A 55,378-nucleotide genomic window follows, 5' to 3' on the forward strand; every position below is an offset into this window, starting at 1 on the left:
CCGCGCGATCACTTCGCGCGGCAGCGGCGGGCGGGTGATGATGCCCGCGATCAGCTTCATGATGGCGATCGCCAGGTTCACCCCACCGGCGAGCAGGACGGTCAGGGTGCTTTCGCCGCCGGAGTTCCCGGGTTCCTCGCTCACTCTGGTGAGCGTAGTGCTCAGAGGCGCTGCAGGCCGTTCAGAACGCGTTCCATGAGCGCCATCGCGGGCCGGCCGTCGGCGCCGGTCCGGCTGTCGTGAATGGTGACCAGGCCCTGCTCGGCCATGTCGTCCAGCAGGACGCGCACGACGCCGAGGGGCACGCTCAGCGTGGCCGCGACCTCGGCGACCGAACGCGGGTGCAGGCACAGCGAGTGCACCGAGCGGAACTCCCCGGTCAGCCGGGCGCCGTCCCAGTGCGCCCCGGCGCGCGTCGAGACCATCGCTTCGATCGCGAGGTGCCGCCGCGACTGCGTCCGGCCGCGCGTGAGGACGTACGGGCGGACGAGGGTGCGCTGGATGGGGACGTAGTCCGCCGCGGGCCGCTCGGCGGGTGGGGGGTGGAGTGCGTGTCGGCCGGTCGTCGTGGTCCGCCGGTCCTGGGCCATCCGTGCCGCCCCCTGATCCCGTGATCGTCAATGGTGCCCTCGCTGGCAACGGCGGCGGCGAGGAAAGGCCAGGATACGCCGCTTGTCCAGGGTTCAGGCCGTTGTTTCTCCTTAACCCGATGGGCCATTGCGGTGATTATCATGAACATTTTTCAAGAAAACGATTACCGCGACGAAATCCCAGCTAGCGGGCCTGAAGGACAGGACAAACTTGTGACAACGGGTAGCGGATTGGCTACCAGGGCATCAATCTTTCCGATCACGAAAACGGCCCCGGTCAGGCGTGCAGACCGGGGCCGTGCGTTCTCGGGAAATGTGTCACTCCTCCGCGAGTGACGGCGCTCCGAGCGGGATCGGCTTCGGTTCCGGCTTGCGCTTGACCGACTCCAGCAGCATCTGCGCGACGTCGACGATCTCGACCTTCTCGCTCGCCGAGCCATCGCTCTGCCGCGCGGTCAGGCCGTCGTTCAGCATCACCTTGCAGAACGGGCAGCCGGTGGCGATCTTCGACGGCGCGGTGCCGAGCGCCTCGTCGACGCGCTCGACGTTGATCCGCTTGCCGATCTTCTCTTCCATCCACATCCGCGCGCCGCCGGCGCCGCAGCACATCGACTTGTCGCCGTGCCGCGGCATCTCCCGCAGCTGCGCGCCGGTGGCGCCGACCAGCTCGCGCGGGGCCTCGTACACCTTGTTGTGGCGGCCGAGGTAGCACGGGTCGTGGTAGGTGACGTCCTCGGCGACCGGCGCCACCGGCACCAGCTGCTTCTCGCGGACCAGGCGGTTCAGCAGCTGGGTGTGGTGCACGACGTCGAACTGGCCGCCCAGCTCCGGGTACTCGTTGGCGAGCGTGTTGAAGCAGTGCGCGCAGGTCACGACGACCTTGCGGGCCTTGCGCTCGCGGCCCTCGAACACCGAGTTCAGCACCTCGACGTTCTGCTGGGCCAGCATCTGGAACAGGAACTCGTTGCCGGCGCGGCGGGCCGGGTCACCGGTGCAGGACTCCTCCGAGCCGAGCACGGTGTACTTGACGCCCGCCATGTGCAGCAGCTCCGCGACCGCCCGCGTCGTCTTCTTCGCGCGGTCCTCGAACGCGCCGGCGCAGCCGACCCAGAACAGGTACTCGGCGTCGCCGAGGTCGCCGTCGAACACCGGGACCTCGAAGTCGAGGTCCTCGGTCCAGGCCAGCCGGTCCTTGGCGTTCTGGCCCCACGGGTTGCCCTTGTTCTCCAGGTTCTTGAACATGCCGTTCAGCTCGCTGGGGAACGACGACTCGATCATCACCTGGTAGCGGCGCATGTCGACGATGTGGTCGACGTGCTCGATGTCGACCGGGCACTGCTCGACGCAGGCGCCGCAGCTGGTGCAGGACCACAGGACGTCGGGGTCGATGACGCCGCCGTCGTCGCCGATCAGCGCCTTCTGCGACTCCGCGATCGCGAGGACGTCGATGCCCGCGTACATGTTGTCGCCGGACAGGCCGATCTCGTCGCCCGCCATGTCCCGCTTGCCGCCGGCCAGCAGGTACGGCGCCTTCGCGTAGGCGTGGTCACGCAGCTGCGTGATGACCAGCTTCGGCGACAGCGGCTTGCCGGTGTTCCACGCGGGGCACTGCTCCTGGCAGCGGCCGCACTCGGTGCACGTCGAGAAGTCCAGCCAGCCCTTCCAGCTGAAGTCCTCGATCTTGCCGACGCCGAAGGTGTCCTCGTCGGGGTCGGCTTCCTCGAGGTCGAGGACCTTGCCGCCGCTCATCATCGGCTTGAGCGCGCCGAGGGCGACACCGCCGTCGGCCTCGCGCTTGAAGTAGATGTTGAAGAACGCGCTGAAGCGGTGCCAGGCGATGCCCATGGTCATCGTGCGCGCGACGACGATCAGCCAGACCGTGGCGCTCATCAGCTTGACGAACGCGAAGATCGTGACCAGGTTCGGGCTGGCCGGCAGCAGCTGGCCGATCGGGTTCGAGACGAAGGACGCCCACAGCGGCCCCTCGTGCGTGTTCAGCGCGGACTTCGCGGCGCGGACGCCGATGATGCCGATGCCCTCGATCAGGACGACGGCCTCGATGAAGTACGCCCACTTGAAGTTGGAGCCGGCGAAGCGCGACTGGCGGTCGGCGCGGCGCGGGTGGTTGCGCTGGCGGATCGCCATCAGCACCAGGATGCCGACGATCGTGCCGAGCCCGAGCAGCTCCATGAGCAGCTGGAACGGCGGGAAGTCGTCGAGGACCGGCCAGCCCCAGGTCGGGACGAAGACCTCGCCGTAGGCTTCGAACAGGGCGAGCGAGCCGAGCAGGAAGCCCCACATCACCAGCCAGTGGGCGGGGCCGACGCTGCGCTTCCGGTTCATCCGCGTGTGCGCGGCGAACTCCTTGATCAGCGTCTTCATGCGCGGCATGAACGGCCCGTTGCGCGTCGAGTCGGGCTGGCCGAGGCGGATCACCCGTACGAAACGGGCGATGGTCGCGGCGAACATGCCCCAGGCGACGAGGCCGAGCACGACGGAGATCCCGCCGAGCGTCAGTTGCAGAGCGCCCATCGTTCGGGTGCCTTTCGTCCGGGAAAAACTGTGGTGGTGCCGGGAGACTAACCGTCCTTACTGATGAGTAACCCGTTGAGGCGCCCTAAGTCCCACCGATGTGGTGTACGTCGCTCTTTGTTTTGGGACGATCGTTCAGGTAGTTTTCACCCTATGGTGAAGCTCCAAGTCGACGGCCGGAAGGCGCGGGGCGAGAAGCGGCGCACCGAACTCATCGAGGCCACGTTGCGGATCATCGAGCGCGACGGCGTCGCGGGCGTCACGCACCGGACGGTCGCGGCCGAGGCCGGCGTCCCCACGACGTCCACGACCTACCACTTCTCGTCGCTGGACGACCTGCTGGTCGCGACGCTCATCTCGTGCGCCCGCGACATGGCGACCGAGGTCTACTGGATGATCGACCGGGCGCGCTCCCGCGGGTCGCGGGGCGCCGAGGAGGTCGCGGCCCTGCTGGCCGAGGCGCTCGGGCCACGGCGCGGGCGCACGATGGCGGAGTACGAGCTGTACCTGCTGGCCGCCCGCAAGCCTGAGTTGCGTCCGGCCGCGCGCCGCTGGCTGGACGTCCTGACGTCGATGGTCCGGCACGACGACGAAGTGGCGTTCCGGGTGTTCCTGGCAGGCATCGACGGGCTGCTCATCCAGGGCCTGATCGACGACGAGCCGCCGTCGGCCGAGGAACTGCGGCCGGTGGTGGACTACCTGCTGAAACCGCGTTGACGGCTGCCTTAGTTTCGGATCATGCGGACCTATGGCGACTACGAACTCGACGACGACCGCGCGCGGCTGGACCTCGACGTGGTGTGGAAGTTCCTCTCCACCGAGGCCTACTGGGGCCGCTGGCGCACGCGTGAGCAGGTCGAAGCCGCGATCGACGGCTCGTGGCGGGTCGTCGGCGCCTACCGCGGCGGCTCGATGGTCGGGTTCGCCCGCGCGTTCTCCGACGGCGTCTCGTCCGCGTACCTCGCCGACGTCTTCGTCGTCGGCTCCGCCCGCGGCAGCGGCCTCGGCAAGGAGATCGTGCGGGAGATGATCGACCACGGCCCCGGGGCGCAGTTCCGCTGGATGCTCCACACCGCCGACGCGCACGGGCTGTACCGGCAGTTCGGCTTCGCCGAGCACACCAAGGGGCACTACCTGGAGCGGGAGGGGCCCAACGCGGCGAACTTCGTGGGCTGACGCCGCGCCGGGCCCGCTCCGGGGAGCTCAGCCCTTGTTCTCGTAGACCGGCGTGATCACCGCGCGGGCCAGGGTGTGCCCGAACATGTTGAAGCCGAGGAACGCCGGCGTCGCGTCCTCCGGCACGTCCAGCTTGTCCAGGTCGAGGGCGTGCACGGCGAAGTAGTAGCGGTGCGGGCCGTGCCCGGGCGGGGGCGCGGCGCCGAGGAACCGCTTGACGCCGCCGTCGCCCTTCAGCGTCACCGCGCCTTCGGGGAGGCCGGAGCCGTCTCCCGCGCCGGACGCCAGCTCCGTCACCGAAACCGGGACGTTGAACACCGCCCAGTGCCAGAACCCGCTGCCGGTCGGGGCGTCCGGGTCGTAGCAGGTGATCGCGAAGCTCTTGGTCTCCGCCGGGAAGCCGTCCCACGCCAGGTGCGGCGACCGGTCCTCGCCACCGGCCCCGAAGATGCCGGACAGGTGCGGCGTGGCCAGGGTTTCGCCGTCGGCGACGTCGTTGCTGCGGAGGGTGAAGGACGGCACGTCGGGCAGGGATTCGTACGGGCCGGGTGCTTGCGGCATGGATCCTCCTGATCACGGAACTGGAGACTTGCGCCAGGTTAGGCCCCGGACACCACCCCTGCGCCTCAGGGCGGGATCTCAGGGTCTTTCGGGGGGTTACCCCCATGTACCGCCCGCGCACCCCGTCATAACGTTTCTCACGCAGGGGAAACAACACTGAGGGGACCAACGACCATGGCGCGCCCGCTTCTGGCTCTGGGAGGCATCGTCCTGATCGGCGTCGGCCTGGCGACCGCGCTCGGGTGGGGCTGGGGTTCGGACTTCGAAAACACCGACACCCTTTCGCAGACCATCCGCAGCGTGAAGCTGGAGGCCGACTCCGGGTCGGTGAAGGTCCGCACCGGTTCGGGGGCGGCCACGGTGCACGAAGAGGTGGGCTACCACTGGCGCAGCAAGCCGGCCGGGCCCTTCTACCGCGTCGACGGCGACCAGCTGGTGCTCGGTTCGTGCGGGACCAACTGCACGGTCGACTTCGAGGTCGTCGTGCCCGAGGGGGTGCCCGTCACGGGGAACATCGACTCCGGCGGGCTGGACGTCGCCGGGATGTCGACTGTGGACGTTCAGGTCGATTCCGGGCACGCCCGCGTCGAGGACGTCCCCGGCGCGGTGCAGCTGCGGATGGACAGCGGTTCGATCGACCTGCGGGACGTCGGTGCCGTCCGGTTGCAGAGCGAGTCCGGCAGCATCACCGGCGACGACGTGCGCGGTCCGGTCGACGCGACGTCGTCCAGCGGCAGCGTCGAATTCACGCTGGCGCAGGCGAACGACGTCAAGGTGCACGCCGAGAGCGGCAGCATCGACCTGAAGGTGCCGGGCGGGCCGTACCGCGTCCAGGGGGACAGCGACAGCGGGCACCGCGACATCGGCGTCCAGGTCGACGGTTCCGCTCGGCACCTGCTGGACCTGACGACCGAAAGCGGCAGCGTCACGGTCCGCGCGGCCTGACCTTTTCCTACTACGGGGGCATTTCCGATGGGCAGGATCGAACGGCGCGTGCTGGTGGCCGCGCTGCTGGGGGCGCTCGCGATGTTCGGGTTCGCGGGCTTCACGCGGGACGCGCAGCCGGAAACGCCGGCGCAGGGGGTGCCGGTCACCGCGGATTCCCACTATCGAGTGACTTCCTGGGTCGGTACCCCAGCAGAAGTCGTTGTGCGGCAAGGAAATCCCGATTTCTTCCTCTCCTCCTGGACGGCCCGCCGCTCCTGAACTGTCGGGGGTCGCTGTTAGGAAGGAAGCACGCCGAAGGCCGGCGTGCAGGGGAGGAAACAGATCATGGACGTGCGCCGGGTCGCCGCGATCATCGCGGCGGTCGTGGTCATGGCGGGGGTACCGGCCGTCGCTTCGGCGTCGGTCTTGACGTGGCGGGCGTGCGCCACGCAGCAGGAGCCGTCGGCGGAGTGCGCGACGATCGAGGTGCCGATCGACCGCGCGCGGCCGGAGCTGGGGCCGGCGCGGCTCGCGCTGGCCCGGCTGCCCGCGCGCGATCCGTCCCACCGGATCGGCTCGCTGCTGGTGAACCCGGGCGGGCCAGGCGGCTCCGGCGTCGGGTTCGCGCAGTTCGGCGGGCTGGCCTCACCGGAGCTCGCGCAGCTGCGGCAGCGCTTCGACGTCGTGGGGTTCGACCCGCGCGGCGACTGGTCCAGCACGCCCCGCATCACCTGCGACGCGGCGACGCTGTTCGACCCGGCGCTGGACCGGTTCCCGTCGACGCGGGCGGGGTTCGACGCGCTGGTCGCGCACAACCGTAAGGCGGGCGCCGACTGCCTGGCCCGCACCGGGCCGCTGCTGGCGCACGTGGACAGCCGAAGCGCGGCCGAGGACATCGAGACGATCCGGGCGGCGCTCGGCGAGTCCGAGATCTCGTGGCTGGGCCTCTCCTACGGCACCGAGCTGGGCACGATCTACGCGTCGAAGCACCCCGGCCGGGTGCGGGCGATGGTGCTCGACGGCGCGATCGACCACGCGCGGCCGATGACCCAGGCGATCCTCGAGGAGGCCGCGGCCACCGAGGACGCACTGGTCCGGTTCGCGGACTGGTGCCGCGCTTCGGCCGGCTGCGCCTTGCGCGGCCAGGACGTCCTCCGCTTCTACGACGACGTCGTGGCCAGGGCGGCGCGCGGCGGGATCTGGTCGAGCGACCTGGGGCGTCCCGCGACGGCCGACGAGGTCTCGGCGGGCGTGTACGGCCACCTCTACCTGCGCGACGATTGGCCCGCGCTGGGCAAGGACCTGGCCGCCGCGGGTAGTGAGTTCCCGGACGCGCGCGGGCTGACCCAGCGGAACCAGTTCGGGTCCGAGAGCTACGCGGCCTACCGGGTGATCGGCTGCCACGACTTCCCGTCGCCGTTCACCGGTCCGTCGGAGATGGCGTGGACGGCCCGCCTGGTCCGCGCGGCGGCCCCGCACAGCTGGCGGTACTCGGAGTACTGGGACTTCGCCGGCGGGTGCACCGGCTGGCCAGTCCCGGCGAAGAACCCACCACAGCCGCATCCGGTACGCGGCGCCCCGCCGATCCTGGTCGTGGGCGGCGCCCATGATCCGGCGACGCCGCTGGCCTGGGCCCGCGGCCTGGCGGCGAGCATCGAGGGAGCGGCCCTGCTGACGCGCACCGACGACGGCCACACGGGGCTGTTCAACTCCGCGTGTGCGCGGGCGGCCGAGGTGGCGTACCTGGTCGACGGGGTCGTCCCTGGTCGTGGGGCGGTGTGCCGGTGAGCTGCTCACGTGAGCGGCGTCACAGCCGATCCGGGCACACTCGGTCGCCGGACCCGGGAACAAGAACCCGAGCCGCCTCGTTAGGCTGGGTACAGAGGTTGAGCGCAGTCGACTCAAGTCCGGCTTGACGGGGTGCGCGAAGGCCCGATAAAACTTGCCAGGGCCTCGCTCAAGGCGAGAACGAACCTGCAGGTCACGAACATAGCAGCCGTACACAGGAGGAAGCACCATGGCGCGAGCGGTCGGCATCGACCTCGGCACGACCAACTCGGTCGTCGCCGTCCTTGAGGGCGGCGAGCCGACGGTCATCGCCAACTCGGAAGGCTCCCGGACCACCCCTTCGATCGTCGCCTTCGCCAAGAACGGCGAAGTGCTGACCGGCCAGCCGGCGAAGAACCAGGCCGTCACGAACGTCGACCGGACGATCCGGTCCGTGAAGCGGCACATCGGCACCGACTGGAAGACCGAGATCGACGGGAAGAACTACACCTCCCAGGAAATCAGCGCGCGCGTGCTGATGAAGCTGAAGCGCGACGCCGAGGCGTACCTGGGCGAGACGATCACCGACGCGGTCATCACCGTCCCGGCGTACTTCGAGGACGCCCAGCGGCAGGCCACCAAGGAAGCCGGCCAGATCGCCGGCCTGAACGTGCTCCGCATCGTCAACGAGCCGACCGCCGCCGCGCTGGCGTACGGCCTGGACAAGGGCGAGAAGGAGCAGACCATCCTGGTCTTCGACCTCGGTGGTGGCACCTTCGACGTCTCGCTGCTGGAGATCGGCGAGGGCGTCGTCGAGGTCCGCGCCACCTCCGGTGACAACCACCTCGGTGGTGACGACTGGGACGAGCGCATCGTCAAGTGGCTGGTCGACAAGTTCAAGGCCACGAACGGCATCGACCTGACCAAGGACAAGATGGCGCTGCAGCGCATCCGCGAGGCGGCGGAGAAGGCGAAGATCGAGCTGTCCAGCTCGAACTCGGCCAGCATCAACCTGCCGTACATCACCGTGGACGCGGACAAGAACCCGCTGTTCCTCGACGAGACGCTGTCGCGCGCCGAGTTCCAGAAGATCACCTCGGACCTGCTCGACCGCACCAAGGCGCCGTTCAACAACGTCATCCGGGACGCGGGCATCTCCGTCGGCGACATCGACCACGTCGTGCTCGTCGGTGGTTCCACCCGCATGCCGGCCGTCGCCGAGCTGGTCAAGGAGCTGACCGGCGGCCGCGAGCCGAACAAGGGCGTGAACCCGGACGAGGTCGTCGCGGTCGGCGCGGCGCTGCAGGCCGGTGTGCTGAAGGGCGAGGTCAAGGACGTCCTGCTGCTCGACGTGACCCCGCTGTCGCTGGGCATCGAGACCAAGGGTGGCGTCTTCACCAAGCTCATCGAGCGCAACACCACGATCCCGACCAAGCGCTCGGAGATCTTCTCCACCGCGGACGACAACCAGCCGTCGGTGCAGATCCAGGTGTTCCAGGGTGAGCGCGAGATCGCCGCGCACAACAAGAAGCTCGGCATGTTCGAACTGACCGGTCTCCCGCCGGCCCCGCGTGGCGTGCCGCAGATCGAGGTCACCTTCGACATCGACGCCAACGGCATCGTGCACGTGACCGCGAAGGACCTGGGCACGAACAAGGAACAGTCGATGACGATCACCGGTGGCTCCGCGCTGCCGAAGGACGACATCGAGCGCATGGTCAAGGACGCCGAGGCCCACGCCGAGGAAGACAAGAAGCGCCGCGAGGAAGCGGAAACCCGCAACCAGGCGGAGACGCTGGTCTACCAGACCGAGAAGTTCGTCAAGGACAACGACGACAAGCTGCCCGAGGACCTCAAGGGCAAGGTCAAGTCCGCGATCGACGAGGCCAACGAGTCGCTCAAGGGCACGGACTCGACCAAGATCCGCGAGGCGATCGAGAAGCTGAACGCCGCTTCGCAGGAGCTGGGCACCGCTCTGTACGCCAACGCGAACGCCGCTCAGCCGGGTGCCGAAGGCGCCGCGGGTGCGGGGGCGGCCGGGGACGCCGGTGCGGCCGGCGGCCAGGCCAAGGCCGATGACGTGGTGGACGCCGAGATCGTCGAAGAGGACCCGAAGAAGTGACCCACAGCTACGACGAATCCGAGAACCAGGGCCGAGGCCCCGAGGAGCCGGTGGTCGTGCGGGACCGTCGCCGGGTGGACCCCCAGACCGGGCAGGTCCGCCCGCCCGGTCCGGCCCACGCGGCGCCGGACCCCGACGAGGCGCCCGTGGAGCACGCGGGCCCCTCGCTGGGTGAGTCCATTGTGGACGATTCGGTGTCGGTCGTCTCCGACGTGGAGAAGGAGCTGGCCGAGCGCACCGCCGACCTCCAGCGCCTGCAGGCCGAGTACGCCAACTACCGCAAGCGCGTCGAGCGTGACCGCGAGGCGGTCGTCATCGGCGCGAAGGCGACGGTGGTGAACGACCTGCTGCCGCTGCTCGACGACCTCGAGCGGGCCGAGCAGCACGGTGACCTCACCGGCGCGTTCAAGGCGGTCGGCGACAAGCTGATCAGCGGTCTGCAGCGCGCGGGCCTGGAGTCGTTCGGCGCCGAGGGCGAGCCCTTCGACCCGAGCGTGCACGAGGCCGTGCAGCACAACACCTCGCCCGACGTGGCGGGCCCGACGGTCACCGTGGTCATGCGCCGCGGGTACCGCTTCGGCGACCGCGTACTGCGGGCCGCGCTGGTCGGGGTGACCGACCACGAGCCCGGTGCGGCCCCGTCCGTCGGTGGCGAGCTGCCACTCGACGGCGGAGCCGATGAGCAGCAGCAGTAAGAGGAACCAAGTGGGAGGAGGAGACGCCCGATGAGTGCACGGGAATGGATCGGTAAGGACTTCTACCGTGAACTGGGCGTCTCCTCCGACGCCACCGCGGACGAGATCAAGAAGGCCTACCGGAAGCTGGCCAAGGAGAACCACCCGGACGCGAACGCCGGCAACGCGCAGGCGGAGCAGAAGTTCAAGGCGGTCTCCGAGGCCTACGGCGTGCTCTCCGACGCGAGCAAGCGCAAGGAGTACGACGAGGCGCGGCGCCTGTTCGGCGGCGGGGGTGGCTTCAACTTCCCCGGCGGCGGCGGTGGCGGCAGCTTCGACATGGGCGACATCTTCGGCCAGGCCGGCGCCGGTCAGCAGGGCGGTTTCGGCGGGCTCGGCGACATCCTGGGCGGGATCTTCGGCCGCGGTCGGTCGTCGGCGGGCGCGACGGCCAACCGGCCGCAGCGCGGCGCGGACGTCGAGACGGACGTCCGGATCGACTTCGTCGAGGCGGTCAAGGGTGCGACCCTGCCGCTGCGGCTGTCGAGCCCGGCGACCTGCGCAACGTGCAGCGGCAACGGTGCCCGGCCGGGGACGTCGCCGCGGACCTGCCCGACCTGTTCCGGGTCCGGGCTGGTCAGCCGCAGCCAGGGCGCGTTCGCGTTCTCGGAGCCGTGCCGCGACTGCCGCGGCCGCGGGACGATCATCGACGACCCGTGCCCGGAGTGCGGCGGCGAAGGCATCAGCACGAGGACGCGCACGCTGACCGTCCGGATCCCGCCGGGCGTCGACGACGACCAGCGCATCCGGCTGGCCGGCCAGGGCGAGCCGGGCCGGGGCGGTGCGCAGGCGGGCGATCTGTACGTCCGGGTGCACGTGGCTCCGCACGCGCTGTTCGGGCGCAAGGGGCTCGACCTGACGATCACCGTGCCGGTGGACTTCACGGAACTGACGCTCGGCACCACGATCACGGTGCCGACGCTGGAAGGCAAGGTCTCGCTCAAGGTGCCGCCGGGCACGGCGAGCGGACGGGTGCTGCGCGTGCGCGGCAAGGGCATCGCCAAGCGCGACGGTTCGCAAGGTGACCTGCTCGTCACCCTCCAGGCGGCGATTCCCGCCAAACTGGACGACAAGGCGCGCGAAGCACTGCAGGCGTACGCCGAGGCGATGGCCGGGCACGACCCCCGGCCCGAGATCACCGAGCTGCTGCAAGGTAGGTGAGAGTGGTGTTCGGCGGGATTCCCCAGGAAGGGGACGAAGAGACCCCGGTGTTCGTCATCTCGGTGGCGGCCCAGCTCGCCGGGATGCACGCGCAGACGTTGCGCACGTACGACCGGCAGGGCCTGGTGTCACCCGGCCGCACCCCCGGCGGCGGCCGGCGCTACTCGATGCGGGACATCGCACTGCTGCGCGAGGTCCAGCGCCTCTCGCAGGAGGACGGCGTGAACCTGGCCGGCATCAAGCGCATCATCGAGCTGGAGAACCAGGTGGACGCGCTCCGAGCACGCATCACCGAGCTGACGGAGGAACTGGCCGCGGCCTACGTCGCGGCAGAACAGGCAACAGCGGCGGCGCACGCGTCGTACCGCCGAGACCTGGTCCCCCTCAACCAGCAGACGGCAATGGTGGTCTGGCGCCCCAAGCGCCGCTGACCCCAACGCGACGAAGGCCTCCCCGGGCAACCGGGGAGGCCTTTCGCGCGCTTGGCGACGCTTTCGGCCCAGGGCACCCGCTGGCCAGCCGCGGCCGCAGGGGTCGATTTCCAGCGGCGGCTGATGGGCGCCGCCGACGGCGGTGGTTTCGCCGCCGCGCGGTCCGGCGGCTGATGGGCTCCGCCGCCGGTGGGCCGGGAGCGTCGCTGCGAAGTCCCGGGATGGGCCGCGAGCAGTCCCTCCCGGCTGCTCGCGGCCGCGCCGCGGGGACTATGCCTTCACGTTCAGGAGCTGCTTCACCTCGGCCGTCCGGGACTCGATCACTCGGCGGGCCAAATCGCGGGCCTGGGCGTTCACTCCGCCGTTCGGGCCGTTCTCCGTCTGGGCCAGCTCGACCGCTGCCTGCTGCTGTCCCGTCAGGACGTCCAGGAACCGGCGGGTGAACTCGGCGTCGGCCGCCGTTCGGAGGGCTCCCACCAGGTCCGGTGACGTCATCTTCATTCCGCCGTGGCCGGCGTGGGCCTCCGGGGCCACCGTCTCCGGCTCGTTCCACTCGCGGAGCCAGCGGCGCATGTCGTCGACCTCGGTCTGCTGGGTCACCTCGATCGCTGCCGCCAGCTCCTTCAACGCGGCCGGGACCGGGCGGGCCGCCGCCAGGCGGACGATCTCGATCCCCTGCTGGTTCTGGGGAATCAACATCTGCAGGAACATCACGTCGGCCGCGTTGTGCTGGGGCGGGGCCGCCGTCGCGCAGCTGGTCAGGAGCAGCGCGACGACGGCCAAGACCACTCTCACTGGCGCTGCCAGAGCGCCGGGGTGTTCGGCGGCTCCCAGCCCGCGATCGCCGTGTGCGGCTGGAGGCAGCGGTAGGTCGCGCCGCCGTACGTCACGACGTCGCCCGCCTTGTACGCCGTTCCCGCCGACCAGGTTCCGCCCGTCGGCGGCTTGGTGGTCGTCGTGGTGGGCGGCGGGGTTGTGGTGGTCGGGGGCGGCGTGGTGGTCGTCGTCGGCGGTGGGGTGCCGCCTCCGCCGACCTGGAGGTCGACACAGCTGTAGAACGCGTTGCTCGTGTCCGAGATGTTCCAGATCGCCAGCACCTTGATCCGGCCCGAATACCCGGCCAGGTTCACCGTGTGCGACAGCGTGGGCGGCGGCTGCTGGTTGTTGCCGTTGAACACCGCGACGCGGGTGCCACCGACGTAGTACTCGTAGTTCGACGTCGAGTGCCGGGCGGTGAACACCCAGTTGAACGTCACCGTGCTGCCGACCGACTTGGCCGGCCACGGCTTCGACTCGTCGGTCAGCTCGGCGAACTGCGACAACCCGCCGTTGCAGCTGCGCAGCCCCTTCGGTCCTTCGACGCTCTGCGGCTCGTAGACGATGCTGCCGCAGTTGGGGACCTTCCCGGCCGCGCAGTTGGCCTGCCGGCTGGGCGGGTCGGACACGTAACCGTGGGCGCTCGCGGAAGTGGCGGGGAGGACGACGACCAGCACCGGCGCGAGCAGGGCTCCGGCAGCGGCCGCGAAGAGCTTTCGTTTCCAGGTCATTTCGGCTCCTCGAAGGGGAACAGCGTTGTTCCGGAGGGGAGGACGAACGAGCACATCCGGGGAAGATGTGGTCTAGACCATAAGTCGATTCGGGCACAACGGTCAACGAACTACCGCCGTTCGACGAGTTCGCTGCTCCACTCGGCTCAGTGCGAAGGTCGGGACCGGCTGCTGCAGGCGTTCGCCGGAGAGGGTCCCTTCGGCGCTCAGTCCAGGGTGAAGGGGTCGTACGATATTCGCTCCAGCTCGATCCCCCTGGCCAGCAGCTTCGCCACGGTCGCCTGGATCATCGGCGGCGAACCGGACACGAGCACCTCGTGGTTGCGCCACGTGCCACGCTGCGTCACGGCGTGGGCGAGCGTGCCGCGGTCGCCGCCGGCCAGGGCGCCCTCCTCGGTGACCGGGGTGACCGTCAGCCACTTCGACGTCGCGGCCAGCCGGCGCAGCTCCTCCAGTGCGTACAGGTCCTCCGGCCGTCGGCCGCCGAAGAACAGGTGCACCGGCGGGTTCCGCTTCCAGCGGGACAGGTCGTCGAGGATCGCCAGCAACGGCGTGATCCCGGTGCCGCCGCCGATCATCAGCAGCCGCCGTTTCGTCGACGTCGGGCGCACGTTCAGCACGCCCATCGACGGCCCGAGGCGCCAGACGTCGCCCGGTTTGGTGTGGTTGACGATGCTGCCGCTGACCCAGCCGCCGGGCACCGCGCGCACGTGGAAGGTGAGCTGGCCGTCTCCACGCGGCGCGTTGGCCGGCGAAAGGTACCGCCAGAACCGTGGCCGTTGGGGCACTTCCACGCTCACGTACCCGCCGGCGCGGTACGGCAACAAACCTTCGGTGCGCACCTTCACCAGTGCGACGTCGCGGCTGAGTTTCCGGTGTTCGAGCACGGTCGCCGACCACGCCGCCGGCCCGGTTTCCGCCTGGGCGGCTTCGCGCATCGTCTTGGCGATGAGCCCGTAGGCCGACGTCCACGCCGATTCGACTTCGGTGGTCCACTTCTCCTTGAGAAATCGTTTCAACGCGGCGATCAGCGCGACGCCGACCGCGTCGTAGTGGCGGGAGACGACGGCGAATTTCCGGTGGTCGCGGCCCAGTTGCCCCAGGAAGGTGACCAGCTCGTCGGGCCGGTCGACCATCTGCACCACATACACCAGCGCCCGCAGCAGCCTGCTCCGCTGCGTCGTCATGGTCACCGGGAACAGCTCCCGGCAATCGGGGGCGACCACGAACAACGCACCGTAGAAGTACTGCGCCAGTTCATCTGCTTTCGGTTCGACCTCCGCAAAACTTTCACGAATCAACCGGGCCATCTCTCGACCTTCCACGGCCGAAACGGGCAGCGTCTCGGGCATGGTGGAGATCTTCACGGATTCAGCACTCATCGGGAACGGTAATCTCCAGTCGTGCCAAGGTTTTCGCGCCGTGCATGCGGCGTCGCTGTGGCGGTGCCGCCCCCGAGGGTTCCCGACTGTAGGCGAATTCCCGTGCAGATGCGCGTGATTCCGCGCGTTCCCGCTCGAACGGAGCAATTCAGGTACGCCCGGTCAACCCCGCCTGTCGCAGCGTAAAAATGATCACGACGTCGGATTCATCCGTTACTGGTTGCCGATTTCCGAAGCATAACGAAACCATTCACCGGACGGCGGATTGCCGTGGCTAGTCGATCGTGAACGGGTCGTACTGGATCTGGTCCAGGGCGCTGCCCGCCACCAGCATCCGCGACACCGTCGCCCGGATCATCGCCGGCGAGCCGGACACCAGGATGCGGTGGCCGGGCCAGGAGCCGTACCGCGTGACGGCTTCGGCCAGCGTCCCCTGCTCGAACCCGGGGACGTCGCCGCCGCGCTCGACGACCGGTGTGACGGTCAGCCAGGGGTTCGTCGCGGCGAGCGCGCGCAGCTCTTCGAGGTCGTAGAGGTCCTCGCGGGCGCCGCCGCCGTAGAACAGGTGCGTCTTCGGGTTCTCGCCCCACAGCGCGAGGTGGTCGAGGATCGCCCGCAGCGGCGCCACCCCCGTTCCCCCGGCGACCATCAGCACGGCCCGCGAGGCCTCGCGGTCGACCGTCATCCGGCCCAGCGGCGGGCCGAGCCGCCAGACGTCCCCGGGCTGCGTGTGGCTGACGATCGCGCGGGACACCCAGCCGCCGTCGATCGCGCGGACGTGGAACTCGATGCCGCCGTCCTCGCGTGGCGCGTTGGCCGGCGAGAGGTACCGCCACAGCCGTGGCCGCTGCGGCACTTCCACGCTGACGTACTGGCCGGGGTGGTACGGCACCGGCTGGTCGGGCACCAGCCGCACCAGCGCGAGGTCCCAGGTCAGCCGCCGGTGCTCGACCACGGTGGCCGACCAGGACGGCGGGTTCGTGTCCGACGCGGCCGCGTCCTGCATGGCCCGCGCGGCGATGGTGAACGCCTCGGCCCAGGCCCGTTCGACCTCCGGTGTCCACGCCGGGCCGAGGTGGTTCTTGAGCGACGCCAGCAGCGCCGTCCCGACCGCTTCGTAGTGCCGCGGCACCACGCCGAACTTGCGGTGGTCGCGGCCCAGCTGGCGCAGGAACGGCGCGAGGTCGTCGGGCCGGTCGACCATCTGCACGATGTGCACCAGCGCGCGCACCAGCCTGCCGCGCTGGATCTCCATGTTGATCGGGAAGAAGTCGCGCGTGGTCGGGGCGAGGGTGAACAGCATCCCGTAGAAGAACTGCGAGATGTCCGCGATGTACGGCTCGGACCTGGCCCAGCTGTCCCGGATGAGCCGGACCATCGCGGTCACCGCCGCGGGGGCTTCCCGCGGGGCCGACGACCTGGGGAGCGGGCTGACGGAATCGGCTGTCATGAGGGGTTGTTCACGGGTCGGGGACCGCCTCCTGGGTCCTTCGCCACTGCTGCCACCTCGTCACTCAACGTCACTCGCCTGCGGTGCGCGCACCGCCCGTCCGCAGGGTAGCCGCCGGGCGCCCTTTTGCCCGCATTGTTGCTCCGACCGGGTGTATTACCGCGTGGGGGACCTCACCGGCCAGATGGTTGTCCGCGCAAGTGTCCGGCAATATACTTGTATGGCGCAACCAAGGAGGTGCCGAATGGGCTTCGACAACACCGACGACGACGTCCGGGTCGAGCTCATGCGGGAGCTGAAGACCGCTTCCCAGCTGCAGCACGCCTGGATCATGCAAGTCTGGCAGAGCGAGCCCGGGCTGCACCCGGCGGCCGCGATGCTGCTGTCCGACCTGGCGAAGAACGGCGAGACGCGGCCGTCCGAACTCGCGAAACGCCGGTTCGTCGACCTTTCGGTCGTCAGCAGGCAGATCGCCCAGCTCTCCGCGGCCGGGCTGGTCGACCGCCGCCCCGCTCCCGAAGACGGCCGGGCGTCGCTGGTCAGCGTGTCCGAGAAGGGCCGGGCCGAGCTCGCCCGCTGGCGCGCCAACTACATCGAGTTCATGGAGAAGGCGCTCGGCGGCTGGGACGACGAGCGCGTCACCGACCTCACCGCGCGGCTGGCGGAGATGAACACCGATCTCCGACGCGCGCTCGGCAGCGACGCCTGCCTGGCTGACACGAACAAGTGACACCGCGGCCGAGAGGCACACCGCAAGTGTCCCTTGGCCTTGGGGAAAGTGTCCGTTCGGTCCTGACTTGACGGCATTCATCAGGGTTAACGTCGGTGGGTGACGCGTGACCGGGTCGCACTGCTGTGCGCGCTGGGAATCGACAACTTCGGCTCAGGTCTGTTCCTCCCGTTGGCGCTGGTCTACGTGACGCAGGTGGTCGGCGTGCCGCTGGCCGTCGCCGGCACCGCCGTCACCCTCGGCGCCATCGGCGGGCTCGTCGTGCCGCCGCTCGCCGGCCGGCTCGTCGACCGCGTCGGGCCGCGGGCCGTCGTGATCTGCGCCCAGCTGCTGCAAGCCGCGGGCGTCGGGGCCTACGTCGTCGCCGGCAGCGCGGGCCCGGTGGTGGTCGCGGCCGTCCTGTCGTCCGCCGGGCAGCAGTTCTTCTACAGCTCCCTGTACGTGCTCATCGCCGACGTCGCCGGCGACGGGCCCAAGGACCGGCCGTTCGCCGAGGTGGGGATGGTGCGGGCCGCGTCCTTCGGCCTGGGCGGGCTGGTCGCGGGGGCGTTGCTGACGTGGCTCGGGAACGCCGGCTACCGCATCGCGCTCGCCGCGGACGCGCTGACGTTCTTCGTGGCCGCGCTGATCCTCGTCTTCTTCGTCCGGCTCGCGCGGCCGCGCCGGCCGGTGCGCGAGCGGTCGGTCCGGGTGCTGCGCGACCGGCCGTACCTCGCCCTCATCCTGTTCAGCGGGCTCTTCGGGCTCTCGCTGGACTTCTTCCTGATCGGCACCCCGGTGTTCGTGCTCGACCGGCTGCACGGGCCGGCCTGGCTGCCGGGCACGATCCTCGCCCTGCTGACCGTGCTGACCAGCGTCGGTGGCACGATCGCGCTGCGGCTCACCGCCCGGCTGACGCGGATCGCGGCGATGCGCGTGGGCTCGGCGCTGTTCTCCGCGTGGTGCTTGGTCAGCCTGGGTGTGCTGCTCGTGCCGCAGGGCTGGCAGGTGGTGTACCTGCTGGGGTCGACGCTCGTGTTCGCCGCCGGCGACCTGGTGTTCGGGCCGCGGTCGGGGGCGCTCGCCGAGGCCGCGGCACCTCCGGTCGCCCGCGGACGTTATCTCGCTGCGTACCAGTACGCGTTCACCGTGGCGCAGGTGATCGCGCCCGCCGTGGTGGCCTTGTTCTCGGTCGCCGACTGGTTACCCTGGGTGCTGGTCGGGGCGTGCGCCGGTCTCGCCGTGGCCGGGCTCGGCACCCTCGGCTCGCGGCTCCCGGCGAGCGCTGTGGCACCCGGCCGAAGTTGAGCGGAACAGACTCAAGTTTTCCTGCGTTAGAGATAGTGACGGGTCACGGTCAGGCCTGTCACCAGGACTTTCTCGCAGTACCGAGCATGAGGTGAGGGATGGACGCTTTCAACCCGACCACGAAGACCCAGCAGGCGATCTCGTCCGCGGCGCAGGCGGCCACCATGGCCGGCAACCCGCACGTGTCGGCCGCCCATCTGCTGGGCGCCCTGCTGGCGCAGGGTGAGGGGCTGACCGCACCGCTGCTGACCGCGGTCGGGGCCGACCCGGAGGTGGTGCACAAGGAGCTCGAACCGCTCATCGCGGCGCTGCCGTCCGCGACCGGCGCGACCGTGTCGAGCCCGCAGTTCGACACCTACGCCGTGAAGTCGCTGACGCGCGCCCAGAAGCTCGCCACCGAGCTGGGTGACGAGTACGTCTCGACCGAGCACCTGCTCGTCGGGCTCGCGACCGAAGGCGGCCAGGTCGCGGACCTGCTCAAGCGCCACGGGGCGACGCCGGACGCGCTGCAGGAGGCGTTCGCCAAGGTCCGCGGCTCGGCCCGGATCACCAGCGCGGACCCCGAGAGCACGTTCAAGGCGCTCGAGAAGTACGGCGTCGACCTCACCGAGCGCGCCCGCGCCGGCGAGCTCGACCCGGTCATCGGGCGTGACACCGAGATCCGCCGCGTCGTGCAGGTGCTGTCGCGGCGCACGAAGAACAACCCGGTCCTGATCGGCGAGCCGGGCGTCGGCAAGACGGCCATCGTCGAAGGGCTGGCCCAGCGCATCGTCGCCGGGGACGTGCCTGAGTCGCTGCGCGGCAAGCGCGTCGTCGCCCTCGACCTCGGGTCGATGGTGGCCGGCGCGAAGTACCGCGGCGAGTTCGAGGAGCGGCTGAAGGCCGTGCTCAAGGAGATCACCGACTCCGCGGGCGAGGTCATCACCTTCATCGACGAGCTGCACACGATCGTCGGCGCCGGCGCGACCGGCGAGGGCGGCGCGATGGACGCGGGCAACATGATCAAGCCGATGCTCGCCCGCGGCGAGCTGCGGATGGTCGGCGCGACCACGCTCGACGAGTACCGCCAGCACATCGAGAAGGACGCCGCTCTGGAGCGGCGCTTCCAGCAGGTGCTCGTCGGCGAGCCGTCGCCGGAGGACACCATCGCGATCCTGCGCGGGCTGAAGGAGCGCTACGAGGTGCACCACGGTGTCCGGATCACGGACGCCGCGCTGGTCGCCGCCGCGACGCTGTCCGACCGCTACATCACCGCGCGCTTCCTGCCGGACAAGGCGATCGACCTGGTCGACGAGGCCGCGTCGAAGCTCCGCATGGAGATCGACTCGCGGCCGGTGGAGATCGACGAGGTCGAGCGGGCGGTCCGCCGGCTCGAGATCGAAGAGATGGCGCTCGCGAAGGAGAGCGACGCGGCCTCGAAGGAGCGGCTCAACGCCCTGCGTGCGGAGCTGGCGGAGAAGCGCGAGACGCTGACCGCGCTGACGGCCCGCTGGCAGAACGAGAAGGGCTCGATCGAGCGCGTCCGCGAGCTCAAGGAGCAGCTCGAGCAGCTGCGCGGCGAGTCCGAGCGCGCCGAGCGCGACGGCGACCTCGGCAAGGCCGCCGAGCTGCGCTACGGCCGGATCCCCGCGCTGGAGAAGGAGTTCGAAGCGGCCACCGCGGCGAGCGAGGCCAGCCAGCAGAACGTGATGCTCAAGGAGGAGGTCGGCGCGGACGACGTCGCGGACGTGGTCAGCGCGTGGACCGGCATCCCGGCGGGCCGGCTCCTGGAAGGCGAGACGGGCAAGCTGCTCCGGATGGAGGAGGAGCTGACCCGGCGCGTCATCGGGCAGGCCGAGGCCGTGCAGGTCGTCGCGGACGCGGTGCGCCGCGCCCGGGCCGGCGTCGCCGACCCCGACCGGCCGACCGGCTCGTTCCTCTTCCTCGGCCCGACCGGCGTCGGCAAGACCGAGCTGGCCAAGGCCCTGGCCGAGTTCCTGTTCGACGACGAGCGCGCGATGCAGCGCATCGACATGAGCGAGTACGCCGAGAAGCACTCGGTGGCGCGCCTGGTCGGCGCCCCGCCGGGGTACGTCGGCTACGACCAGGGCGGCCAGCTGACCGAGGCCGTCCGGCGGCGCCCGTATTCGGTCGTGCTGCTCGACGAGGTGGAGAAGGCCCACCCCGACGTCTTCGACGTGCTGCTGCAGGTCCTCGACGACGGACGGCTGACCGACGGCCAGGGCCGGACGGTGGACTTCCGCAACACCATCCTGATCCTGACGTCGAACCTCGGCTCGCAGGCCATCGCCGACCCGTCGCTCGACGAGCGGCAGCGGCGGGACGCGGTGCTCGACGTGGTGCAGCGGCAGTTCAAGCCGGAGTTCCTCAACCGGCTCGACGACATCGTCGTGTTCCACTCGCTCGGCACCGAGCAGCTGACGTCCATTGTGGACATCCAGGTCGCCCGGCTCGCCAAGCGGCTGGCCCAGCGGCGGCTGAACCTGGAGGTCACCGACGGCGCCCGCGAGTGGCTCGCCCTCAACGGCTTCGACCCGATCTACGGCGCCCGCCCGCTGCGGCGGCTGGTCCAGTCGGCGATCGGTGACAAGCTGGCGAAGGAACTGCTCTCCGGCGAGATCCGGGACGGCGACACCGTGCGCGTCGACGGCCCGGACCTGGAGACCGGCGACTCGCTGACCGTCACCCGGGTCTGACCGGTCGTGAAGGCCACCTCACCCGAGGTGGCCTTCACGGCTGTCCACAGTGGTTCGTGCCGATTTGTCGACCCGCGACCGAGCAAAATGCTCCGAATGGGCCCGGCGACACGGGTACCGGCGATCATCCCTCCGGCGTAACAGGCGATACCCTGGCCGACGTGGGTATTCCGGCGTGGATCTGGTTCGTCATCGCGGCCGTCGCCCTGGTGGCGGGGCTGGGGCTGCTCGCGGCCGACCGGGCGAAGGAGGGCTCGCGCAACCGCGAGCGAATGCGCTGGGCACAGTTGCGCGGCTGGCAGTTCGTCGAGGAGGACGAGCGCCTGCCGCAGCAGTGGTCGAACGGCGCGATCGGCTACTTCGGCGCGGACGCGGCCGTGAACGTCGTCGCGGGTTCCACCTTCACTTCCGACGGCCGCCGCCCGGTGTTCATCTTCGACATCGAGACCGAGGGCCAGATCCCCGCGGTCGTCGTCGCGGTGCGCTGCAACAAGAAGCACCGCATCCCGATCGAGATGTGGCTGTCCAGCGTCCCGTTCCAGCGCGCGGACATGCCCGAGATGCTCGGCCCGATCGGCGCCCGCTACGCCTTCGCGGACGACGCGGACGGCGCCCGCGTGGTGATCACGCAGGAGCTGGTGGACGCGGCCGACCAGCTGGGCGGCGACGTGGGCGTGGCCTGGCTGGAGAACGAGTGGGTGCTGGCCAGCGTGGTCCCGACGGCCGGGCCGTCGCGGCTGGAACGCCTGCTGCGCGACCTCGGTGAGATCGCGGACATCGTCGACCCGTTCGACGAGGACTACGACGCGGGCCGCCACCAAGCGAGCGCCCCGGTCCCGTCCGAGGCCACGACCCCGGCGACGGCCCAGGCCCAGGCCCAGGCCCAGGCTCCGGCCCCGGGCACCCCGGCGGCGGGGACGCCGGCCCAGCAGCCGCCGGCGGACGCCGAACCGAAGCCGAGCGAGAGCTAGAAGCCGAGCACCGGCCGGTCGAGCGCGCTGAGCGCCACCGACCGGTCCAGGGTGCCGCGCACCGACGTCGTGCCGCCTTCGGCGTGGATCACGTGGTCCACGCCGAGGTCGCCGCGGATCGACCCCGCCGGGCCGGCCGGGCCGACGGACTGGCTCGTCGTCACCAGGCCCCACGCCGGGCCCAGCTGGCCGCCCGCTTCGTGGCGCTGGCCCACGTCCAGGACGCCGGTGATCTGGCCGGTGGCGTGCTGCTCGGACGTCGCGCCGACCGCTCCGAGGCGGCCCACGTCGACCGCCTGGCCCGATGACCTGCGGGCCGACAGCGCTCCCTGGAGGTCGCTGGCGAAGGTGCCGTACAGGCCCGTGTCCAGCTGTTCCGCGTTCTGGCTCAGGACGTCGACGCCGTCGGCGGGCCAGATGCCGTGGCTCGCGCCTTCGCCGAGGCCGATCCGGTGCTCGGCGCCGCCGCCGAGAGGCGCCAGAGACAGGTCCCGCGACGCGCCTTGGCCGAGCCGCTGGTTGTTCGCGGTGACCGCGCGGACGTCGCCCAGGCGCAGGGTGTGCCGGCCGGCGCGGGCGAGCGACTCGGCCTCCTGCGACGCGGCCGTGGTCTCCGTCTGCCGCTCTTCGCGGCGGGTGATTGCGGACTCGGCGAGGTCGTTGGTGAGCACCGCGCCGGCGATCTCCTTCGCGAGGAAGTCGTGGCGGGTCGTGGTCAGGGTCTCGCGGACCACCGACGAGCCGTCCTCGCCCGAGGTCGCGACGTCGCGGCGGAACGTGCTGTCGTCGCGGTGGTCGATCGGCAGGGTCACCTCGGCCGGGCTCGCCAGCGCCGCGGCGGGGGCGGCGAAGAGCAGCGCGACGGGCGCCGCGCCCGCGGCGACTTTGGGCAGATAGCCGCTTTTGCGCCTGCTGTGCTTACCCATGCGGCGGACGATACTTCCCCGCCGAATCGAACGCACGTCCACCCGTGACCAGCGAGTATGTTCACCCACATGACCACCACCGCTCTCATCACCGGAGCGACCGCGGGCATCGGTGCGGAGTTCGCGCGCACGCTCGCCGCCCAGAAATACGACCTGGTGCTCGTCGCCCGCGATGCCACGCGGCTGGAGGCGTACGCCGCTGAGCTGCGGGAAACGCACGGCGTGGCCGTCGAGGTGCTGCCCGCCGACCTGTCCGAAGTGGACGGGCGGATGGCGGTCGAGGAGCGGCTCGCCGCCGGGCCGGTCGACCTCCTGGTCAACAACGCCGGCTTCGGGCTGAACGGCGATTTCTGGACCATCCCGCCGGACGCGCTGCAGCGCCAGCTCGACGTCAACGTCACCGCGGTCCTGCGGCTCACCCGGGCCGTGCTGCCCGGCATGATCGAACGCGGCCACGGCGAAATCATCCAGGTCAGCAGCGTGGCGGGCTTCTTCAGCGGCCGCGGATCGACGTACACGGCCAGCAAGAACTGGGTCACGTCGTTCAGCGAAGGCATCGCCGCGTCGCTGCCCGAGGGCATCCGGATGATGGCGCTGTGCCCCGGCTTTACGGCCACCGAGTTCCACGAACGGGCCGGGATCGGGAAATCCGGCCCGAAAATCGCCTGGCTGGGTGTCGAACAGGTGGTCGGCGAGGCGCTCAAGGACCTGCGCCGCGGGAAGGTGATCTCCGTGCCGAGCCTGCAGTACAAGGCCGTCGTCGCGATCGGCGGCCTGCTGCCGCGCGCGGTGCTGCGCCGGATCAGCGGGGGGCGCGGCCGCACCTGAGTAGGGCTGTCCCTACCCGCAAGACGCACGCGCGCACCAGGGTGGTCCGGGGGTGCGCTCAATAGCGTTTTCCCCATGACAACTGGGTGGCACGAGGCAGCCGACGCGGTCCGGCTCGAGGCCGTGCGCAAGGAGTACGGCGACGGTGTGGTCGCGCTGGACGGGGTCTCGATCTCCTTCCCGCGCGGCGGGTTCACCGCGGTGATGGGCCCGTCCGGCTCGGGCAAGAGCACCTTCCTGCACTGCGCGGCCGGTCTCGACCGGCCGACGTCCGGCCGGGTCGTGCTCGACGGCCAGGACCTCGACGGCAAGAAGGAGACCTACCTGACGAAGCTGCGGCGTGACCGCGTCGGCTTCGTCTTCCAGGCGTTCAACCTGCTCCCGGCGCTGACGGTCGAGCAGAACGTCGTGCTGCCGCTGCAGCTGGCGGGCAAGCGCCCGGACAAGCGGCTGGTGGCGCGGATCCTCGCGCACGTCGGGCTCGACGGGCGCCGCAAGCACCTGCCCGGGCAGCTCTCCGGCGGCCAGCAGCAGCGCGTCGCGATCGCGCGGGCCCTGGTCACCAGCCCCGCCGTGCTGTTCGCCGACGAGCCGACCGGCGCGCTCGACACCCGCACCGCCGCCGAGGTGCTCGGCCTGCTGCGAGACTCCGTCCGGTCGTCGGGCCAGACGGTGATCATGGTGACGCACGACCCGGTCGCCGCGTCCTACGCCGACGAGGTCGTGTTCCTGGCCGACGGCCGGATCGCCGGGCGGCTGGCCCGGCCGACCGCGGAAGCCGTCGCCGAGCGGATGACCCACCTCGGGGCCTGGGGCCGGGTGGCGGCCTGATGTTCAAGCTGGCACTGCGGACCCTCCGCCTGCGCAAGGGCGGTTTCCTGGCGACGTTCGTCGCCGTGTTCTTCGGCGCGCTGGTCGTCTCGGCGTGCGGTGGCCTGATGGAGACCGGCATCCGGTCCGAGACGCCGGTGCAGCGGCTGGCCGCGGCGCCGATCGTGGTCGGCGGGCAGCAGACGATCGAGCTGCCCGAGGACGACCCGGCGACCCTCGAGCCCGACGACAAGCACAAGTTCGAAAACGCGACCCTGCCCGAGCGCGTCCGGCTCGACGCGGCGCTGGCCGGCCGCCTGCGCGCGGTTCCCGGCGTCACCGGCGTCGTCGGCGAGATCAGCTTCCCGGCGCAGATCGGCGCGGCGAGCGCCCTCGGGCACGCGTGGGATTCCGCCGTGCTGACGCCGTACACGCTGACGGGTGCCGCCCCGAAGCCGGGCGAAGTCGTCGCCGACGCCGGGCTCGGGCTCGCTGTCGGGGACACGCTGCCGATCGCCGCGCACGGCAGCGTCAGCCCGTTCCGGATCTCCGGGATCGCCCGAGCCCCGCAGCCCATGCGGGACGCGGCCGTGTTCTTCGCGGCTTCGGACGCCGAACGGCTGTCCGGCCACCCGGGCCGGTTCGACACCATCGGCGTCTTCGGTGGCGACGTCGCTGCCGTGACCGCGGCCGTCGGGGACGCCGGGGTCGTGGCGACCGGCGTCGACCGTGGTGCCTTCGAGTTCCCCGAGACGGGCAAGAGCGGGGAGAACCTGATCGTGCTGGCCGCCGTCTCGGGCGGGCTCTCGGCGATGGTCATGGTGTTCGTGGTGGCGGGCACGCTGACCCTGTCGACGCAGCAGCGGCAGCGGGAACTCGCGTTGCTGCGCGCGATCGGCATCACTCCGCGCCAGCTGCGGCGGATGGTGCTCGGCGAGGCGCTGGTCGTCGCGCTGCTCGCCGTCGGTGGCGCGGTGGCGCTCGGCCCGGTGCTCGGGGAGTGGCTGTTCGGCCAGCTCGCCGACCACCACGTCGTCCCCGACGTGCTGCGGTTCGAGCAGGGCTGGGTGCCGGCGGTGGTCGCCGCGGGCGCGTCGCTGCTGGCTGTCGTGGGTGCCGCCTTCGTGGCGGGACGCCGTGCTTCGCGGATCCGCCCGACCGAGGCGCTCGCCGAAGCCGCCGTCGAACGCCGCTGGCTGACACCGATCCGGCTGATCACCGCCATCCTGTGCTTCGGCGGCGGGACGGCGCTCGGCATCGTCACGGTCGCGGTGATGACCGGCCCGGTCGCGGCCAGCACGGCCGGCCCGGCCGTGATGCTGTGGGCGTTCGGGCTCGCGGCGATCAGCCCCGGCGTGACGAAGCTGATGGCGACGCTGCTCCGCTGGCCGGTGACGGCGCTGACCGGCGTCAACGGCCGGGTCGCGCTGCGCAACACCCGGGTCGGCGCGGTGCGGGCGGCGGGCGCGGTCACCCCGATCATGCTCGCGGTCGGGATCGCGACCGCCAACATCTACCTGCAGACCACCCAGGAAGCCGTCTCGAACCAGGCCTACACCGAGGACTTGCGCGCGGACGCCGTCGTGGCCGGCCCGAGCGGGCTCGACCCGTCCGTGCTGGGCCGGGTGCGCGCCACCCCCGGGGTCGCGAGTGCGTCGGAATACGTCACGAGCACGGTGTTCGTCGAGAAGCCGTTCGACTCGGGCCAGCACGACGACGGCCGGCCCGCGCTGGGCGTCAGCGAGCTGACCGGGAACGCCGTCGAGGTGCCGTCGACGCTGGGCCACCGCGTCGGCGACACGCTGTCGCTGCGGCTCGGCGACGGCACGCCGGTGGACGTGCGCGTCACCGCCGTCGTCGACCAGCGTCCCGGCTTCGAGCGGCTCGTGCTGCCCGCGGAACTGCTGGCCCCGCACACGTCCCTCGGGCTCGCCCCGCAGCTGCTGGTCCAGGCCGCTCCCGGCGTCGACAGTGCGACGCTGACGGCCCGCCTGCGCGAGGCGACCGCCGGGCTGCCGGTGCTCGTCGGCGACCGCGGCACGCTGATCGCGGCGCACGCGAAGGGCAACGAGGTCGGCGCCTGGGTCAACTACCTGCTCGTCGGAATGATCCTCGCGTACACGGTGATCTCCGTGGTGAACACGCTGGTCACGGCCACCGCGCGGCGGCGGCGCGAGTTCGGGGTGCAGCGGCTGAGCGGCTTCACCCGCGGCCAGGTGCTGCGCATGGCGGGTGTCGAAGGCGGCCTGATCGCGACCATCGCGGTGCTGCTCGGGACGCTCGTCGCGGCCGGCGCGATCGTGCCGTTCTGCCTGGTGGTGACCGGCTCGGTGCTGCCGTCCGGCCCGGTGGCGATCTACCTGGCCGTGCTCGCCATCGCCGTGGTGCTCGCGCTCGTGGCGATCCTGGTCCCGGCCTGGGCCGCGACGCGCGGGCGTGCGGTCGACGCCACATCCGTCGGTGAGTGAATCCGGCCGTGTGTAAGACTCACGGCCGTGGCGAACCCCGGGTTGGATCAAGCGGCGAAACTCGAACTGGCCAGGCTGGTCACCGATCTTTCCGTGGTGCACGGAAAAGTGACCCTGGCGTCCGGCAAGGAAGCCGACTACTACATCGACCTCCGGCGGGCGACGCTGCACCACGCGGCCGCGCCGCTGATCGGCAAGCTCCTGCGCCAGCTCACGGCGGACTGGGACTACGTGGCGGCCGGCGGCCTGACGCTCGGCGCCGACCCGGTCGCGCTGGCGATGCTGCACTCGGCGGCTTCCGACGGCGTCGTGCTGGACGCGTTCGTCGTCCGCAAGGCGGTCAAGGAACACGGCATGCAGCGGCGCATCGAGGGCATGGAGGTCCGCGGCCAGCGCGTGCTGGCGGTCGAGGACACGTCCACGACGGGCGGCAGCGTCCTGACGGCGGTCGAGGCGCTGCGCGAAGCGGGCGCGAACGTCGTCGGCGTGGTGACGGTCGTCGACCGCGACACCGGCGCGCGCGAGGCCATCGAGAAGGAAGGCCTGGAGTACCGGTACGTCCTCGGCAAGGACGACCTCGGCCTGGACTGAGCGCCGCCGGACCGGGGACCGCGCAGGTCGGTCCCCGGGGCGCTCCGACGGCAGGTTTCGCGACCTCCGCGGCGCTCGCCCCGGAAGGACCACCGCGACGCGTGAACCTCACGGAGTCGCCCCGGTGACCGCCGTCACCCAGAATCACTGCGTGACGTTTTCCGCCCGCCGGTGTCCTCCCTGCGAGGAGGTGCCGTGACGACGACTACGCCGCTCGACGACGTGACCCTCGTCGGCCGCGCGCGGGACGGCGACGTCCGGGCGTACGAACAGCTCGTGCTGCGCTACCAGGGCCCGATGTTCCGGCTCGCGGTCAAGATGCTCGCCCACCGCGGCGACGCCGAGGACGTCGTGCAGGAGGTGTTCCTGAACGCCTGGCGCAAGCTGAGCCAGCTCACCGAGGACGCCGCGTTCGTCGGCTGGCTCTACCGGGCCACCACGAACCGCTGTCTCAACACGATCCGCTCGCGCAAGCCGCAGGCCGACGTCGACCTCGACACCGCCGAGTCGCCGCGGGCCGATCTGCAGCCGGAGCGGGCCGTCCAGGTGAGCAGTCAGCTCGCCGCCTTGAACGCGGCGCTGGCGCAGCTGACGCCCGAACAGCGGGCGTGCTGGCTGCTGCGTGAAGTGCACGGCCGGTCCTACGACGAGATCGGCGAGATCGTCGGCGTCAACGCGACCGCGGTCCGCGGCCGGATCGCGCGCGCCCGTGCCCAGCTGGCGGAGGTGATGAAGCCATGGCGATGACGGACTACGAGCTGCCCTGCGAACGCGATGTCGAACAGGTGTGGGAACGGCTGGACGCGGCAGCCGACGAGCACGAGCTGACCTGCCCGCACTGCGCGGCCGCGCGCGAGAGCCTGCTGGCGTTGCGCGAAGCGACGTCCGAGCTGGTGGCCGAGGAGGACGCGCCGTCGCCGGACCTGTTCGGGCGGATCATGTCGGCGGTGCGGGCCGAGGTGCGGCGCGGCTCGATGGTGCCGCTGCCCACCCCGGAACCCGGGTTCGTCGAGGTCAGCGAGCAGGCGGTGGCGGCCGTGCTGCGGTACGCGGCCGACACGGTCGACGGCGTCCGGGCGCGGCGCTGCCGGGTGCGGACCGTCCCCGGCGGGGTCGAGGTGGACCTCACCCTCGCGGTCAGCCTGCGGAACGCCGCGGGCGGCGAAGCGTTGGCGAAGGTGCGGGAGCGGGTGACCGCGGCGGCCGCGGCCCGGGTGGGCCTGACGCTGGTGAAGCTCGACCTGCTCGTGGCCGACCTCTTTGAAGAAGACACCGTCGAGGACGACACGGTCGGGGGGCCAGGGGAATGAGCGTGGACTACGTCATCGCCGATCCGGTGATCGCCAGTGTGGCGGCGCGGGCGGCGATCACGACGCCGGGCGTGGTGCGCCTCGAACCGGGCCTGCGCGGCCTGGTGACGGCGTGGACGCGCGCGGCCCGCCGGCGCTGGAAGGGGCTCGACCCGGCGCCGTCGGACGGCGTCCGGGTCCGCACCACCGACGGCCGGGTGACGGTCCAGATCGACCTGGTCACCGCGGCGGCCGACCAGGCGGCCGCGGTGGGCCGCGCGGTCCAGCGCGCGGTGACGCGGTCCGTGGCCGAGCAGACCGGCCTGGTCGTCGCCGAAGTGTCGGTGTCCATTCTGGACATCGAGCCGGAAACCCGGTGACCGCCGACGAAGCCGTCGAGAAGATCGTCGGCGCCCTCGCGGACGTGGCCGGCCTCCGCCCGGCGACCCCGGTGCTGCCGGTGGGCCGGGACGGCCTGGCGGTGGACCTGAGCCCGGAGGTGGTCCGGATCCGGCTGATCGCGACCCGGCTGCCGATCCCGCCGCTGCTCGACCGGGCGGCCGGAGCCGTGCGCGAGGTGCTGGCCGGCACGGCGTGGGAAAGCGCGCGGCTGCGCCTGGAAGTCACCGATCTCGACGGCGCGGCGTTCGCGAGACCCACGTCACAGTGAGGGTCTCCAGTCCTTTGTGTCCTTAGCTACGAACAAGGCGGAAAGCCTTGCCGCGCAGGACATCCAGGGAGGAACCATGACCGAGACCGCACTCGTCACCAAGCAGGGCAGCACGACCATCGCGGACACGGTGGTCCAGAAGATCGCCGGCCTGGCGACGCGCGAAGTCCACGGCGTGCACGACCTCGGCGGCGGCGCGGCCCGCGCGTTCGGCGCCCTCCGCGACCGCATCCCGGGCGCGTCGGCCAGCGTCGGCCAGGGCGTGTCGGTGGAGGTCGGCGAGAAGCAGGCGGCGGTCGACCTGCAGGTGCTCGTCGAGTACGGCGTGCCCATCGCGGAGCTGGCGCGCTCGGTGCGCCGCAACGTGGTGACGGCCATCGAGCAGATGACCGGCCTGCAGGTCGTCGAGGTGAACATCAACGTCACCGACGTCCACATCGCGGGCAACGAGGAGCCGGCCGTCAGCGATCGCGTCGAGTGAAATCCGGCTGCCGGGCGGGGGACCCGGGCGTACCGTCGGGGTATGGAGGAGCCGCCGGAACCGCAGCGCCCAGCCGACCCGAACCGGAAGAAACCGGACGGTGCGCCGGACCAGTACCCGCACGAGGAGCCGACGCGGTACCCCGCCAAGCGGCCACCGGAATTCCCACCCGGTGTAACCCCTCCGTCACCGCGCAGGTGAATGGGTTGCTCCGCTGGGTTAAAAATCACAGGCCGGGGCACTCTTGAGGGCGGCCGGATCCGCGTAGCGGAGTAAAGTCGCTGGTAGGGGGATCGGTGGAGGGGGTGCGATGGCGAAGTTCCTGGCCGACGTGACCGTCGTGGTGCACATCCTGGCCTTGGTGCTCATCGGGTTGGGCGGCTTCGTCGCCTGGCGCTGGCCGAAGCTGATCTTCGTCCACATGTTCGCCGCGGCCTGGGGCGTGCTGGTGAACGTGAGCCCGGTGCCGTGCCCGCTCACCGCGCTGGAGAACTACTTCCGCCACCAGCAGGGCCTCGGCGACCTGCCCGGCGGGTTCAACGCCTACTACCTCTACGGCACGGTCTTCCCGCAGTCGTGGCTGCCGGCGATCGGGATCATCGCGATCGTGCTGGTCGCGTACTCGTACGTCGGCGTCTACCACCGGTGGCGCCACCGCCACGACGAGGAAACCCACGTGCGCCCGGTCCACCTGGGCTGAGCGACAATCACCGGGTGAACTCCATACCCGGACCCACCGAGTGGGTGAGCCGCGAAGAGGTCGGCGTCGGCCCGTGGCCGGGTGAGTGGCCCGCGGACGAGCGGTACGACCCCGAGCTGCTGCGGGACGGCGACCGCCGCAACGTCGTCGACGCCTACCGCTACTGGCGCCGCGAGGCCATCGTGTCCGATGTGGACAGCCGGCGGCACCCGTTCCACGTCGCGATCGAGAACTTCCAGCACGACCACAACATCGGCACCGTGGTCCGGACGGCCAACGCCTTCGCCGCGGCCGAGGTGCACATCGTCGGCCGCCGCCGCTGGAACCGGCGCGGGGCCATGGTGACCGACCGCTACCAGCACCTGCGCCACCACGACGACGTCTCCGGATTGGTGGCTTTCGCCGAGGAGCGGGGGCTGGCCGTCGTCGGGGTCGACAACACGCCGGGGTCCCAGCCGGTCGAGACGGCCGAGCTCCCGCGCGAGTGCGTCCTCCTGTTCGGCCAGGAAGGCCCGGGCCTCTCCGCGGAAGCGCAGGCGGCGTCGGCCCGCACCGTGTCGATCGCCCAGTTCGGCACGACCCGCTCGATCAACGCCGGGGTCGCGGCCGGGATCGTCATGCACGCCTGGATCCGGCAGCACGCCGATCTCGGCCGCGCGTGGTGACCTACAGGCCCCAGCCCCAGCGCAGCTGCACCACCCCGGAAGCGTTGTTCGTCTCGAGGCCGCTGCCGCTCTGGCGCGTGATCGAGTAGGTGTCCCCGGAGCGCAGGCCGGGCCAGTAGACGACGCCCATCTGCCGGGACCGCGCCAGGTCCGTGGTCGCGGCGAAGTACGCGGTGAAGTTGTTGCCGTCCTGATGGCCGGCGGAGTAGTCCAGGCCGGTGGTCATCGGGGCGCCGGCCTCGTCGATGATCGTCCGCGACGAGTACGCCCCGAGCCGGTTGCTGAGGTTCGCCGTCCACGCCGAGCGGGTCGTGTCGGAGGCCCAGAAGCCGTAGAAGTGCAGCGAAAGCAGCGTGCCGGTCAACGCGCTCGCCGCGCCGACGCCGGTCACGTTGTCGTTGTAGCCGGTGCCGCTGATCAGCACCCGGCCGCGCGGGATGGCCGAGTGCCGGGACAGCCAGGTCGAGCACAGCGACACCCAGGCGTTCAGGCTGTAGCCGAACGGCTCGTTCATCGGCTCGAAGTACACGTTCCCGTTGCCGCCGTAGTCGGCGATCACCTTGTCCCACATGGTGTTCCAGGCGTTCGTGTCGTCGACGAAGCCGTCCTTGTTCGCTTCCCAGTAGCCGAAGATGACCTTCATGCCGTGGGCCAGGGCCGAGTCGGCGGCGCCCTTGTACCGCGCCCACCAGTCCGAATTGACGCTCTGCGGGTTGATCGGCAGCCGCACGGTGTTCGCGCCGAGCTTCTGCTGGAAGCCGGTGATGATGCTGTCGGCCTTGCCGCGGACGCTGTCGTAGCTGTCCCCGGCGGTCAGGCCGGTCGGGATCACCCAGCCGTCGACGTAGTTGTCGCGGGCGTCCGCCCAGTTGACGCCGCGGAAGCTGTTCGTGGCCGCGGACGCGCTCTGCGGGACGGCGAAGAGGGGAACGAGCAGGAGGGCGAGCAGCAATCGACGAAGGCGAGCCATGCGAACTCCGATGTTCACGTAAACATGCCGGTCGCAGAATCCTCGACGGCTCGCCGCGGTGTCAAGGGTCAGGCGGGGGTGACCTCGACCGGAATGCCGTTCAACACCGACGTTCCGGAGGGCCTGTCCAGAACTGTCTCATCCGTGAGGAGGTTCGAGTTCACGCCGGGGTTCGCGCGCGCCACCCGTGTTCGCGAGCCGTCGGCGTCGTGGCCCCAGCCGTGCGGGATGCTCACCACGCCGGGGCGCACCTCGTCGGTGATCTCGACCGGGACCTGCAGTTTTCCGGCGCGGGACGTCACCGAGGCGAGGCCGCCGTCGGTGAGGCCGAGGCGGCGCGCGTCGGCCGGGTGCACCTGGACCGTGCAGCGGTTGCCGCCGCGGACCAGGGGCGCCAGGTTGTGCATCCACGAGTTGTTCGAGCTCAGATGCCGCCGTCCGATCAGCACCAGGTCGTCCGCGGTTTTCGCGAGTTCTTCCGTCAACCGCGGAACGTCGGCGACGATCGGCCCTGGCGCCAGTTCGATCCGGCCGGACGCGGTGCAGAGGACCTCCGGGATCCGCGGCTTCAGCGGCCCGAAATCCACGCCGTGCGGCGCGGCTTCGAGGTCGGCGAGCGTGACGTCGTACGGCCCCGCGCGCAGCATCAGGTCGACCAGGCGCGCGGGCCCGGTCCGGTCGTGGGTGACTTCCAGCCCCGCGCGGCGGGCGACGTCGGCCGCGACGAAGTCGTCCAGCGCGGCGACGTCGGCCTCCGGGCCCTGACCGGCGACGATGCCGGTGAGCCGCAGCATGGTTTCCCACTCCTGCGGCAGCGCCGACGGCAGCGTCGCGGGGGTCCAGTTGGCGATGTTGCGGATGGACAGCTGGTAGAAGGCCAGGTCGAAGTGCGGGCGCTCGAGCGGCGACGGGCCGGGCAGGATGACGTCGGCGTGGCGGGACGTCTCGTTGAGGTAGACGTCGACGGAGATCATGAAGTCGAGGCTTTCGAGGGCCGCGGCCAGCCGCCCGGCGTTCGGCGTGCTGAGGCAGGGGTTGCCGCTGACCGTGATCAGCGCGCGGACCTGGCCTTCGCCCGGGGTTTCGATCTCGTCGGCGAGCGTCGCGACCGGCAGTTCGCCGACGACCTCGGGCAGGCCGCGCACCCGGCTGCGCCAGCGCCCGACGGCGAACGGCCGCCGGTTCCCGGTGGGCTGGCACGCGGCCAGCGGGAACATCGCGCCGCCCGGTGCGTCGAGGTGGCCGGTGAGCACGTTGAGGACATCGACCAGCCAGCTCGCGATGGTGCCGAACGCCTGGGTCGTGGTGCCGATCCGGCCGTAGACGACGGCGTTTTCCGAGGTCAGGTCCCGGGCCATCCGGCGGATCGCCTCGACGTCGATGCCGGTGCGCGGCGCGACGGCCTCCGGGGTGAACGGCTGCGCCAGTTCGCGGACGTCGTCGAGGCCGTTGAGGTGCTCGGCCAGGCGGCCGGGGTCGACGAGGTTCTCCGCGAACAGGACGTTGACCAGCGCGAACAGCAGCAGCGCGTCGGTGCCGGGCCGGATCGCGTGGTGCTCGTCGGCGAACTGGGCGGTGCGCGTGCGGCGCGGGTCGACGACGACGATCTTGCCGCCGCGGTCCCGGATCCCGCGCAGCCGCCCGCGGATGTCCGGCGCGGTCATCAGGCTGCCGTTGGAGACCAGCGGGTTGGCGCCGAGGATCAGCAGGTGCCGCGTCCGGTCGAGGTCGGGCACCGGGATGGCCAGCGGGTCGCCGAACATCGTGCCGGCGGAATAGTGCTTCGGCAGCTGGTCGACCGAGGTGGCGCTGTAGAAGTTCTTGGTGCCCAAGGCCTTGTAGAGAACGCGGCCGTAGAGCGTCAGCGCGATGTTGTGCACGCCGGGGTTGCCCGCGTAGACGGCGACGGCGTCCCGGCCGTGCTGCTCGAGGATCGGCGGGAGGCGGCGGGCGATCTCGTCGTAGGCCTCCTGCCAGCTGACCTCGACGAACTCGCCGTCGCGCTTGAGCAGCGGGGCGGTCAGCCGGTCGGGATCGTGGTGCAACGCGCCGAGCGACGCGCCCTTGGGGCAGATGTACCCCCGGGAGAAGACGTCCCGCTCGTCCCCTCGGACGCGGGTGACCTGCTGGTTCGCGTCGAGCGTCACTTCGAGCCCGCAGGTGGCTTCGCACAGCGGGCAGGTGACGTGGGCGGTCGTCATGACCACCGAACATACCGAGCGGTATGTCGATCGGCAAGGCACGATTGCGACATGGACGTCTCGGCCGCGGAACACGCGGTGACCTCCCGCCACCTGCGCCGGGTGTGGGCCCTGCCCGGCACGGTCCTCGGCCGCAGCCGCTGGCCGGCGGCGTTGGACCAGCGCGTGCACTGGCACTGGAACTACTGGTGGCAGGCGCACCTGCTGGACACGCTGGTCGACGCGCAGCTGCGCGCGCCCTCGCCGGCGCGCTTGGCCTTGATCCGATCGTTCGTGCGTTCGGTGCGGCTGCGCAACTTCGGCAAGTGGGTCAACGACTACTACGACGACATCGCCTGGCTCGGCCTTGCCCTGCAACGGGTTTCGTCACTGGACATCGACGTCGGCCCGGCCCTGGCGGCGATCGACACGCAGTTGCTGTCCGGCTGGACGTCGGCGGCGGGCGGCGGAATCTGGTGGCGCCGCGGCGACGACTTCAAGAACGCCCCGGCCAACGGCCCGGCGGCGATCTTCCACGCCCGCTCGGGGAACGTCGTTCGTGCCGGCGAGATGACGTTCTGGCTGACGTCCACTTTGGTCGATCCGGAATCCGGCTTGGTCTGGGACGGCATCCGGGCGGACACGGGCGAGCTGGTGAAGCACATCTACACGTACTGCCAAGGGGTCTACCTCGGCGCGTGCCTTGTGTTGTCCGAAGTAGACAATGCGGCCCGGACCGTGCGGGCGGTGGCGGAGCACCTCGCGCCGGGAGGAGTCATCCGCGGCCAGGGCGGCGGCGACGGCGGGTTGTTCGCGGCGATCCTGGCGCGGTACCTGGCGTTGGCGGCACAGGCGTTGCCCGGCCCGGAAGCGGCGACGGCCCGAGCGCTGGTCCTGACGTCGGCGGAGGCGTGCTGGTCGGGAGCTTTCGACGCGCCGGAGGGTCCGTTGTTCAGCGCGTACTGGGACCGCCCGGTGTCTTGGCCGCTGCCGGAGGACGCCCCGGAGCGCGACATGTCGGTCCAGGTGGGCGCCTGGATGCTCCTCGAAGCCGCGGCGACGCTGTCACCAGACGTCGCCGGCCCGCCAGTCGGCGGTTAGCTCGACGTCGAACATCCGTCTTCGCGCGGTGCGACTTCTCCGGCATGTCCGGATCAACTCAAGTGGCTCGCGTCGGTGTGGACCTGCTCGATCATCTGCCGGGCGAACGCGAGGTTCTGGCCGAGATCGCGGTGGGCCTGCGCCAGCCGCTCGACAGTGTCGATGGAGTTGCGAGCCGTTTCTCGAGCCGAGAACAGACGGAACACCTCGGCGTGGAACTGGAGCACCACCTTCAGTTCCATCACGAGGCCCGACATGGCCGCACTACCCCCGCAGTCCGGCAACGACTGTGCGAGGCTCTCGTATCGACAAGGGTGTACGCCCGCACTGCGTAGATCGGCCAACGTCGTCAACACTTCGGCGGGCCAGTCGTCCGGACCCAGATCGGTCCGGGACAGCGTCGCTGTGGCGTACCGAGTCATCTCGTCTTTCAGCACCATGTTCGTAACCTCGTCGACGAGGATGCGGCTCGGTGCCGACAGCCCGGCGTTCACGATGCTGCGCATGGCTCGAATCGCATCCCTGGGCAAGCCACCGGAAAGGCAGTAGCAGAGCTGGACGTAAGGTTCGGTCAGCCCGAACACCCGGGCTTCCAGGAGCTTCCGAATCTCCTCCAGGCCGAGGTACGAAGCGTAGACGATCTCGTCGAATGCGCTGTCGATCTCGGTGCGGAGAGCCAGGCCGCGACGCTCGAAACTCACCATCGCGTCTTGTGAGACCGCTACGATGAAATAACTTCGTCCAAGCCCGAAGATCGCCTTGATGTCATTGATGAAGCGACGAGTTTCGTCTACACTCTGGATTTTGTCGAGCTCGTCGATGGCGACCAGAACCCGGCCGTAAGAAGTCGCGAGCTTGATCAGCTTGCGAAGTCGCGCCACGAGGTCCGGCATTGTGAGGTCACGTCGGGTGGTCGTGGTCTGATAGGACTTGGACAGCTCGCCGGACACCTGGACCCCGGCCGACACGCCGGCATTCGTCTTGGCGCCGGTACCGGACATGTCGCTTCGCGTGTGACTGAGTGCATCGAGCAACCACTCGGCTTCGTTCTGAAGAGCCAGCGGAACTGCGCCTTCGTCGGGTGCCGGCCGATCGTCCGCCGGTGCGGGATTTGCGTCCTCGAGCTGGGCTCGGCGGAGCCGAACGCGGCCGCGGAACAGAACGAGGAACAACGTCGTGATGAACAGCAACGCACCACCCGTGAAGATCCAAGTTCGTTCGGCCCAGAGAATGTCCCCGAAGAGGAAGTACACCGCTCCCGTGGCGCCGACCACGGTTGCCGAAACGGGCAGCCAAAGATTTGCTGCTGCAGCGGCAAGGACGGATTGCCGGCGTTTGGCCAGCAATGAGATGACAACAGCGACGAGCGCGATGCCACCTGTCGACCAGGCGGCGATCTCGGGGCCGTGACTTCGCCAGGGCGTGTTCGCGACGGCCGATGCGACCGACGAGTAGCCGAGGAGAACCAGGAGGAAGGATCCGAGCCTGCACAATGCGGTCACTACTCCGGGAGCGAGCAATCGGGTGCGCGCTGCCTTGGCCTGGTCGGCGAGTGAGTCGCTCGGTTGCGGATCGTCTGCGATGGCGCCGCTCAGCGGGCTGAGGATGCGGTCGCAGATCTCCATGGCCAGGTGCGAGATGAAGTCGAATGCCACGTAATGGACCGGAGCGGAGATGTAGAACTCCAGGTTCCGGCCTGACCAGATCTCCGCCGTGCCGGTGTCGGTGATCGACCGCAAGATCGTCGACTTCCCCACACCGCGCGGCCCGGAGAGACCCACGCTCCCGCCAGGGAGCTGGCGGAGCAGTCTCGTCAGTCGTGCCTTGGTCGTGGTGTTGATCTGGAACCGATCATCTTCGACCTCGCCGAGCCCCGGGGCGCTCGAAACCATGAATTCGCGCGGGTCGGGCGCACCAGGATTGTTGGCTCGCATGGTCTTGTTGAGCTGGGTGCGGATCGTGGGAAGAACTGATTGCTCGAGCAGTTTCCGTTGGATCGTGCGCGCCAGCTCAGCCAACGCCCGGTCCGCTTCGCGGTAGTCGGGATCATCCCGAACGATGTTCTGCAGGTTGTGCTGGATCGCCGTTGAACGTTCGAGGATGTCAGTGACCGGCCCCGGCCGGTACCGCGCAACGCGGATGGCAAGGCCTGCGATGAGGAGCACCGCGCTGGGGACAAGGAGAACGACGCCGGGCGTGATCGACCACAGAGGGACCTTTCCGGCGAAGAACAGAATTGTCGGTGCGATGAAAATGGCGAGCAGGACAAGCCAGTAGAAGAACGTCGTCGGCCAGCGCAAGAGCAAGCGGACTCGATGAGCGCGCCGTCGCCGGCGGCGTGGAGTTCTCCTGGGCGACCGACCTCGGGCATCCCCCTCCGAATCCTCGTCCTCGTCGTCTTTGTTTCGCGATTGCAGGAGGTCTTCGTACCACTCGTCGAGGTAGGAGTACCCCGGGTCGAGAGCAGAAGGCAGGCCGTTGACCAACGCGGACCAGAAGGGGTACAGAATCCGCGAGAGCAGGTCGAACTTGCGTTGTGGTGCGTGGGTGAGCTGGTACCAGACGGGATCCACGCAGTCGCGGATGGCGATCGCGATGTAGTGCCGGCGCGCGTAGAGCGAGCTGTATTCTTCCAGTTCGGATCGCGCGGGCGCGAATAGTTCGTGCCGCATTCGTGAGAGCCGGGTGCGCAGGTCATCCGTCGTCACCTCGGCACGTTTCATGGCTTGCGTGACCTCGTCGAGAGCGAATGCCTCCTCGATCGCAGCGTCCAGGATCTGGTTCTCGGAGCCGGGCCGGTTCTCGAAAACGTCGTCTGTGCTCACTGGAATCTCCCTGGACGCCTTGTTTACGTCTTCAGGTCGATCGAACCCACCCTCGTTGTTACGCGGCTGCGCAAACGTTATCGACCGCTTGCTCCCGCTTCAGCACCCGCAGGACGCGCCGTGCAGGAATTTCGGGGTGAGCCACACCGACTCCGGGGGTCGGTCCGGGTCCGCCATGCGGGACATCAGCAGCTGCACCGCGCGGCGGCCGACGTCGGCGATCGGCTGGACCAGGGTTGTCACCGCCGGGCTCACGCGGCGGGCCCAGTCCATGTCGCCGTAGCCGACCACCGCCAGCTCCGAGCCGATGCGGATGCCGCGGCGGTGGGCCTCGTACTGGACGCCCACCAGCATCGACTCGTCCGCCACCACCAGCGCCGTCGGGGAGGGCCAGCCGTCCAGGAGTTTGGCCGTTGCGCGGGTGGCGCCGCCCGCATTCGAGAAGCCGCTCTCCACCAGCTCGCGGTTGAAGCGCAACCCCGCCTGCTCCAGGCCGAGCCGGTAGCCGCGGATGCGCTCGCGGCTGACCTCCAGGCCCTCGTCGCCCGAGATCAGGCCGATCTTCCGGTGCCGCCGGTCGGTCAGGTGCCGGACCAGCGAGGCCATCGCGTGCACGTTCTCGGTACCGACCTGGTCGACGTCGTTGCGGGCGGCCACGCGGTCGACCAGCACGGTCGGCACGCCCATCCGGACCAGGCCGTTGACCACCGCTTCGTCGCCGGCCGAAGGCACCAGCAGCACGCCGTCCACCAGGTCCGCGCGCAGGGCGCGCACCACCGCCGCCTCTTCGCCCACCGTGTCTTCGGTGTCCGCCAGCACGACGTCGCACCCCGCCTGCGCCGCGGCCGCCCGGATCGCGCGCAGCAGCTCGCCGGAGTTCGGGTGCGCGTGCACCCCCATCGCGACGCCGATCCGGTAGGTGACCGGGGGGTCCCACAACCGGAGGTCCGGCGAAAGTGCGGTCATAAGCCCTCGCAGACGCTCAGCCGGAAACGTATCCGCTGAACGGCCACGCGGAGGTGTCAGGAACCCAGATTCACTGAAGTGAGTGAACCGGTGGGCACCCGCACGACTCGCGGTGACGCAGAGTGGGTGCCAGCCGCACCGTTTCGGCCTTGCGGGCCGGGTCGTTGATCCGGGCCAGCAACAGCCGCACCGCCTGCCGGCCGATCTCCTCGATCGGCTGCGCCATCGTCGTCAGCGGCGGGTCGACCAGGTCGGCCCACTCGACGTCGTCGTAGACCACCACCGGCAGGTCCCGCCCGATCCGCAGCCCGCGTCGCCGCGCTTCGTGCAGCACGCCGACCATCATGCTGTCGTTCCCGACCACCAGCGCCGTCGGCGGCTCGGGCAGCGCCAGCAGCGTGCTCAACGCCAGCGCACCGCCCTCGCGCGAGGAGTTTCCGCAGGCCACGAGGTCGGACGACCAGGTCAGGCCGGACCGGCCGAGCCCCAGCCGGTAGCCGAGCACGCGCTCCTCGCTCGTCGACAACCCCGGTACGCCGCTGATCATCCCGATCCGCCGGTGCCCGAGCGTGGCCAGGTGCGCGGTGAGCGCCGAGGTCGCCTGGATGTTCTCCGAGCCGACCTGGTCGACGTCGGTGCGGGTGGCCAGCCGGTCGATCAGCACGGTCGGCACGTCGAGGGACACCAGCTCGCCGATCACCGGCCCGTCGCCGGGGGCCGGGGTGATGAGCAGGCCGTCGACGCGACGGGAGCGCAGCGCCCGCACGGTGTCACGCTCCGTGTCCGCCGCGTCGTGGGTGTCGGCCAGCAGGACGGTGTAGCCGTGCGTCGACGCCTCGCGCTCGATCGCCTGCATCAGTGTCGCGAAGTACGGGTTGGCCACCAGGGAGATCGCCATCCCGATCGACCGGGTGCCGCCGGTGACCAGCGAACGCGCGATGGCGTCGCCGGTGTAACCGGTCGCCTCGATCGCCCGCAGCACCGCCGCCTTGGTGTCCTCGGCGACCGCGCGCGTCCCGTTCACGACGTGCGAGACGGTCGTGATCGAGACGCCCGCGAGCTCGGCGATGTCCCGCTGCGTCGGCCGCGAAGACTTCGACCGGTCCATACCCGTCCTTTCCGGCAAGCGTTTGCGCAAACGCTTGCGCGCAGGGAGCAGTCTGTCTACCTTCCCGACCATCGGCAAGCCTCGACACGAACAAAGGCTGGAATCCATGAGACAGCGAAGTCTCGCCGCGCTCACGCTGGCCGCCGTCCTCGCCGCGACGACCGGGTGCACGGTCGAGCGCCACTGGGGTGGCAACACCAACACGGGCGGGAGCGGCAAGGCGAAGGTCGGCCTGGTGACCAAGACCGACACCAACCCCTACTTCGTGGAACTCCGCAACGCCGCCAGAGCGGCCGCGCAGGCCAACGGCGCCGACTTCAGCGCGCTCGCCGGCCAGTTCGACGGTGACAACGACGGTCAGGTCCGCGCCATCGAGAACCTCCGCCAGCAGGGCGCGAACACGATCCTGATCACGCCCAGCTCGTCCACCGGCGTGCTCAAGGCGATCAAGGACGCGCGTGACGCCGGGGTCCTGGTCATCGCCCTCGACACCGCCACCGAACCGGCCGACGCGGTCGACGCCACCTTCGCCACCGACAACTTCGCGGCCGGCGAGCAGCAGGGCGCCTACGTCAAGGCCGCGCTGGCCGGCGTCCCGCCCAAGCTGCTGATGGTCGACGGCACGGCGGGCAGCACGGTCGACACCCAGCGCCACGGCGGGTTCCTCAAGGGCATCGGGCTGACCGACGGCTCGCCCGAAATCAAGGGCCACACCGCGGCCAACGGCGACCAGAGCCTGGCCCAGCAGGGCATGGAGAACCTGCTGCAGCGCAGCACCGACATCAACGCCGTCTACTCGATGAACGAGCCGATGGGCCGCGGCGCGTACGCGGCGCTGAAGGCGCGCGGCCTCACCGGGCAGATCGTCATGGGCTCGATCGACGGCGGCTGCGAAGGCGTCCAGAACGTCAAGGACGGCCAGTTCGCCGCCACCGTCATGCAGTTCCCGAAGAAGATGGCCGAGCAGGGGGTGCTCGCCGCCGTCGAATACGCGAAGACCGGCAAGAAGCCGTCCGGGTTCGTGAACACCGGGTCCGCGGTGATCACCGACAAGCCCCTGCCCGGCATCGAGAGCCACGACTCCGCCTGGGGCCTGCAGAACTGCTGGGGAGGCAACAAATGACGACGGCGACAGTGTCCACAAGGGAGCGTGAGTCGCTCGGCGACTTCCTCCTCCGCGCGCCCGCGGTCGGCCCGGCGCTCGCGCTGGTCGTCGCGATCGTGGTGTTCTCCCTGGCCACGGACACGTTCTTCGACCTCGACAACCTGTCCACCGTGGTCCAGCAGTCCCTGGTCGTCGGGACGCTCGCGCTGGGCCAGACGCTCGTCATCCTCATCGCGGGCATCGACCTGTCCAACGCGGCCTCGATGGTCGTCGCGACGCTGATCATGGCGAAGCTCGCCGCGGCCGGCACGAACGGCTTCGTCGCGCTGCTCGCCGGTGTCGTCCTGACGATCATCGTCGGCATCTTCATCGGCGGGCTCGCGACCCGGATCAAGCTGCCGGCGTTCATCATCACGCTCGGCACGTTCACCATGCTGACCGCGGTGTCGAAGCTGATCGCCGGCGGCCAGGCCGTGCCGGTGACCGACGGGCTGCTGCAGTGGCTCGGCACCAAGCGCTACCTCTTCGGCGGCATCCCGATCACCTACGGCATGACGCTGGCGCTGCTGATGTACCTCGGCGTCTGGTACGCGCTGACGAAAACCGCGTGGGGCAAGCACGTCTACGCGGTCGGCAACGCGCCGGAGTCCGCGCGGCTGTCCGGCATCAAGGTCAACCGCACGGTGCTGTCGGTGTACATCGTGGCCGGGCTGACCTTCGGCATCGCCGCCTGGCAGGCGCTCGGCCGGACGCCGAACGCGGACCCGAACCAGTTCCAGCTCGGCAACCTCGACTCGATCACCGCCGTCGTCCTCGGCGGGACGAGCCTCTTCGGCGGTCGCGGCTCGGTGCTCGGGACGCTGATGGGCGCTCTGGTCGTGGCCGTGCTGCGGTCCGGGCTGACGCAGATGAACGTGGACGGCAACTACCAGGACCTCGCCACCGGCGCCCTGCTCATCGCCGCCGTCGTGGTGGACCGGATCGCGCGGAGGCAGCAGCAGTCATGACCGAACCGATCCTCCAGGCCCGCGGCCTGGTCAAGCGCTACGGCCGGGTGACCGCCATCGACGGCGCCGACTTCGACCTGCTGCCCGGCGAGGTGCTCGCCGTGGTCGGCGACAACGGCGCCGGGAAGTCTTCGCTCATCAAAGCCCTGTCCGGCGCGGTGATCCCGGACGAGGGCGAGATCAAAGTGGACGGACGGACCGTCCACTTCAAGTCCCCGCTGGACGCCCGGCACTACGGCATCGAGACGGTGTACCAGGACCTCGCGGTCGCGCCGGCGCTCGACATCGCGTCGAACATGTTCCTGGGCCGGGAAAAGCGGCTCAAGGGGCCGCTCGGGCTGTTCCGCAAGCTCGACACCGGCACGATGCGGTCGGAAGCGCAGCGGATCCTCGACGAGCTGGGCATCAACATCAAGTCGATCAGCCAGCCCGTCGAGACGCTCTCCGGCGGGCAACGTCAGGGCGTCGCGGTGGCCCGCGCGGCCGCGTTCGGCACCAAGGCCGTGATCATGGACGAGCCGACCGCCGCTTTGGGTGTCGCCGAATCCGGCAAGGTGCTCGACCTGATCGGCCGGATCCGCGACCGCGGCCTGCCGGTCGTGCTGATCAGCCACAACATGCCGCACGTGTTCGACATCGCCGACCGCATCCACGTGCACCGCCTCGGCAAGCGCGTCGCGGTCGTCTCGCCCAAGACGCACTCGATGAACCAGGTCGTCGGCCTGCTCACCGGCGCCTTGCGGCTCAACGAGAACGGTGAAGTGGAAGAAGCGGCCGCCGCGACCCACGTGGCCGGCTTGCAGTGAGGGTGCTGCTGGCGGGCTTGTGCACGGTGGACCTGGTCCAGCGGGTCGAGGAGCTCCCGGCGCCGGGCGAGAAGGTGCAGTCGCTGCGGGTGGACGTCGCCGCGGGTGGGCCCGCGACGAACGCCGCGGTGACGGCGGCCGCGCTCGGTGCCGAAGCGACCCTGCTGACCGTCCTCGGTGCGCACCCGCTGGCGGCGCTCGCCCGCGCCGACCTCGAAGCCCACGGCGTCCGGCTGATCGACCTGGCCCCCGGCCTGCCCGACCCGCCGCCGGTCAGCGCGGCCGCCGTCCGCGACCGCGACGGCGAGCGCACGGTCGTCTCCCGCAACGCCGGAGGGCGTGACTTCCCCGTCGAAGCGGCGTTTCCGGAGGCGGACGTGGTGCTCGTGGACGGTCACTACCCCGAACTCGCGCTGGCGGTCGCGCGGGGCACGCGAGCCCCGGTCGTGCTGGACGCCGGCAGCTGGAAACCCGTGCTCGACGAGTTGCTGCCGCTGGTCGACGTGGCCGCGTGCTCCGCGCACTTCACCGCGCCCGGGCCCGGCCTGCACGAGCGCGGCGTTCCCACCGTCATCACCACCGCGGGGCCGCGGCCGGTGCGCTGGTCCACTGCGGACGGCGGCTCGGGTGAGGTGCCTGTTGCGGCCGTGGAAGCGCGGGACACACTAGGGGCGGGCGACGTCTGGCACGGCGCGCTCGCCGTGGCCGTGGCGCGCGAACCGACGGTGACGAACTGGATCCGCTTCGCCAACGAGGTGGCCGCCGAACGGGTGCGGCATGTGGGACCGCGGTCGTGGACGACCGCGATCGCAGGAAGGAACAGGACATGACGGCGTTCGACGACCTGCTGGCCCGGGCCGAGGGGCTGACCGTGCGCGGGCAGCGCAACGTGCTCGGCATCATCGGCTCGCCCGCGTCCGGCAAGACCACGCTCGCCTGGGCGCTGGCCAACGCGCTCGGCTCGCGCGCGGCCGTGGTCGGCATGGACGGCTTCCACCTCGCGCAGGTCGAGCTGCGCCGGCTGGGCCGCACCGAGCGCAAGGGTGCTCCGGACACGTTCGACGCCGCGGGCTACTACCACCTCATCCGCCGCCTCGCCGAAGGCCGCGAAACGGTGTACGCACCGGAGTTCCGCCGCGAGATCGAGGAGCCCATCGCCGGGGCCGTCGCGGTCCCGCCGGAGGTCCAGCTCGTGATCACCGAGGGCAACTACCTCCTGCTCCCGGACGACCCGTGGAGCGCGATCCGGCCGCTGCTGACCGAGGCCTGGTTCCTCGCGCCGGACGAGCCCGAGCGCATCGAGCGGCTCGTGTCGCGCCACCGCCGCTACGGCCGTTCGCTGGTCGAAGCCCGGCAGCGCGCGCTCGGTTCCGACCAGCGCAACGCCGACCTCATCTCGCAGACGCGGGACCGCGCGGACCTGGTTCTGGAGAACCTGCCGCTGGCCAACTTCGCGATTTGACGCTCCTCGTCACCGGCGGCAGCCGGGGCATCGGCGCGGCCATCTGCGCGCTGGCCGCCGCGCGCGGGTACGACGTCGTCGTGAACTACTCGGGCGACGCCGAACCCGCGGAAGCCGTCGCCGCGCAGGTGCGAGCTTCGGGACGGCAGGCGCTGGCGGTTCGCGCGGACGTCTCCGACGAGGACGACGTCCGCGCGCTGTTCGACGCGGCGGCGGAGCTGGGCCCGGTGACCGGCCTGGTCAACAACGCGGCGATCGTCGGCAACACCCCGGGCCGGCTCGAGGACTACGCGGTCGACGTCGTCCGGCGCACCCTCGACGTGAACGTGACCGGGGTGTTCCTCTGCTGCCGCGAGGCGATCCGGCGGATGTCGACCCGCCACGGCGGCGCGGGCGGCGCGATCGTGAACATCTCCTCGACAGCGGCCCGCACCGGCTCGGCCGGGGAGTGGGTGCACTACGCCGCGTCGAAGGCCGCTGTGGACACGCTGACCTTCGGCCTGGCCCAGGAGGTCGCGGCAGACGGGATCCGGGTGAACGCCGTCCGGCCGGGCATGATCCACACCGGCCTGCACGCGGCGGCGGGCCTGCCCGACCGGATGGCGAAGTACGCACCGCAGATTCCGCTGGGCCGGGCGGGGCAGCCCGCGGAAATCGCGGAAGCGGTGCTGTTCCTGCTCTCGGAGGCGTCGTCGTTCACGACGGGTGCGGTGCTGGACGTCGGCGGCGGCCGCTGATCCTTGTGAACCGGCATTTCGCAGCTTTCGTGTGGTGAGCGTTCCCACACCGCGCGAAAGGTGAACAACAATGCGTACGTTCGAGCTGCCCGAATCCGTGAGCGGGGCGACGGTTGATCGGATACTGGGCAGGCAATTGGTCCGGACCTGGGAGGAAGACGGGATCTTCCAGGTCGCCGCCACGGCCGGGCAGGCCCGCATCACCGGCGAAGCGCTCGCCGAAAGCCGGCGGTTCTTCGCGAGATCCCTGCCGGAAAAAGCGAAGTTCGTCAGCGACCTGACCTACAGCGGCTACATCGCCTCCGGTGAGGAAGTGACCGCGGGCGAGGCCGACTACTCCGAGATCTTCACGGTGTGCCCGGACATCCCGCTCACCGACACCCGCGTCACCGAGGGCTGGCCGTGCCACGGACCGGTCCCGTGGCCGGACGACGGCTACCGGACGGCGATGGAGGCCCACCTCCGGGAGGTCGGCGAAATCGGCGAGAAGCTCCTGCGCCTCGTCGCGCTCGGGCTGGGCGTGGAGATCGACCGGCTGACGCGGCTGACCCGCGACGGCTGGCACCACATGCGCGTGCTGCGGTTCCCGGCCCGGTCGGCGACCACCGAACGCGGGATCGGCGCGCACACCGACTACGGGCTGTTGGTGATCGCCGCGCAGGACGACGTCGGCGGGCTGTTCATCCGGCCGCCCGTGGCCGGCGAGCCGCGGCGCCGGAACTGGCTGGCGGAGGAGAGCACGGCCGGGATGTACCAGGACGTGGAGCCGTGGCACTACGTCGAGCCCGAGCCGGCGGTGTTCACCGTGTTTCCCGGCGACATCCTGCAGTTCCTCACCGGTGGCCGGCTGCTGTCGACGCCGCACAAGGTCCGGCTCGCCGACCGCGAGCGGTACACGCTGGCGTACTTCCACGAACCGGCGTTCGGCGTCACCGTCCGCCCCCTGGCCGGCGGCGACGAAACCATCCACTACGGCACGCACTTCACGAACATGTTCACCCGCTGCTACCCCGAGCGGGTGACGACCAGGCGCATCCTTTCGGAGAACCGGATGCGGCTGCTCAGCCGATGAGCGTCACCGGCGGTCACCATCCGTAAGACGGGTGTGACCGCCGGTAGGTTCCGTCCGCCTGCTGGGACGGCCGGAGACGGCGAGATCACGATCGGACCGGGAACTTGGTCACCTCGGTTTGGCCGGTCGAACGCTGTGCAACTCTGGGGAGCCGCCACGAGAAAGGACGGCTTCGGAAGCCATGGCCAAACTCATGTCCGTGCACCACCTCGCGCTCACCGTGACCGACGTGGACCGCAGCGTGCCGTGGTACGTGCGTGTCCTCGACCTCGAGGAGGTCACCCGGCGCGAAGAGCCGGACACGGGCCTGCGCAAGGTGGTGCTGCGCTCCGCCGGCGACGAGTTTTCGGTGGTCCTGGTCCAGCACGCGGACACCGGCCGCCGCGGTTTCGACGAGCGCCGGACGGGCTTGGACCACGTGGCGTTCCGGGTGCATTCGGCGGCCGAGCTGGCGGAGTGGGAGAGCCGGCTGCAGGAGTTCGGCGTGTCCTACCTGCCGGTCGCGCCCTCGCGCACGTTCGAGGGGTCGCGGGTGATCGTGTTCCGCGACCCGGACGGCATCCAGCTCGAGATCTGGACCGACCCGCAGCTCTAGACGCTCAGGCCCGGGCGTCGTCCCGCTCGTCCACCGGGCGGCGCATCTCCTGGCGGTACCGCAGCACGCCGTACCCCGTCCCGGCCACGAAGAACGCGATGCTGGCCCACAGGGCCGCCGTCTTCAGCCACGGCAGCGCGTCCAACAGCCCCGCGCCGTAGTACCCCAGCAGGACCAGCGTCGGCACCCACAGCAGCCCGCCCAGGGCCGTCGCCGCCATGAACCGGCGCGGGTCCATCCGGGCCGCGCCCGCGATCAGCGGGGCCAGCGTGCGGATCCACGGGATCCAGCGGGCCGCCACGATCGCGAAGAACCCCCGGCGGTCCAGGAACCGCTGCGCCCGGTCGAGAGCCTGCCGGTTCAAGACCTTGCCGTCGCGGCGCGCGATCAGCTTCGTGCCGCTCGTGCGGCCGATGTAGTAGCCGATCTGGTTGCCGAGGACCGCGACGATCAGCGCGGCCCCGGACAGGAGCCACGCGTTGGCGTCCGAACCGTGCTGGGCCAGCACCACGCCCGCCCCGAACAGGAGCGAGTCACCGGGCAGGAACAGCCCGATGATCAGCGCGCACTCGACCAGCACGAAGCTCAGCACGATCACCCAGACGAGCAGCGGGCCGGCGGTGTCCAGCCAGCTCACGCCGACGCCCGCGGCCTCGATGCTCACGACGTTCACCCCGCGAGCCTACGTGGCCCGGGTGAACGGACCACGGCTAACGGTCAAATCGAGCTCGCCGGAAGTTTCACCTTTCACCAACGGTGAAGGCCCCCTCACCCAGCGGTGAGAGGGCCTCCGATCCGGGCGCTCAGAACTGCGGCAGCGTCTCGCCCTGCACCGCTTCGACGTCCAGCTCGATCTTCACCGTCGTGCCGACCGCCGCCACACCGGCGCGGACCATCGCGCTGTAGTTGATCGCGAAGTCGTTCCGGTGCAGCGTCGTCTCGGCGTGGAACGCGACGCGCACGCCGCCCCACGGGTCCGGGCCCCAGCCGCCGTAGGTCAGCTCGAGCTCGACCTCGCGGCGCTCGCCGTGCAGTGTCAGCTCGCCCAGCAGCGTCCACGAGTCCGGCCCGCGCTGGCGCAGCCCCGTGCTGGTGAACGTGATCACCGGGTGCACGTCGACGTCGAGGAAGTCCGGCGAGCGCAGGTGGTCGTCGCGCATCCGGATGCCGGTGTCGATGCTCGCCGCCTTGATCTCGGCGTGCACCGACGACCGCTCGGCCGGGCGGCCGATCTCGATCCGGCCGGAGACGTCCGGGAACCGCGCCTTGATGCTCGCGATGCCCAGGTGCCGCGCGGTCGCGACCACCGACGTGTGCATCGGGTCGATCACCCACGGCCCGGCGGGCGGCAGCTCGATCGCCTCGGCGACCGGGGCCAGCACGACGTCGCCGAGCGAGCCGCTGCCGTCCGAGGCGATCTGGGCCGTCCGCGCGACCGGGGTGTACCCGGCCGCCGTGACGACCGCGGTGTACACACCCGGCGCGAGCGCGTCGGTGACGACTTCCCCGCGGACGTCGGCCGCCTGCCGGGCGACCTGCCGCCCGGCCGGGTCGGTGACGGTGAGCACCGCGTGCTCCACCGCCCAGCCCTCGGCCGTGCGGAAGGTCGCGCGCAAACCGCTCATGACCGGTCGACCAGCTCGTCGAGGGCCTGGTCGTAGCTCAGCCGAACGTCGTGGCCGGCCTCGCCGCCGGTCAGCTCCACCTGGCTGGTCGCCGGCGGGTAGCCGCTCGCGACCACGGTGTACGCGCCCGCGGGCAGGTCGCTGACCAGGTACCGGCCTTCGGCGTCGGTCCGCGCGACCGCGGCCACGTTGCCTTCGGCGTCGAGCACGGTGATCCGCGCGTCCGGGACCACCCGGTCGCCCTCGGTCCGCGCGGTGCCGGACAGCAGCACCGAGCTGGCCAGCTCGACGTCGTGGCGCAGCACGCCGCTGTCGGGCACGGTGAGCGTCACCGCGAAGGGCCGGTAGCCGGCGCCGCTGGCGACCAGGGTGTACGCCCCGGCGCCGACCCCGACGAACGCGTAGGTGCCGTCCGCGGTCGTGATGAACGCGCCGTTCACCTCGCCGCGGCCGTCGGTCAGCGTCACCGTCACGTTCGGCAGCGGCTGGCCGGTGGCGGCCGCCCGCACGGTGCCGGTCAGCTCGCCGGACCCGGTGAGCGTGACGTCGACCGTCGCCGGCCCGTTGCTGATCACGACGCTGGAGGCCTGCGGCTGGTGGCCGTGCGCGGACACGATGAGCACGTACGCGCCCGGGCCCTGGCTGGGCACCGAGTAGCTGCCGTCGGCGGCCCCGGTGGCCCGCGCGACCTGGCGGCCGCGCTGGTCGATCAGGGTCAGCGCGGCGCCCGCCACGTGGGTGCCGTCCTGGCGCCGGACGTGGCCGGTCACCGGCACGCCACCCGCGCCGACCGGCGCGTCGAGCTCGGCGTCGGACAGCGAGTTCGTGATCGGCAGCGCGCCCGAGACGGCCTGGTAGTCGCCGTGCCCGTTGGTGCTCAGCGCGTGCTTCCCACCGCCGACGAGGGCGGGTTCGCGGTCGACCGGACGCACCGGCTCGACGATCTCGGTGGGCTCGTCGGCGTGGTCTTCGAGCAGCGCCTCGCCGCCTTCCATGGCCGCCGCGGCCGGGGCCGCGTTGGTCAGCGGGATCTCCTTCATGAACAGGAGGACGACCGTGGCCAGCAGGGCGACCGCACCCGCGATGTAGAACACCGTGGTGATCGACTCGGTGAAGCCGATCAGCACCGGCGTCCGGATCGCCTCGGGCAGGCTCTGGATGCCGCTGGTGTTCTCCGACAGGTTGCCGATGCCCGCGCCGGCGCCGGCCGGCAGCTGCCCGCCGAACGCCTTGGTGATGTTCGGCAGCAGGGTGTTGAACAGGACGGTCAGGAAGATCGCGACACCGGCGGTACCACCGATCTGGCGGAAGAACGTCGCCGCCGCGGTCGAGACGCCCATGTCGCTGCGCGGGCCGGCGTTCTGCACCGCGATGATCAGCGTCTGCATGCACTGGCCGAGGCCGAGACCGATGATGGCGGCCGCGACCAGCGGGTGCCACAGCGCGGAGTCGTACTTGACCTGGGCGAAGAAGAACGCGCCACCGGCGATCAGGATGGTGCCGATGATCGGGAAGATCTTGTAGCGCCCGGTCTTCCCGGTGAGCCGGCCGGACACGATCGAGCTGAGCATGATGCCCGCCATCAGCGGCAGCATCAGCAGACCGGACTCGGTCGGCGTGTAGCCCTGCACGACCTGCATGAACTGCGGGATCATGGTGATCGCGCCGAACATCGCGACACCGACGATGACACCGCCGATGATGGCCACGGTGAACGTCGAGTTCTTGAACAGCCGCAGCGGGATCAGCGCGGCGTCCTTCATCAGCCGCTCGACCACGATGAACGCGATCACGCCGACGCCGCCGATGACGTAGCAGAGGATGGCCTTCTGGTCGCCCCAGCCCCACTTCTGGCCCTGCTCGGCCACGATCAGGAACGGCACGACCGCGACGATCATCGTCAGCGCACCCCACCAGTCGATCTTGTGCTTGTGTGGCGTGTGCGGCACGTTCAGCACCTTGGCCACGACGAACAGCGCGACGACGCCGATCGGGACGTTGATCAGGAAGACCCAGCGCCAGCCGTGCAGGCCGGCCAGCGAGTCGATGCCGGCGAAGAAGCCGCCCAGCACCGGGCCGAGCACGGTGGAGAGGCCGAAGACGGCTAGGATGTAACCCTGGTACTTGGCCCGCTCCCGCGGCGGCACGATGTCGCCGAGGATGGTCATGGCCAGCGACATCAGGCCGCCGGCACCCAGGCCCTGGATCGCGCGGAACGCGGCCAGCTGGTACATCGACGTCGCGAACGTCGAGGCCAGCGAACCGGCGACGAAGATGGCGATCGCGGTCAGGTAGAACGGCTTGCGGCCGTAGATGTCGGAGAGCTTGCCGTAGATCGGCGTGACGATCGTCGAGGTGATCAGGTACGCCGTGGTCGCCCAGGCCTGCAGGTCGAAGCCGTGCAGGTCGTTGGCGATCTTGACGATCGAGGTACCCACGATCGTCTGGTCGAGCGCGGCCAGGAACATGCCGCACATCAGGCCGCTCAGGATCGTGACGATCTGGCGGTGACTGAGCCGGGGTGGTTCCTTCGCGACGGGTTGTTCGACGGTGGTGGTGCTCATGCGGTGGCCCCCTTGGCCGGTGCACCGGCGGACGCGTGGGCGTCGGCCAGCTGTGGAGAGTGGTTCTCGATACCTGTGTTGAGCCGGCCGAAGAGGCGGTTCAAGGTCTGGATGTCCCCGTCCGTCCAGTCCCCGAGCACCTCGGCCAGCCACTGGTTGCGCTGCTTGCGGTTCTCTTCGAACACCCGCATGCCCTCGCTCGTCGGCGCGAGCAGGCAGGCCCGCCCGTCTTCCGGGTCGGCCTGGCGCTCGACCAGCCCGTGCTGCACGAGCGAGCTCGACTGCCTGCTGATCGTGGAGATCTCGGAGTGGAGCGACTCGGCGAGCTTGCTGGTGCGTTGCGGGCCTTCGTGGATGAGGGTGAAGAGGATCGCGTACGCCGCCCGCTCGATGCCGTCCGGTCCCTGCTTGGAGACCTGCGACTTCGCCTTGTTGACCAGCCGGACCAAGCGGACGAGCTCGTGCCCGAGCTGGTCGGCGAGGTCCAGCTCGGCCGTGGGCCGGGTGGTGTTCGTTGCCATGACTGATCCTTCAAGGCGTTGGTTGGCGGCTGCAACTAGTTGCCTCAGGCAAGGATGTGCCTTCACTAGCGGTTATGCAAGCGGAGTACCTCGTGTTGTGGCAGAACACACTTTAGTTGTCGTATGCAAGCAAGATTCCTCCGGGTTGCTCCCGGAACAACGGCGGCCGCGGCGGGTTGAGAAGGGTATGACCGACGACACAGCGTTGAAGGACTTCCTCGCCGCCCGCCGCCACGGGGTCCTGGCGACCATCCGCCGCGACGGCCGGCCGCAGCTGTCGACCATCACCTACCTCTACGACCCGGAGGCCGCGACGTTCGTCGCGTCGATCACCGAGACCCGGGCGAAGACGAAGAACATGCGCCGCGACCCGCGGGTGACGTTCCACGTGGGCAGCGAGGACGGCTGGAGCTACGTCGTCGCCGAGGGCCGCGCCTCGCTCACCGCCCCGGCCGCGGCGCCGGACGACGACACGGTGGAAGCGCTGGTCGACTACTACCGGCGCGCGGCGGGCGAGCACCCGGACTGGGCCGAGTACCGCGAGGCGATGGTCACCGACCAGCGCGTGCTGCTGACGGTGCACGTCGACAAGCTGCTGGGGCTGGTCCGCTGACTGCTCCGTTACGGCTGGTTTCGAAAGAAGATTTCCGCACTGCGGACTGTCCGGGCTTACGATGAGGCCATGAGCAACGAAGCTTTGGTCACCCGGCTCCGCGACCTGCTCGGCAAGAGCGCCGTGCTCACCGACTCCGACGTCACCGCGTCCTACGCCCGCGACATGATGCCGCTGGCGCCGTCGGGCACGCCGCTCGCCGTGGTGCTGCCCGCGAACACCGAGCAGGTGCAGGCGGTGGTGAAGGCGTGCGCCGAGGCGAAGGTGCCGATCGTCCCGCGCGGGGCGGGCAGCGGGCTGTCCGGCGCCGCGAACGCCATCGACGGCTGCGTCACGCTGTCGCTGACCAAGCTGAACGAGATCGTCGAGATCGACGCGGGCAACCGGCTGGCGGTCGTCCAGCCGGGCGTGGTCAACCTGGACTTCCGCAACGCCGTGGAGAAGCACGGGCTGTTCTACCCGCCGGACCCGTCGAGCTACGACTGGTGCACGATCGGCGGCAACCTGTCGACCAACGCGGGCGGCCTCTGCTGCGTGAAGTACGGCGTGACGACGGACTCGGTGCTCGGCCTGGAGGTGGTCCTGGCCGACGGATCACTGCTGAAGACCGGCCGCCGCACGGTGAAGGGCGTCGCGGGCTACGACCTGGCGCGGCTGTTCGTCGGCAGCGAGGGCACGCTCGGCGTGATCACGCAGGCGACGGTCCAGCTCAAGCCCCTGCCCCAGGCCCCGGCCACGCTGGTGGCGGGCTTCAGCACGACCGAAGCGGCCGGGGAGGCCGTCGCGCGGGTGGTGCGCGAAGGGCTCGTGCCGTCGCTGCTGGAGATCATGGACGCGTCGTCGATCAAGGCGTCGGAGGCGTACCTGAAGACGGACCTGGGGGCGGGGTCGGACTGCCAGGCCCTGCTGCTGGGCCAGTCGGACGCGGGCGGTGAGGTGGCCCGCCGCGAGCTGGCGGCGTTGGAGCAGATCTGCGTCGACTGCGGAGCGGACCTGGCGTACACGACGGAGGACCTCGAGGAAGGCCGGATGCTGCTCCAGGCCCGCCGGGTGGTCCTGACGGCGCTGGAGACGTACGGGCTGTGGCTGACCGACGACGTGTGCGTGCCGCGGACGCGCATCGCGGAGCTGATCCGCGGCTGCGAGAAGATCAGCTCCGAGGTGGGGCTGCGCATCGCGGTGGTCGGCCACGCCGGCGACGGCAACATGCACCCGACGATCGTGTACCAGCCGGACGACCCGTCGGAGTTCGAGCGGGCGCAACGGGCGTTCGACGAGATCCTCGAGGTCGGGCTGTCGCTCGGCGGGACGGTGACGGGCGAGCACGGCGTCGGCAAGATCAAGCGCGAGTGGCTCGCCCGGGAGATCGGGCCGGTCGGGCTGCGGGTCCACCAGGAGATCAAGCGGGCGCTCGACCCGGAGAACCTGTTCAACCCGGGCTCGATGTTCTCGATGACCTAGGTTGTACTACGACCGTGTACTACATTGGTTTCATGAACCAGGTAGCTGTGCGTGAGCTGAACCAGGACACCGCCGGTGTGCTGGCCAGGGTCAAGGCCGGCGAGGACGTCGAGATCACCGAACGCGGCACGGTGATCGCCCGTATCGTTCCTGCGCAGCCGAGTCCGGTCTCGGCGTTGATCGCTTCGGGAAAGCTGCACCCGGCCTCGGTGACCGGGCCGATGCCGCGCCCGCACGGACCCGTCCGGACCGACCTCGAAGCCGGGGAGCTGGTTCGCGAGCTGCGTGACGACGAACGGTACTGATGATCTACCTGGACACCGCCGCGCTGGTGAAGCTGATCCGGCACGAGGCCGAGAGTGCGGCCTTGGTCGACTGGCTCGACGAACGGCAGGGCACCATGCTCGTCACCTCGACGTTGGCCGAGGTCGAAGTATCGAGGGTTCTCCTGCGCAGCGATCCCGGATTGCTCACCGACGTTCCCGCGGTGCTGGCACGGGTCGCCAAGTACGAGATCGACGAAGTGGTGCGCCGGACCGCCGCCGCCTACCCGTCGCCGGACCTCCGGTCGTCGGACGCCATCCACCTCGCCACCGCACACGCGGTGTTCGGCAGGCAGCTGACGTCCTTCGTCACCTACGACAAGCGCCTCCTGGCCGTGGCCGAAGCGCTGGGGCTGCCGACCGACAGCCCGGGTGTCGCCGCTTAGTCCCGGACGCGGGGAATCCGCTGCGTGACCTCGGGATCGGTCTCCGCAACGGCCTTCTTCTCGCGCCGCGCCTTCAGGTACTCGATCACGATCGGCACGACCGAGATCAGCACGATCAGGACGAAGATCGCGTCGATGTTCTTGCCGATGAAGGGGATGTCGCCGAGGAGGTAGCCGAGGACCGTGATGCCCGCGGCCCACAGGATGCCGCCGATCACCGTGTACGTGAAGTACGTCTTGGGGCTCATCCGGCCGATGCCCGCGATCCAGGTGATGAACGTGCGGACGAACGGCACGAACCGGGCCAGGACGACCGCCTTCGGGCCGTGCTTCTCCAGGAACGCGTGCGTCTTGTCCACGTGTTCCCGCTTGAAGAACTTCGAGTCCGGGCGGTTGAACAGCTTCGGTCCGGCGAAGTAGCCGATGTAGTAGCCCGTCACGTTGCCCAGCAGAGCGGAA

At 70.4% G+C, this 55,378-nt stretch carries 56 protein-coding genes (1 of these 56 cut by a window edge); 38 read left to right on the forward strand and 18 right to left on the reverse strand.

Features of this window, described 5'->3' with window-relative positions; all coding sequences use genetic code 11:
* Positions 1-161 precede the first annotated feature (161 nt).
* Together ACWDN5_RS18955 and ACWDN5_RS18960 are read right to left on the reverse strand one after the other, a co-directional pair.
* On the reverse strand, positions 162-590 hold the full coding sequence (locus tag ACWDN5_RS18955; RefSeq protein WP_310969589.1) for a DUF742 domain-containing protein: 429 nt from the start codon (positions 588-590) through the stop codon (positions 162-164).
* Between the two features lie 318 nt (positions 591-908).
* Positions 909-3,122 (reverse strand): (Fe-S)-binding protein, encoded by a 2,214-nt coding sequence (locus ACWDN5_RS18960; protein WP_449677225.1) that lies wholly within the window; start codon positions 3,120-3,122, stop codon positions 909-911.
* A gap of 156 nt (positions 3,123-3,278) precedes the next feature.
* On the opposite strand from ACWDN5_RS18960, the gene ACWDN5_RS18965 reads away from it, so the two are divergent.
* Both ACWDN5_RS18965 and ACWDN5_RS18970 read left to right on the forward strand, forming a co-directional pair.
* Entirely contained in the window at positions 3,279-3,839 is a 561-nt protein-coding gene (locus ACWDN5_RS18965) for a TetR/AcrR family transcriptional regulator (protein WP_167384557.1), read from the forward strand.
* A 21-nt stretch (positions 3,840-3,860) separates the two neighbouring features.
* On the forward strand, positions 3,861-4,298 hold the full coding sequence (locus ACWDN5_RS18970; RefSeq protein WP_310969587.1) for a GNAT family N-acetyltransferase: 438 nt from the start codon (positions 3,861-3,863) through the stop codon (positions 4,296-4,298).
* A gap of 27 nt (positions 4,299-4,325) precedes the next feature.
* Here the strand turns inward: ACWDN5_RS18970 and ACWDN5_RS18975 are convergent, their stop codons facing one another.
* Complete coding sequence (locus tag ACWDN5_RS18975) at positions 4,326-4,859, reverse strand: YbhB/YbcL family Raf kinase inhibitor-like protein (RefSeq protein WP_449677226.1); 534 nt, start codon at positions 4,857-4,859, stop codon at positions 4,326-4,328.
* 174 nt (positions 4,860-5,033) lie between these two features.
* Between ACWDN5_RS18975 and ACWDN5_RS18980 the strand changes: the two genes are divergently transcribed.
* From ACWDN5_RS18980 to ACWDN5_RS19015, 8 genes are all read left to right on the forward strand, one after another.
* Positions 5,034-5,804, forward strand: a complete 771-nt coding sequence (locus tag ACWDN5_RS18980; protein WP_449677227.1) for a DUF4097 family beta strand repeat-containing protein — start codon at positions 5,034-5,036, stop codon at positions 5,802-5,804.
* 27 nt (positions 5,805-5,831) lie between these two features.
* The gene (locus ACWDN5_RS18985) at positions 5,832-6,065 is read left to right on the forward strand and encodes a hypothetical protein (protein ID WP_449677228.1); all 234 of its coding nucleotides are present in this window, start codon (positions 5,832-5,834) and stop codon (positions 6,063-6,065) included.
* 66 nt (positions 6,066-6,131) lie between these two features.
* Positions 6,132-7,574: an alpha/beta hydrolase gene (locus ACWDN5_RS18990; RefSeq protein ID WP_449677229.1), complete on the forward strand. Its 1,443-nt coding sequence runs from the start codon at positions 6,132-6,134 to the stop codon at positions 7,572-7,574.
* Positions 7,575-7,803: 229 nt separating this feature from the next.
* Complete coding sequence (gene dnaK, locus ACWDN5_RS18995) at positions 7,804-9,675, forward strand: molecular chaperone DnaK (RefSeq protein ID WP_449677230.1); 1,872 nt, start codon at positions 7,804-7,806, stop codon at positions 9,673-9,675.
* A complete protein-coding gene (grpE, locus tag ACWDN5_RS19000) occupies positions 9,672-10,370 on the forward strand; it encodes a nucleotide exchange factor GrpE (protein ID WP_310969581.1) in 699 nt (232 codons plus the stop codon). The genes dnaK and grpE overlap by 4 nt, the downstream gene beginning before the upstream one ends.
* Positions 10,371-10,400: 30 nt before the next feature.
* Complete coding sequence (dnaJ, locus tag ACWDN5_RS19005; RefSeq protein ID WP_310969580.1) at positions 10,401-11,570, forward strand: molecular chaperone DnaJ; 1,170 nt, start codon at positions 10,401-10,403, stop codon at positions 11,568-11,570.
* 5 nt (positions 11,571-11,575) lie between these two features.
* Positions 11,576-12,001 carry a heat shock protein transcriptional repressor HspR gene (locus tag ACWDN5_RS19010; protein ID WP_310969698.1) on the forward strand — a complete coding sequence of 142 codons (426 nt, stop codon included), beginning with the start codon at positions 11,576-11,578 and terminating at the stop codon, positions 11,999-12,001.
* Between the two features lie 51 nt (positions 12,002-12,052).
* Entirely contained in the window at positions 12,053-12,175 is a 123-nt protein-coding gene (locus ACWDN5_RS19015) for a hypothetical protein (RefSeq protein WP_449677231.1), read from the forward strand.
* 96 nt (positions 12,176-12,271) lie between these two features.
* Here ACWDN5_RS19015 and ACWDN5_RS19020 read toward each other — a convergent pair whose 3' ends face one another.
* The 4 genes from ACWDN5_RS19020 to ACWDN5_RS19035 all read right to left on the reverse strand — a co-directional run bounded on the left by ACWDN5_RS19020 (position 12,272) and on the right by ACWDN5_RS19035 (position 16,380).
* Positions 12,272-12,796, reverse strand: coding sequence for a DUF305 domain-containing protein (locus ACWDN5_RS19020; RefSeq protein ID WP_310969579.1), 525 nt, complete (start codon positions 12,794-12,796; stop codon positions 12,272-12,274).
* Positions 12,793-13,548 (reverse strand): lytic polysaccharide monooxygenase, encoded by a 756-nt coding sequence (locus ACWDN5_RS19025; protein ID WP_449677232.1) that lies wholly within the window; start codon positions 13,546-13,548, stop codon positions 12,793-12,795. The genes ACWDN5_RS19020 and ACWDN5_RS19025 overlap by 4 nt, the downstream gene beginning before the upstream one ends.
* A gap of 206 nt (positions 13,549-13,754) precedes the next feature.
* Entirely contained in the window at positions 13,755-14,858 is a 1,104-nt protein-coding gene (locus tag ACWDN5_RS19030) for a globin domain-containing protein (RefSeq protein WP_449677261.1), read from the reverse strand.
* Between the two features lie 346 nt (positions 14,859-15,204).
* Positions 15,205-16,380: a globin domain-containing protein gene (locus ACWDN5_RS19035; RefSeq protein ID WP_310969577.1), complete on the reverse strand. Its 1,176-nt coding sequence runs from the start codon at positions 16,378-16,380 to the stop codon at positions 15,205-15,207.
* 244 nt (positions 16,381-16,624) lie between these two features.
* On the opposite strand from ACWDN5_RS19035, the gene ACWDN5_RS19040 reads away from it, so the two are divergent.
* The 4 genes from ACWDN5_RS19040 (at position 16,625) to ACWDN5_RS19055 (ending at position 22,064) form a co-directional block, all read left to right on the forward strand.
* Complete coding sequence (locus tag ACWDN5_RS19040; RefSeq protein ID WP_449677233.1) at positions 16,625-17,110, forward strand: MarR family winged helix-turn-helix transcriptional regulator; 486 nt, start codon at positions 16,625-16,627, stop codon at positions 17,108-17,110.
* A 99-nt stretch (positions 17,111-17,209) separates the two neighbouring features.
* Complete coding sequence (locus tag ACWDN5_RS19045) at positions 17,210-18,397, forward strand: MDR family MFS transporter (protein WP_449677234.1); 1,188 nt, start codon at positions 17,210-17,212, stop codon at positions 18,395-18,397.
* A gap of 98 nt (positions 18,398-18,495) precedes the next feature.
* On the forward strand, positions 18,496-21,093 hold the full coding sequence (gene clpB / locus ACWDN5_RS19050) for an ATP-dependent chaperone ClpB (RefSeq protein ID WP_310969574.1): 2,598 nt from the start codon (positions 18,496-18,498) through the stop codon (positions 21,091-21,093).
* Between the two features lie 161 nt (positions 21,094-21,254).
* Positions 21,255-22,064, forward strand: coding sequence for a hypothetical protein (locus ACWDN5_RS19055; protein ID WP_449677235.1), 810 nt, complete (start codon positions 21,255-21,257; stop codon positions 22,062-22,064).
* On the opposite strand, the gene ACWDN5_RS19060 is transcribed toward ACWDN5_RS19055, so the two are convergent.
* Positions 22,061-22,990 carry a hypothetical protein gene (locus ACWDN5_RS19060; protein ID WP_449677236.1) on the reverse strand — a complete coding sequence of 310 codons (930 nt, stop codon included), beginning with the start codon at positions 22,988-22,990 and terminating at the stop codon, positions 22,061-22,063. The genes ACWDN5_RS19055 and ACWDN5_RS19060 overlap by 4 nt on opposite strands.
* Before the next feature lie 69 nt (positions 22,991-23,059).
* On the opposite strand from ACWDN5_RS19060, the gene ACWDN5_RS19065 reads away from it, so the two are divergent.
* From ACWDN5_RS19065 to ACWDN5_RS19115, 11 genes are all read left to right on the forward strand, one after another.
* Positions 23,060-23,818, forward strand: a complete 759-nt coding sequence (locus ACWDN5_RS19065) for an SDR family NAD(P)-dependent oxidoreductase (RefSeq protein ID WP_449677237.1) — start codon at positions 23,060-23,062, stop codon at positions 23,816-23,818.
* Between the two features lie 75 nt (positions 23,819-23,893).
* Positions 23,894-24,649 carry an ABC transporter ATP-binding protein gene (locus tag ACWDN5_RS19070; protein ID WP_310969570.1) on the forward strand — a complete coding sequence of 252 codons (756 nt, stop codon included), beginning with the start codon at positions 23,894-23,896 and terminating at the stop codon, positions 24,647-24,649.
* Positions 24,649-27,096 carry an FtsX-like permease family protein gene (locus tag ACWDN5_RS19075; RefSeq protein WP_449677238.1) on the forward strand — a complete coding sequence of 816 codons (2,448 nt, stop codon included), beginning with the start codon at positions 24,649-24,651 and terminating at the stop codon, positions 27,094-27,096. Before ACWDN5_RS19070 ends, ACWDN5_RS19075 begins: the two co-directional genes overlap by 1 nt.
* A gap of 27 nt (positions 27,097-27,123) precedes the next feature.
* Complete coding sequence (gene pyrE / locus ACWDN5_RS19080) at positions 27,124-27,687, forward strand: orotate phosphoribosyltransferase (RefSeq protein WP_013230857.1); 564 nt, start codon at positions 27,124-27,126, stop codon at positions 27,685-27,687.
* Positions 27,688-27,882: 195 nt separating this feature from the next.
* Entirely contained in the window at positions 27,883-28,434 is a 552-nt protein-coding gene (locus tag ACWDN5_RS19085) for an RNA polymerase sigma factor (protein ID WP_310969568.1), read from the forward strand.
* Positions 28,425-28,997 carry an Asp23/Gls24 family envelope stress response protein gene (locus ACWDN5_RS19090; protein WP_449677239.1) on the forward strand — a complete coding sequence of 191 codons (573 nt, stop codon included), beginning with the start codon at positions 28,425-28,427 and terminating at the stop codon, positions 28,995-28,997. Before ACWDN5_RS19085 ends, ACWDN5_RS19090 begins: the two co-directional genes overlap by 10 nt.
* A complete protein-coding gene (locus tag ACWDN5_RS19095) occupies positions 28,994-29,356 on the forward strand; it encodes an Asp23/Gls24 family envelope stress response protein (RefSeq protein ID WP_310969566.1) in 363 nt (120 codons plus the stop codon). The genes ACWDN5_RS19090 and ACWDN5_RS19095 overlap by 4 nt, the downstream gene beginning before the upstream one ends.
* Entirely contained in the window at positions 29,353-29,646 is a 294-nt protein-coding gene (locus tag ACWDN5_RS19100) for a hypothetical protein (RefSeq protein ID WP_449677240.1), read from the forward strand. The genes ACWDN5_RS19095 and ACWDN5_RS19100 overlap by 4 nt, the downstream gene beginning before the upstream one ends.
* 76 nt (positions 29,647-29,722) lie before the next feature.
* A complete protein-coding gene (locus tag ACWDN5_RS19105; RefSeq protein WP_310969564.1) occupies positions 29,723-30,127 on the forward strand; it encodes an Asp23/Gls24 family envelope stress response protein in 405 nt (134 codons plus the stop codon).
* 310 nt (positions 30,128-30,437) lie between these two features.
* Positions 30,438-30,827 (forward strand): DUF2784 domain-containing protein, encoded by a 390-nt coding sequence (locus ACWDN5_RS19110; RefSeq protein WP_310969563.1) that lies wholly within the window; start codon positions 30,438-30,440, stop codon positions 30,825-30,827.
* Between the two features lie 14 nt (positions 30,828-30,841).
* Positions 30,842-31,492 (forward strand): TrmH family RNA methyltransferase, encoded by a 651-nt coding sequence (locus tag ACWDN5_RS19115; RefSeq protein WP_449677241.1) that lies wholly within the window; start codon positions 30,842-30,844, stop codon positions 31,490-31,492.
* Position 31,493: 1 nt separating this feature from the next.
* Here the strand turns inward: ACWDN5_RS19115 and ACWDN5_RS19120 are convergent, their stop codons facing one another.
* Together ACWDN5_RS19120 and ACWDN5_RS19125 are read right to left on the reverse strand one after the other, a co-directional pair.
* Positions 31,494-32,462, reverse strand: coding sequence for a cellulase family glycosylhydrolase (locus ACWDN5_RS19120; protein ID WP_449677242.1), 969 nt, complete (start codon positions 32,460-32,462; stop codon positions 31,494-31,496).
* 68 nt (positions 32,463-32,530) lie between these two features.
* A complete protein-coding gene (locus ACWDN5_RS19125) occupies positions 32,531-34,663 on the reverse strand; it encodes a molybdopterin-dependent oxidoreductase (RefSeq protein ID WP_449677243.1) in 2,133 nt (710 codons plus the stop codon).
* A gap of 51 nt (positions 34,664-34,714) precedes the next feature.
* Here ACWDN5_RS19125 and ACWDN5_RS19130 point away from each other — a divergent pair, with 51 nt between their 5' ends.
* Complete coding sequence (locus tag ACWDN5_RS19130) at positions 34,715-35,743, forward strand: glycoside hydrolase family 76 protein (protein ID WP_449677244.1); 1,029 nt, start codon at positions 34,715-34,717, stop codon at positions 35,741-35,743.
* Positions 35,744-35,796: 53 nt separating this feature from the next.
* Here ACWDN5_RS19130 and ACWDN5_RS19135 read toward each other — a convergent pair whose 3' ends face one another.
* From ACWDN5_RS19135 to ACWDN5_RS19145, 3 genes are all read right to left on the reverse strand, one after another.
* Positions 35,797-38,568, reverse strand: coding sequence for a hypothetical protein (locus tag ACWDN5_RS19135; RefSeq protein WP_449677245.1), 2,772 nt, complete (start codon positions 38,566-38,568; stop codon positions 35,797-35,799).
* A 99-nt stretch (positions 38,569-38,667) separates the two neighbouring features.
* Complete coding sequence (locus ACWDN5_RS19140) at positions 38,668-39,534, reverse strand: LacI family DNA-binding transcriptional regulator (protein WP_449677246.1); 867 nt, start codon at positions 39,532-39,534, stop codon at positions 38,668-38,670.
* A 70-nt stretch (positions 39,535-39,604) separates the two neighbouring features.
* Positions 39,605-40,642, reverse strand: a complete 1,038-nt coding sequence (locus ACWDN5_RS19145; RefSeq protein WP_310969556.1) for a LacI family DNA-binding transcriptional regulator — start codon at positions 40,640-40,642, stop codon at positions 39,605-39,607.
* Between the two features lie 106 nt (positions 40,643-40,748).
* Here ACWDN5_RS19145 and ACWDN5_RS19150 point away from each other — a divergent pair, with 106 nt between their 5' ends.
* From ACWDN5_RS19150 to ACWDN5_RS19185, 8 genes are all read left to right on the forward strand, one after another.
* Positions 40,749-41,765 (forward strand): substrate-binding domain-containing protein, encoded by a 1,017-nt coding sequence (locus tag ACWDN5_RS19150; protein WP_310969555.1) that lies wholly within the window; start codon positions 40,749-40,751, stop codon positions 41,763-41,765.
* On the forward strand, positions 41,762-42,754 hold the full coding sequence (locus ACWDN5_RS19155; RefSeq protein ID WP_449677247.1) for an ABC transporter permease: 993 nt from the start codon (positions 41,762-41,764) through the stop codon (positions 42,752-42,754). Before ACWDN5_RS19150 ends, ACWDN5_RS19155 begins: the two co-directional genes overlap by 4 nt.
* Positions 42,751-43,560, forward strand: a complete 810-nt coding sequence (locus ACWDN5_RS19160) for an ATP-binding cassette domain-containing protein (RefSeq protein ID WP_449677248.1) — start codon at positions 42,751-42,753, stop codon at positions 43,558-43,560. The genes ACWDN5_RS19155 and ACWDN5_RS19160 overlap by 4 nt, the downstream gene beginning before the upstream one ends.
* Before the next feature lie 2 nt (positions 43,561-43,562).
* Positions 43,563-44,390, forward strand: a complete 828-nt coding sequence (locus ACWDN5_RS19165) for a PfkB family carbohydrate kinase (RefSeq protein WP_396136892.1) — start codon at positions 43,563-43,565, stop codon at positions 44,388-44,390.
* The gene (locus ACWDN5_RS19170) at positions 44,387-45,022 is read left to right on the forward strand and encodes a nucleoside/nucleotide kinase family protein (protein WP_013230842.1); all 636 of its coding nucleotides are present in this window, start codon (positions 44,387-44,389) and stop codon (positions 45,020-45,022) included. Before ACWDN5_RS19165 ends, ACWDN5_RS19170 begins: the two co-directional genes overlap by 4 nt.
* A complete protein-coding gene (locus ACWDN5_RS19175; protein ID WP_449677249.1) occupies positions 45,019-45,759 on the forward strand; it encodes an SDR family oxidoreductase in 741 nt (246 codons plus the stop codon). Before ACWDN5_RS19170 ends, ACWDN5_RS19175 begins: the two co-directional genes overlap by 4 nt.
* A 70-nt stretch (positions 45,760-45,829) precedes the next feature.
* Positions 45,830-46,831 carry an isopenicillin N synthase family dioxygenase gene (locus ACWDN5_RS19180; RefSeq protein WP_449677250.1) on the forward strand — a complete coding sequence of 334 codons (1,002 nt, stop codon included), beginning with the start codon at positions 45,830-45,832 and terminating at the stop codon, positions 46,829-46,831.
* A 181-nt stretch (positions 46,832-47,012) separates the two neighbouring features.
* Positions 47,013-47,426, forward strand: a complete 414-nt coding sequence (locus ACWDN5_RS19185; protein ID WP_310969549.1) for a VOC family protein — start codon at positions 47,013-47,015, stop codon at positions 47,424-47,426.
* A 4-nt stretch (positions 47,427-47,430) separates the two neighbouring features.
* Here the strand turns inward: ACWDN5_RS19185 and ACWDN5_RS19190 are convergent, their stop codons facing one another.
* From ACWDN5_RS19190 to ACWDN5_RS19205, 4 genes are all read right to left on the reverse strand, one after another.
* Positions 47,431-48,099, reverse strand: a complete 669-nt coding sequence (locus tag ACWDN5_RS19190) for a DedA family protein (protein ID WP_310969548.1) — start codon at positions 48,097-48,099, stop codon at positions 47,431-47,433.
* Positions 48,100-48,229: 130 nt separating this feature from the next.
* The gene (locus ACWDN5_RS19195) at positions 48,230-49,051 is read right to left on the reverse strand and encodes a YceI family protein (protein ID WP_449677251.1); all 822 of its coding nucleotides are present in this window, start codon (positions 49,049-49,051) and stop codon (positions 48,230-48,232) included.
* On the reverse strand, positions 49,048-51,615 hold the full coding sequence (locus tag ACWDN5_RS19200; protein ID WP_449677252.1) for an MFS transporter: 2,568 nt from the start codon (positions 51,613-51,615) through the stop codon (positions 49,048-49,050). The genes ACWDN5_RS19195 and ACWDN5_RS19200 overlap by 4 nt, the downstream gene beginning before the upstream one ends.
* Positions 51,612-52,136 (reverse strand): MarR family winged helix-turn-helix transcriptional regulator, encoded by a 525-nt coding sequence (locus tag ACWDN5_RS19205; protein WP_310969545.1) that lies wholly within the window; start codon positions 52,134-52,136, stop codon positions 51,612-51,614. The genes ACWDN5_RS19200 and ACWDN5_RS19205 overlap by 4 nt, the downstream gene beginning before the upstream one ends.
* A 187-nt stretch (positions 52,137-52,323) precedes the next feature.
* On the opposite strand from ACWDN5_RS19205, the gene ACWDN5_RS19210 reads away from it, so the two are divergent.
* The 4 genes from ACWDN5_RS19210 (at position 52,324) to ACWDN5_RS19225 (ending at position 54,919) form a co-directional block, all read left to right on the forward strand.
* Complete coding sequence (locus ACWDN5_RS19210) at positions 52,324-52,749, forward strand: PPOX class F420-dependent oxidoreductase (RefSeq protein WP_449677253.1); 426 nt, start codon at positions 52,324-52,326, stop codon at positions 52,747-52,749.
* Between the two features lie 69 nt (positions 52,750-52,818).
* Positions 52,819-54,210, forward strand: a complete 1,392-nt coding sequence (locus tag ACWDN5_RS19215; protein WP_310969543.1) for an FAD-binding oxidoreductase — start codon at positions 52,819-52,821, stop codon at positions 54,208-54,210.
* A 32-nt stretch (positions 54,211-54,242) separates the two neighbouring features.
* Positions 54,243-54,515 carry a type II toxin-antitoxin system Phd/YefM family antitoxin gene (locus ACWDN5_RS19220; RefSeq protein WP_449677254.1) on the forward strand — a complete coding sequence of 91 codons (273 nt, stop codon included), beginning with the start codon at positions 54,243-54,245 and terminating at the stop codon, positions 54,513-54,515.
* Positions 54,515-54,919, forward strand: a complete 405-nt coding sequence (locus ACWDN5_RS19225; protein ID WP_449677255.1) for a type II toxin-antitoxin system VapC family toxin — start codon at positions 54,515-54,517, stop codon at positions 54,917-54,919. Before ACWDN5_RS19220 ends, ACWDN5_RS19225 begins: the two co-directional genes overlap by 1 nt.
* On the opposite strand, the gene ACWDN5_RS19230 is transcribed toward ACWDN5_RS19225, so the two are convergent.
* Positions 54,916-55,378 carry the 3' portion of a DedA family protein gene (locus ACWDN5_RS19230; RefSeq protein ID WP_310969540.1) on the reverse strand. 236 nt of this gene lie beyond the right edge of the window, so 463 of the gene's 699 nt are visible here — the last part of the coding sequence; its start codon lies beyond the right edge, outside the window; the stop codon is at positions 54,916-54,918. The genes ACWDN5_RS19225 and ACWDN5_RS19230 overlap by 4 nt on opposite strands.

It is taken from the genome of Amycolatopsis sp. NPDC003731 (genome assembly GCF_053586895.1).

What these genes read in the sequence shown, in the direction of transcription:
- ACWDN5_RS18955 (WP_310969589.1), bottom strand. Translation starts at nt 590, where the DNA reads ATGGCCCAGGACCGGCGGACCACGACGACCGGCCGACACGCACTCCAC.
- ACWDN5_RS18960 (WP_449677225.1), bottom strand. Translation starts at nt 3,122, where the DNA reads ATGGGCGCTCTGCAACTGACGCTCGGCGGGATCTCCGTCGTGCTCGGC.
- ACWDN5_RS18970 (WP_310969587.1), top strand. Translation starts at nt 3,861, where the DNA reads ATGCGGACCTATGGCGACTACGAACTCGACGACGACCGCGCGCGGCTG.
- ACWDN5_RS18975 (WP_449677226.1), bottom strand. Translation starts at nt 4,859, where the DNA reads ATGCCGCAAGCACCCGGCCCGTACGAATCCCTGCCCGACGTGCCGTCC.
- ACWDN5_RS18980 (WP_449677227.1), top strand. Translation starts at nt 5,034, where the DNA reads ATGGCGCGCCCGCTTCTGGCTCTGGGAGGCATCGTCCTGATCGGCGTC.
- ACWDN5_RS18985 (WP_449677228.1), top strand. Translation starts at nt 5,832, where the DNA reads ATGGGCAGGATCGAACGGCGCGTGCTGGTGGCCGCGCTGCTGGGGGCG.
- ACWDN5_RS18990 (WP_449677229.1), top strand. Translation starts at nt 6,132, where the DNA reads ATGGACGTGCGCCGGGTCGCCGCGATCATCGCGGCGGTCGTGGTCATG.
- dnaK (WP_449677230.1), top strand. Translation starts at nt 7,804, where the DNA reads ATGGCGCGAGCGGTCGGCATCGACCTCGGCACGACCAACTCGGTCGTC.
- dnaJ (WP_310969580.1), top strand. Translation starts at nt 10,401, where the DNA reads ATGAGTGCACGGGAATGGATCGGTAAGGACTTCTACCGTGAACTGGGC.
- ACWDN5_RS19025 (WP_449677232.1), bottom strand. Translation starts at nt 13,548, where the DNA reads ATGACCTGGAAACGAAAGCTCTTCGCGGCCGCTGCCGGAGCCCTGCTC.
- ACWDN5_RS19030 (WP_449677261.1), bottom strand. Translation starts at nt 14,858, where the DNA reads ATGGCCCGGTTGATTCGTGAAAGTTTTGCGGAGGTCGAACCGAAAGCA.
- ACWDN5_RS19035 (WP_310969577.1), bottom strand. Translation starts at nt 16,380, where the DNA reads ATGACAGCCGATTCCGTCAGCCCGCTCCCCAGGTCGTCGGCCCCGCGG.
- ACWDN5_RS19040 (WP_449677233.1), top strand. Translation starts at nt 16,625, where the DNA reads ATGGGCTTCGACAACACCGACGACGACGTCCGGGTCGAGCTCATGCGG.
- clpB (WP_310969574.1), top strand. Translation starts at nt 18,496, where the DNA reads ATGGACGCTTTCAACCCGACCACGAAGACCCAGCAGGCGATCTCGTCC.
- ACWDN5_RS19060 (WP_449677236.1), bottom strand. Translation starts at nt 22,990, where the DNA reads ATGGGTAAGCACAGCAGGCGCAAAAGCGGCTATCTGCCCAAAGTCGCC.
- ACWDN5_RS19065 (WP_449677237.1), top strand. Translation starts at nt 23,060, where the DNA reads ATGACCACCACCGCTCTCATCACCGGAGCGACCGCGGGCATCGGTGCG.
- ACWDN5_RS19070 (WP_310969570.1), top strand. Translation starts at nt 23,894, where the DNA reads ATGACAACTGGGTGGCACGAGGCAGCCGACGCGGTCCGGCTCGAGGCC.
- ACWDN5_RS19075 (WP_449677238.1), top strand. Translation starts at nt 24,649, where the DNA reads ATGTTCAAGCTGGCACTGCGGACCCTCCGCCTGCGCAAGGGCGGTTTC.
- ACWDN5_RS19090 (WP_449677239.1), top strand. Translation starts at nt 28,425, where the DNA reads ATGGCGATGACGGACTACGAGCTGCCCTGCGAACGCGATGTCGAACAG.
- ACWDN5_RS19095 (WP_310969566.1), top strand. Translation starts at nt 28,994, where the DNA reads ATGAGCGTGGACTACGTCATCGCCGATCCGGTGATCGCCAGTGTGGCG.
- ACWDN5_RS19105 (WP_310969564.1), top strand. Translation starts at nt 29,723, where the DNA reads ATGACCGAGACCGCACTCGTCACCAAGCAGGGCAGCACGACCATCGCG.
- ACWDN5_RS19110 (WP_310969563.1), top strand. Translation starts at nt 30,438, where the DNA reads ATGGCGAAGTTCCTGGCCGACGTGACCGTCGTGGTGCACATCCTGGCC.
- ACWDN5_RS19120 (WP_449677242.1), bottom strand. Translation starts at nt 32,462, where the DNA reads ATGGCTCGCCTTCGTCGATTGCTGCTCGCCCTCCTGCTCGTTCCCCTC.
- ACWDN5_RS19125 (WP_449677243.1), bottom strand. Translation starts at nt 34,663, where the DNA reads ATGACGACCGCCCACGTCACCTGCCCGCTGTGCGAAGCCACCTGCGGG.
- ACWDN5_RS19130 (WP_449677244.1), top strand. Translation starts at nt 34,715, where the DNA reads ATGGACGTCTCGGCCGCGGAACACGCGGTGACCTCCCGCCACCTGCGC.
- ACWDN5_RS19140 (WP_449677246.1), bottom strand. Translation starts at nt 39,534, where the DNA reads ATGACCGCACTTTCGCCGGACCTCCGGTTGTGGGACCCCCCGGTCACC.
- ACWDN5_RS19145 (WP_310969556.1), bottom strand. Translation starts at nt 40,642, where the DNA reads ATGGACCGGTCGAAGTCTTCGCGGCCGACGCAGCGGGACATCGCCGAG.
- ACWDN5_RS19150 (WP_310969555.1), top strand. Translation starts at nt 40,749, where the DNA reads ATGAGACAGCGAAGTCTCGCCGCGCTCACGCTGGCCGCCGTCCTCGCC.
- ACWDN5_RS19155 (WP_449677247.1), top strand. Translation starts at nt 41,762, where the DNA reads ATGACGACGGCGACAGTGTCCACAAGGGAGCGTGAGTCGCTCGGCGAC.
- ACWDN5_RS19160 (WP_449677248.1), top strand. Translation starts at nt 42,751, where the DNA reads ATGACCGAACCGATCCTCCAGGCCCGCGGCCTGGTCAAGCGCTACGGC.
- ACWDN5_RS19170 (WP_013230842.1), top strand. Translation starts at nt 44,387, where the DNA reads ATGACGGCGTTCGACGACCTGCTGGCCCGGGCCGAGGGGCTGACCGTG.
- ACWDN5_RS19180 (WP_449677250.1), top strand. Translation starts at nt 45,830, where the DNA reads ATGCGTACGTTCGAGCTGCCCGAATCCGTGAGCGGGGCGACGGTTGAT.
- ACWDN5_RS19185 (WP_310969549.1), top strand. Translation starts at nt 47,013, where the DNA reads ATGGCCAAACTCATGTCCGTGCACCACCTCGCGCTCACCGTGACCGAC.
- ACWDN5_RS19195 (WP_449677251.1), bottom strand. Translation starts at nt 49,051, where the DNA reads ATGAGCGGTTTGCGCGCGACCTTCCGCACGGCCGAGGGCTGGGCGGTG.
- ACWDN5_RS19200 (WP_449677252.1), bottom strand. Translation starts at nt 51,615, where the DNA reads ATGAGCACCACCACCGTCGAACAACCCGTCGCGAAGGAACCACCCCGG.
- ACWDN5_RS19205 (WP_310969545.1), bottom strand. Translation starts at nt 52,136, where the DNA reads ATGGCAACGAACACCACCCGGCCCACGGCCGAGCTGGACCTCGCCGAC.
- ACWDN5_RS19210 (WP_449677253.1), top strand. Translation starts at nt 52,324, where the DNA reads ATGACCGACGACACAGCGTTGAAGGACTTCCTCGCCGCCCGCCGCCAC.
- ACWDN5_RS19215 (WP_310969543.1), top strand. Translation starts at nt 52,819, where the DNA reads ATGAGCAACGAAGCTTTGGTCACCCGGCTCCGCGACCTGCTCGGCAAG.
- ACWDN5_RS19220 (WP_449677254.1), top strand. Translation starts at nt 54,243, where the DNA reads ATGAACCAGGTAGCTGTGCGTGAGCTGAACCAGGACACCGCCGGTGTG.
- ACWDN5_RS19225 (WP_449677255.1), top strand. Translation starts at nt 54,515, where the DNA reads ATGATCTACCTGGACACCGCCGCGCTGGTGAAGCTGATCCGGCACGAG.